This is a genomic window from Hyphomonas pacifica, from assembly GCF_000682675.1.
GTDB classification, from domain to species: domain Bacteria; phylum Pseudomonadota; class Alphaproteobacteria; order Caulobacterales; family Hyphomonadaceae; genus Hyphomonas; species Hyphomonas pacifica.
The window spans coordinates 1-55,852 of sequence record NZ_AWFA01000016.1; the positions used below are offsets into that span (position 1 = coordinate 1).

Annotated in this window: 56 protein-coding genes and 1 tRNA gene; 40 read left to right on the top strand and 17 right to left on the bottom strand. The window is 60.0% G+C overall.

What is annotated here, in order from left to right; translation table 11 throughout:
- Positions 1-245: 245 nt before the first annotated feature.
- Positions 246-1,568: a tyrosine-type recombinase/integrase gene (locus tag HY2_RS06695; RefSeq protein ID WP_034825985.1), complete on the top strand. Its 1,323-nt coding sequence runs from the start codon at positions 246-248 to the stop codon at positions 1,566-1,568.
- Positions 1,569-1,730: 162 nt separating this feature from the next.
- Here HY2_RS06695 and HY2_RS06700 read toward each other — a convergent pair whose 3' ends face one another.
- Positions 1,731-2,564 (bottom strand): protein NO VEIN domain-containing protein, encoded by an 834-nt coding sequence (locus tag HY2_RS06700; RefSeq protein ID WP_034825987.1) that lies wholly within the window; start codon positions 2,562-2,564, stop codon positions 1,731-1,733.
- A gap of 367 nt (positions 2,565-2,931) precedes the next feature.
- Here HY2_RS06700 and HY2_RS06705 point away from each other — a divergent pair, with 367 nt between their 5' ends.
- The 4 genes from HY2_RS06705 to HY2_RS06720 are packed head-to-tail and all read left to right on the top strand — an operon-like array spanning position 2,932 to position 9,925.
- Complete coding sequence (locus tag HY2_RS06705; RefSeq protein ID WP_034825989.1) at positions 2,932-3,984, top strand: DNA cytosine methyltransferase; 1,053 nt, start codon at positions 2,932-2,934, stop codon at positions 3,982-3,984.
- Positions 3,981-5,114, top strand: coding sequence for a sigma-70 family RNA polymerase sigma factor (locus HY2_RS06710; RefSeq protein ID WP_051594803.1), 1,134 nt, complete (start codon positions 3,981-3,983; stop codon positions 5,112-5,114). Before HY2_RS06705 ends, HY2_RS06710 begins: the two co-directional genes overlap by 4 nt.
- 12 nt (positions 5,115-5,126) lie before the next feature.
- A complete protein-coding gene (locus HY2_RS06715; RefSeq protein WP_034825990.1) occupies positions 5,127-8,207 on the top strand; it encodes a helicase C-terminal domain-containing protein in 3,081 nt (1,026 codons plus the stop codon).
- On the top strand, positions 8,204-9,925 hold the full coding sequence (locus HY2_RS06720) for a hypothetical protein (RefSeq protein WP_112063305.1): 1,722 nt from the start codon (positions 8,204-8,206) through the stop codon (positions 9,923-9,925). Before HY2_RS06715 ends, HY2_RS06720 begins: the two co-directional genes overlap by 4 nt.
- Here HY2_RS06720 and HY2_RS06725 read toward each other — a convergent pair.
- Positions 9,911-11,500, bottom strand: a complete 1,590-nt coding sequence (locus HY2_RS06725) for an NERD domain-containing protein (RefSeq protein ID WP_034825991.1) — start codon at positions 11,498-11,500, stop codon at positions 9,911-9,913. The genes HY2_RS06720 and HY2_RS06725 overlap by 15 nt on opposite strands.
- A 14-nt stretch (positions 11,501-11,514) precedes the next feature.
- Complete coding sequence (locus HY2_RS06730; RefSeq protein WP_034826058.1) at positions 11,515-12,279, bottom strand: hypothetical protein; 765 nt, start codon at positions 12,277-12,279, stop codon at positions 11,515-11,517.
- Positions 12,280-12,406: 127 nt separating this feature from the next.
- Here HY2_RS06730 and HY2_RS17850 point away from each other — a divergent pair, with 127 nt between their 5' ends.
- Both HY2_RS17850 and HY2_RS16730 read left to right on the top strand, forming a co-directional pair.
- A complete protein-coding gene (locus HY2_RS17850; protein WP_420809815.1) occupies positions 12,407-12,760 on the top strand; it encodes a very short patch repair endonuclease in 354 nt (117 codons plus the stop codon).
- Positions 12,757-13,518 carry an HNH endonuclease gene (locus HY2_RS16730; protein ID WP_051594806.1) on the top strand — a complete coding sequence of 254 codons (762 nt, stop codon included), beginning with the start codon at positions 12,757-12,759 and terminating at the stop codon, positions 13,516-13,518. Before HY2_RS17850 ends, HY2_RS16730 begins: the two co-directional genes overlap by 4 nt.
- Before the next feature lie 69 nt (positions 13,519-13,587).
- Here the strand turns inward: HY2_RS16730 and HY2_RS06745 are convergent, their stop codons facing one another.
- Positions 13,588-14,817 (bottom strand): type II toxin-antitoxin system HipA family toxin, encoded by a 1,230-nt coding sequence (locus HY2_RS06745; RefSeq protein ID WP_034825992.1) that lies wholly within the window; start codon positions 14,815-14,817, stop codon positions 13,588-13,590.
- Positions 14,817-15,200, bottom strand: a complete 384-nt coding sequence (locus HY2_RS06750; RefSeq protein WP_051594807.1) for a helix-turn-helix transcriptional regulator — start codon at positions 15,198-15,200, stop codon at positions 14,817-14,819. The genes HY2_RS06745 and HY2_RS06750 overlap by 1 nt, the downstream gene beginning before the upstream one ends.
- Before the next feature lie 714 nt (positions 15,201-15,914).
- On the opposite strand from HY2_RS06750, the gene HY2_RS06755 reads away from it, so the two are divergent.
- The 4 genes from HY2_RS06755 to HY2_RS06770 all read left to right on the top strand — a co-directional run bounded on the left by HY2_RS06755 (position 15,915) and on the right by HY2_RS06770 (position 21,692).
- Entirely contained in the window at positions 15,915-17,111 is a 1,197-nt protein-coding gene (locus HY2_RS06755; protein ID WP_034825995.1) for a hypothetical protein, read from the top strand.
- A 126-nt stretch (positions 17,112-17,237) separates the two neighbouring features.
- Entirely contained in the window at positions 17,238-19,295 is a 2,058-nt protein-coding gene (locus HY2_RS06760) for a ParB/RepB/Spo0J family partition protein (RefSeq protein WP_034825998.1), read from the top strand.
- A 97-nt stretch (positions 19,296-19,392) separates the two neighbouring features.
- Complete coding sequence (locus tag HY2_RS06765; RefSeq protein WP_034826000.1) at positions 19,393-20,433, top strand: DUF7146 domain-containing protein; 1,041 nt, start codon at positions 19,393-19,395, stop codon at positions 20,431-20,433.
- Between the two features lie 320 nt (positions 20,434-20,753).
- Positions 20,754-21,692 carry a DUF2493 domain-containing protein gene (locus HY2_RS06770; protein WP_034826002.1) on the top strand — a complete coding sequence of 313 codons (939 nt, stop codon included), beginning with the start codon at positions 20,754-20,756 and terminating at the stop codon, positions 21,690-21,692.
- 116 nt (positions 21,693-21,808) lie between these two features.
- Here HY2_RS06770 and HY2_RS06775 read toward each other — a convergent pair whose 3' ends face one another.
- Both HY2_RS06775 and HY2_RS17460 read right to left on the bottom strand, forming a co-directional pair.
- Positions 21,809-23,125, bottom strand: coding sequence for a DUF4062 domain-containing protein (locus HY2_RS06775; RefSeq protein ID WP_081814968.1), 1,317 nt, complete (start codon positions 23,123-23,125; stop codon positions 21,809-21,811).
- A gap of 400 nt (positions 23,126-23,525) precedes the next feature.
- Complete coding sequence (locus tag HY2_RS17460; RefSeq protein ID WP_034826006.1) at positions 23,526-23,762, bottom strand: hypothetical protein; 237 nt, start codon at positions 23,760-23,762, stop codon at positions 23,526-23,528.
- Here HY2_RS17460 and HY2_RS06785 point away from each other — a divergent pair.
- Entirely contained in the window at positions 23,761-24,093 is a 333-nt protein-coding gene (locus HY2_RS06785; RefSeq protein WP_034826015.1) for a DUF736 domain-containing protein, read from the top strand. The two genes, HY2_RS17460 and HY2_RS06785, sit on opposite strands and share 2 nt — an antisense overlap.
- Positions 24,094-24,158: 65 nt before the next feature.
- On the opposite strand, the gene HY2_RS06790 is transcribed toward HY2_RS06785, so the two are convergent.
- Together HY2_RS06790 and HY2_RS06795 are read right to left on the bottom strand one after the other, a co-directional pair.
- Positions 24,159-25,076: a hypothetical protein gene (locus tag HY2_RS06790; protein ID WP_146617179.1), complete on the bottom strand. Its 918-nt coding sequence runs from the start codon at positions 25,074-25,076 to the stop codon at positions 24,159-24,161.
- Between the two features lie 45 nt (positions 25,077-25,121).
- Complete coding sequence (locus HY2_RS06795) at positions 25,122-25,343, bottom strand: helix-turn-helix domain-containing protein (protein WP_034826019.1); 222 nt, start codon at positions 25,341-25,343, stop codon at positions 25,122-25,124.
- 173 nt (positions 25,344-25,516) lie between these two features.
- On the opposite strand from HY2_RS06795, the gene HY2_RS06800 reads away from it, so the two are divergent.
- Entirely contained in the window at positions 25,517-25,792 is a 276-nt protein-coding gene (locus HY2_RS06800; protein ID WP_051594808.1) for a DNA -binding domain-containing protein, read from the top strand.
- Between the two features lie 85 nt (positions 25,793-25,877).
- On the opposite strand, the gene HY2_RS17465 is transcribed toward HY2_RS06800, so the two are convergent.
- A complete protein-coding gene (locus HY2_RS17465; protein WP_162173279.1) occupies positions 25,878-26,018 on the bottom strand; it encodes a hypothetical protein in 141 nt (46 codons plus the stop codon).
- Between HY2_RS17465 and HY2_RS17855 the strand changes: the two genes are divergently transcribed.
- Both HY2_RS17855 and HY2_RS06805 read left to right on the top strand, forming a co-directional pair.
- Positions 25,977-26,234 (top strand): transcriptional regulator domain-containing protein, encoded by a 258-nt coding sequence (locus HY2_RS17855; protein WP_420809816.1) that lies wholly within the window; start codon positions 25,977-25,979, stop codon positions 26,232-26,234. The genes HY2_RS17465 and HY2_RS17855 overlap by 42 nt on opposite strands.
- Positions 26,152-26,637 carry a DUF2285 domain-containing protein gene (locus HY2_RS06805; protein WP_051594809.1) on the top strand — a complete coding sequence of 162 codons (486 nt, stop codon included), beginning with the start codon at positions 26,152-26,154 and terminating at the stop codon, positions 26,635-26,637. The genes HY2_RS17855 and HY2_RS06805 overlap by 83 nt, the downstream gene beginning before the upstream one ends.
- 18 nt (positions 26,638-26,655) lie before the next feature.
- Here the strand turns inward: HY2_RS06805 and HY2_RS06810 are convergent, their stop codons facing one another.
- The gene (locus HY2_RS06810) at positions 26,656-27,039 is read right to left on the bottom strand and encodes a hypothetical protein (RefSeq protein WP_051594810.1); all 384 of its coding nucleotides are present in this window, start codon (positions 27,037-27,039) and stop codon (positions 26,656-26,658) included.
- A gap of 213 nt (positions 27,040-27,252) precedes the next feature.
- Between HY2_RS06810 and HY2_RS06815 the strand changes: the two genes are divergently transcribed.
- The 8 genes from HY2_RS06815 (at position 27,253) to HY2_RS06850 (ending at position 34,150) form a co-directional block, all read left to right on the top strand.
- Positions 27,253-27,537, top strand: coding sequence for a helix-turn-helix transcriptional regulator (locus tag HY2_RS06815; RefSeq protein WP_034766571.1), 285 nt, complete (start codon positions 27,253-27,255; stop codon positions 27,535-27,537).
- The gene (locus HY2_RS06820) at positions 27,534-28,040 is read left to right on the top strand and encodes a DUF2840 domain-containing protein (protein WP_034826021.1); all 507 of its coding nucleotides are present in this window, start codon (positions 27,534-27,536) and stop codon (positions 28,038-28,040) included. Before HY2_RS06815 ends, HY2_RS06820 begins: the two co-directional genes overlap by 4 nt.
- Positions 28,037-28,615, top strand: coding sequence for a S26 family signal peptidase (locus HY2_RS06825; protein ID WP_034826022.1), 579 nt, complete (start codon positions 28,037-28,039; stop codon positions 28,613-28,615). Before HY2_RS06820 ends, HY2_RS06825 begins: the two co-directional genes overlap by 4 nt.
- A 13-nt stretch (positions 28,616-28,628) precedes the next feature.
- A complete protein-coding gene (locus HY2_RS06830; protein WP_034826023.1) occupies positions 28,629-28,976 on the top strand; it encodes a DUF736 domain-containing protein in 348 nt (115 codons plus the stop codon).
- A complete protein-coding gene (locus HY2_RS06835; RefSeq protein WP_051594811.1) occupies positions 28,963-29,682 on the top strand; it encodes a lytic transglycosylase domain-containing protein in 720 nt (239 codons plus the stop codon). The genes HY2_RS06830 and HY2_RS06835 overlap by 14 nt, the downstream gene beginning before the upstream one ends.
- A gap of 247 nt (positions 29,683-29,929) precedes the next feature.
- Positions 29,930-31,687, top strand: coding sequence for a relaxase/mobilization nuclease domain-containing protein (locus HY2_RS06840; protein WP_034826024.1), 1,758 nt, complete (start codon positions 29,930-29,932; stop codon positions 31,685-31,687).
- Between the two features lie 22 nt (positions 31,688-31,709).
- A complete protein-coding gene (locus tag HY2_RS06845; protein WP_034826026.1) occupies positions 31,710-33,719 on the top strand; it encodes a conjugal transfer protein TraG in 2,010 nt (669 codons plus the stop codon).
- An 8-nt stretch (positions 33,720-33,727) separates the two neighbouring features.
- Positions 33,728-34,150, top strand: a complete 423-nt coding sequence (locus HY2_RS06850) for a ribbon-helix-helix domain-containing protein (protein ID WP_034826027.1) — start codon at positions 33,728-33,730, stop codon at positions 34,148-34,150.
- A 29-nt stretch (positions 34,151-34,179) separates the two neighbouring features.
- On the opposite strand, the gene HY2_RS06855 is transcribed toward HY2_RS06850, so the two are convergent.
- The gene (locus HY2_RS06855; RefSeq protein ID WP_034826028.1) at positions 34,180-35,067 is read right to left on the bottom strand and encodes a hypothetical protein; all 888 of its coding nucleotides are present in this window, start codon (positions 35,065-35,067) and stop codon (positions 34,180-34,182) included.
- 330 nt (positions 35,068-35,397) lie between these two features.
- On the opposite strand from HY2_RS06855, the gene trbB reads away from it, so the two are divergent.
- From trbB to HY2_RS17125, 11 genes are read left to right on the top strand one after another with little or no spacing between them, the layout of a single operon-like run.
- Positions 35,398-36,381, top strand: coding sequence for a P-type conjugative transfer ATPase TrbB (gene trbB, locus HY2_RS06860; RefSeq protein WP_034826029.1), 984 nt, complete (start codon positions 35,398-35,400; stop codon positions 36,379-36,381).
- Positions 36,378-36,707, top strand: coding sequence for a TrbC/VirB2 family type IV secretion system protein (locus HY2_RS06865; protein WP_051594812.1), 330 nt, complete (start codon positions 36,378-36,380; stop codon positions 36,705-36,707). The genes trbB and HY2_RS06865 overlap by 4 nt, the downstream gene beginning before the upstream one ends.
- Positions 36,707-36,976, top strand: coding sequence for a VirB3 family type IV secretion system protein (locus tag HY2_RS06870; protein ID WP_034826030.1), 270 nt, complete (start codon positions 36,707-36,709; stop codon positions 36,974-36,976). The genes HY2_RS06865 and HY2_RS06870 overlap by 1 nt, the downstream gene beginning before the upstream one ends.
- Before the next feature lie 3 nt (positions 36,977-36,979).
- Entirely contained in the window at positions 36,980-39,439 is a 2,460-nt protein-coding gene (gene trbE, locus HY2_RS06875) for a conjugal transfer protein TrbE (RefSeq protein WP_034826031.1), read from the top strand.
- Positions 39,432-40,172: a P-type conjugative transfer protein TrbJ gene (gene trbJ / locus HY2_RS06880; protein ID WP_034826036.1), complete on the top strand. Its 741-nt coding sequence runs from the start codon at positions 39,432-39,434 to the stop codon at positions 40,170-40,172. Before trbE ends, trbJ begins: the two co-directional genes overlap by 8 nt.
- 6 nt (positions 40,173-40,178) lie before the next feature.
- Positions 40,179-40,451 carry a putative entry exclusion protein TrbK-alt gene (gene trbK-alt, locus HY2_RS06885; RefSeq protein WP_034826037.1) on the top strand — a complete coding sequence of 91 codons (273 nt, stop codon included), beginning with the start codon at positions 40,179-40,181 and terminating at the stop codon, positions 40,449-40,451.
- 3 nt (positions 40,452-40,454) lie between these two features.
- Complete coding sequence (trbL, locus tag HY2_RS06890; RefSeq protein WP_034826038.1) at positions 40,455-41,741, top strand: P-type conjugative transfer protein TrbL; 1,287 nt, start codon at positions 40,455-40,457, stop codon at positions 41,739-41,741.
- Positions 41,741-42,424, top strand: a complete 684-nt coding sequence (trbF, locus tag HY2_RS06895; RefSeq protein ID WP_034826039.1) for a conjugal transfer protein TrbF — start codon at positions 41,741-41,743, stop codon at positions 42,422-42,424. Before trbL ends, trbF begins: the two co-directional genes overlap by 1 nt.
- Positions 42,421-43,458 carry a P-type conjugative transfer protein TrbG gene (gene trbG / locus HY2_RS06900; protein WP_034826040.1) on the top strand — a complete coding sequence of 346 codons (1,038 nt, stop codon included), beginning with the start codon at positions 42,421-42,423 and terminating at the stop codon, positions 43,456-43,458. Before trbF ends, trbG begins: the two co-directional genes overlap by 4 nt.
- Positions 43,455-44,633, top strand: coding sequence for a TraB/TrbI/VirB10 family type IV secretion system protein (locus HY2_RS06905; RefSeq protein ID WP_034826041.1), 1,179 nt, complete (start codon positions 43,455-43,457; stop codon positions 44,631-44,633). The genes trbG and HY2_RS06905 overlap by 4 nt, the downstream gene beginning before the upstream one ends.
- Before the next feature lie 3 nt (positions 44,634-44,636).
- The gene (locus HY2_RS17125) at positions 44,637-44,864 is read left to right on the top strand and encodes a DUF2274 domain-containing protein (RefSeq protein WP_081814970.1); all 228 of its coding nucleotides are present in this window, start codon (positions 44,637-44,639) and stop codon (positions 44,862-44,864) included.
- Here the strand turns inward: HY2_RS17125 and HY2_RS06910 are convergent.
- Positions 44,806-45,795 (bottom strand): LysR family transcriptional regulator, encoded by a 990-nt coding sequence (locus tag HY2_RS06910; protein ID WP_034826042.1) that lies wholly within the window; start codon positions 45,793-45,795, stop codon positions 44,806-44,808. The genes HY2_RS17125 and HY2_RS06910 overlap by 59 nt on opposite strands.
- A gap of 5 nt (positions 45,796-45,800) precedes the next feature.
- Positions 45,801-46,382 (bottom strand): TetR/AcrR family transcriptional regulator, encoded by a 582-nt coding sequence (locus HY2_RS06915; RefSeq protein WP_206741004.1) that lies wholly within the window; start codon positions 46,380-46,382, stop codon positions 45,801-45,803.
- A 124-nt stretch (positions 46,383-46,506) separates the two neighbouring features.
- Between HY2_RS06915 and HY2_RS06920 the strand changes: the two genes are divergently transcribed.
- The gene (locus HY2_RS06920; protein WP_034826046.1) at positions 46,507-47,868 is read left to right on the top strand and encodes a DHA2 family efflux MFS transporter permease subunit; all 1,362 of its coding nucleotides are present in this window, start codon (positions 46,507-46,509) and stop codon (positions 47,866-47,868) included.
- A gap of 271 nt (positions 47,869-48,139) precedes the next feature.
- Here the strand turns inward: HY2_RS06920 and HY2_RS06925 are convergent.
- Positions 48,140-48,216: transfer RNA gene (locus HY2_RS06925), tRNA-Arg, on the bottom strand.
- Between the two features lie 434 nt (positions 48,217-48,650).
- Between HY2_RS06925 and HY2_RS06930 the strand changes: the two genes are divergently transcribed.
- The 5 genes from HY2_RS06930 (at position 48,651) to HY2_RS16735 (ending at position 55,432) form a co-directional block, all read left to right on the top strand.
- Complete coding sequence (locus HY2_RS06930) at positions 48,651-49,916, top strand: tyrosine-type recombinase/integrase (RefSeq protein ID WP_034826047.1); 1,266 nt, start codon at positions 48,651-48,653, stop codon at positions 49,914-49,916.
- 137 nt (positions 49,917-50,053) lie between these two features.
- On the top strand, positions 50,054-50,851 hold the full coding sequence (locus HY2_RS06935) for a type IV toxin-antitoxin system AbiEi family antitoxin domain-containing protein (RefSeq protein ID WP_034826048.1): 798 nt from the start codon (positions 50,054-50,056) through the stop codon (positions 50,849-50,851).
- Entirely contained in the window at positions 50,841-51,755 is a 915-nt protein-coding gene (locus HY2_RS06940; protein ID WP_034826051.1) for a nucleotidyl transferase AbiEii/AbiGii toxin family protein, read from the top strand. Before HY2_RS06935 ends, HY2_RS06940 begins: the two co-directional genes overlap by 11 nt.
- Positions 51,756-51,968: 213 nt before the next feature.
- Positions 51,969-54,269, top strand: coding sequence for an argonaute/piwi family protein (locus HY2_RS06945; protein ID WP_034826052.1), 2,301 nt, complete (start codon positions 51,969-51,971; stop codon positions 54,267-54,269).
- The gene (locus HY2_RS16735) at positions 54,269-55,432 is read left to right on the top strand and encodes a PD-(D/E)XK nuclease domain-containing protein (RefSeq protein WP_051594813.1); all 1,164 of its coding nucleotides are present in this window, start codon (positions 54,269-54,271) and stop codon (positions 55,430-55,432) included. The genes HY2_RS06945 and HY2_RS16735 overlap by 1 nt, the downstream gene beginning before the upstream one ends.
- A gap of 2 nt (positions 55,433-55,434) precedes the next feature.
- Here HY2_RS16735 and HY2_RS06955 read toward each other — a convergent pair whose 3' ends face one another.
- Positions 55,435-55,737 (bottom strand): DUF736 domain-containing protein, encoded by a 303-nt coding sequence (locus tag HY2_RS06955; RefSeq protein WP_034826053.1) that lies wholly within the window; start codon positions 55,735-55,737, stop codon positions 55,435-55,437.
- 3 nt (positions 55,738-55,740) lie between these two features.
- Positions 55,741-55,852: DUF2274 domain-containing protein (locus HY2_RS17860; RefSeq protein WP_034826055.1), on the bottom strand; the 112-nt coding region annotated here is incomplete at its 5' end.

Genomic DNA, 55,852 nt, shown 5'->3' on the forward strand with positions numbered 1-55,852 from the left:
AGTGCCTGCTTTTGCACAGGAATGGCGCACCCAAGAGGATTCGAACCTCTGACCTCTGCCTTCGGAGCTGGTCTAAGGGCCTATCCGAATTGCACGATAGGGCACGCCAGAGCACGATAACCAACTGAAATATATTGATTTTCAGTATCAGCTCTCCGAAGTCTCTATCCGAGAATACGCCTTGATTTCCGCTCGCGTGCTTGCGTGGTGCTTACTCGAAATCGGGGCTTCCGAGGGACGGGAGCATGACCAAACTGACCAAAAGGCTTGTAGAGGCTGTCGAGCCGCAGAGCAAAGGTCACGTCGTCTGGGACGACGAGCTGCCGGGCTTCGGTCTTCGCGTCTATCCCTCCGGCAAGCGCAGTTACATCGTCCAGTACCGCTCTCGTGGCCGTTCACGTCGCTACACGATCGGCCTTCATGGCGTCTGGACGCCCGAGACCGCGCGCCGCGAAGCCAAGGCCCTGCTTGGACAAGTTGCTCATGGCGGTGATCCTGCTGAAGAGCGCGAGGAAGACCGCAAGGCGCTAACCATCAAGCAGCTCTGCGAACAGTACATCGCCGACATGGAAGCTGGTCTCATCTTGGGGAAAGGCGGCCGCCCTAAGAAGGACACTACCATCGCCACCGATGTCGGCCGTATCCGCAGGCACATCATTCCCCTTCTCGGGACGCGACGTGTGCGGGACATCACTAAGCCAGACATGAATAACCTGATGAAGGACATCATCGCCGGCAAGACACGCGTGACCATGAAAACCGAAAAGCTCCGCGGGAAGGCCATCGTTCGCGGTGGCCGTGGCACGGCGATCCGGACCATGGGTCTGCTTGGCGGCGTCTTCTCCTACGCGGTCGAGGCCGGGGTGATCGAACACAATCCGACGCATGGTCTCCGCAAACCGAAATATCAGGTCCGCGACCGCCGGCTCAGCGAAGCTGAATACCGGGTTCTCGGCAGTATTCTCAGGGAGGCGCAGGAGAGCGATCGCTACAGGATACATGCCGAGATCCTCCGGCTTATCGCGGTAACGGGCTGCCGGCGCGGCGAAATCGTCAATCTCAAATGGAGCGAGGTAGACCTCGAAGGGAGCTGCTTGCGGTTGATCGACAGTAAGGAAGGTTCATCGGTGCGCCCGGTCGGGCTCCCCGTCGTGGAGTATCTGGAAAAGGAACGGCCGCAGAGAACGGGCACCTATGTCTTTCCCGGCCAGGGCATCGACAACGCGGTCGGCAACTTCCCGCAGAGTTGGAAGAAGCTGTTCAAGGACACGCCGCTCTGGGACGTGACGCCTCACGTGCTCCGGCACAGTTTCGCGAGCATCGCGAACGATCTGGGTTTCACCGAGATCACGATCGCCGCGCTGATCGGTCATGCCAAGGGATCAGTCACGAGCAAATACGTCCACACGCTCGATTCCACACTGATCATGGCTGCGGACACTGTGTCCGGCTACGTGAAGGCCTTGCTTGAAGGCGTCGAGTTCAGGCGAAACACCTACACGCTGGATCGTCAATCCCGGAAAAGCGCTATCGATCAAATGCTCACAGAATCCAGACCAGCAGTCTAGACGACGGGCTGTGTTAGGCACCTCAATTGCTCATCTTTCATCAGCACGCACCCGCCCAATTGGATGCCGCATTTGTCAAATACAACACAATTAACTGCCATATGTGGCATTTAGCAATAATCTTGGAGGCTCGGCGACTTCTCGCCAAGGATGGGATCGATCTCAATGGAAGCTGGCTTGAAATGTCATGGCGGTCAGCGACACGTGTGCATCTAGGGGCGGAAAGAGTTCGAACGCTTTCGGGTCACGCGAAAAGTTCCAAAGCCGGAAAAGACACCATTCAGCACGTCGTTCCTCAGCAACCGCCAGTTCATTACGTGAGATTTGAAAGGGGGTCCGCTCCCAACCGTTCGTGGTCTTCACCTCAATCAACCTCAACTTGCCGTCAGGCCTAAAGCTCGCAATGTCGTAGCCCGCTCCATCCCCTTCTATATCGGACACCCAGCGTACCTTACGCGCGAGATCGCGACGGCCTGCGCTCGTAAGGGTGATCCGCTCGTGCTCCAGAACACGTTCCTCGCCCGCTCGTCCGAGCGCGCGGTTTCGTTCGTCCCTGCCGGCGACGTCGAATTTACAGGCAATATGCAGCGTCTGCTCCAAATCCTTTGGCGTCGGCTGGTTCGACACCGTAGGTGGAGGACCAATCCAGAGTTGCGCATTCTCACGGAGCTGTTGCGTTGGAAGGGGATTCGGAGTTCTGGTGAGCCAGTCTGGATTTCGCACAAACCAACGAACTACGGCGTCGATCAGGGACAACTGAAAATGAAACGCCGGCTTGTAGCCGGGAATCCAATCTTCGCCGAGTCCCTTCAGCACCGCGCTGATGTTCTGGTGCTTGAATTCGACCGATTTCCGCGACCGTTCGATCCTCGTTCTCAGTTGCTGATTACGGTCGGACTTGCTGTAAGGACGACCGGCAATGTCGTCCGCAAGCATCGCGAAGTAATCCGCGACGATTAGGTCGTTCTCCATGTCGGACCAAGGTCCAGTGGACATTGGTCCAGGCTAGAGTAGTGAACTCATATTGTCATTGCAGGATATTCAATTAACAGAGGTCGTCTCCGGGCGTCTGACCACGAAGAAAGCGATTACCGGTGTGCGGTGGAGCCTATTTGGTCGTGGAAAACACAGCTGCCCAATGAAGTGCGGAATATGTGTGCCGACTGTGATGAGCGGGTTCCAGTGAACTAGTTTACTCCGGCGCGGCGGCGTTCGCATCAATGCTCTCTAGCGCCAGGAAGGGAAATTACTTTGAATAGACAGCGCGGCTTTGAAGTTTAAGTGTTTAAATGCGGCAATAAAAAATGAATCGCTAACGGTTCGATGTTGATCGTCGGACCAAACTGAAGCTAGGTTGACAACCATGGAGACACGGTCAGCCAAGGTCGTCGACCTCTTCTGTGGCGCGGGAGGGTTGACATACGGATTAGAGCTCGCGGGGCTCCACGTCGTCGAGGGCGTGGATATCGATCCTGCCTGTCAGTATCCATATGAAGCGAACACCCACGCGCGATACGTGCAGAAGAATGCGCGTGACTACCAAGCCGACGAACTGCGCAGGGCTTGGGGTGATGCCGAATATCGTGTGCTCGTGGGATGCGCACCTTGCCAGCCTTTCTCCACCTACACCCAAGGCCCGAGGGCGACCTACAAGACCAAGTGGGTACTTCTGAACAAGTTCGCCGATCTCGTCGTCGAAACCGAGCCCGACATCGTGTCGATGGAGAACGTCACACCTTTGGAGCGAACCCCGACTTTCAGAAAGTTCGTCAGGCGGCTGAGGCAGAACGGCTATCACGTTTCACACTCTATCTTGGACTGTCGTCAATACGGCGCCCCCCAAATGCGCAGACGATTGGTATTGCTGGCCTCCCGGCTCGGCCCTATTAGCGTCATTGATCCGACTCATCCCGCCCCTGAAGATTGGACCACCGTCAAAGATGCGATCAGTGCGTTGCCGCCAATTGACGCGGGAGCCGTAGACGCGAGTGATCCGTTGCACAAGTCAAGTCGCCTCTCGGAAATCAACCTTAGACGAATAAGAGCGTCGAATCCTGGCGGCACTTGGAAGGATTGGCCAGAAGATTTGGTCGCGAAGTGCCACCGCAAGGAAACGGGAAAGACCTATCCGGGGGTCTACGGGCGTATGGAATGGGAAAAGCCCTCTCCGACAATCACGGGGCAGTCGTTCGGTTTCGGCAACGGCCGTTTCGGTCATCCGGAACAAGATCGCGCGCTGTCGTTGCGTGAAGCCGCAATCCTCCAGACTTTCCCAACGAATTACTTATTCGTACAGCCGAATGAGACGCCATCCATGAAAACCGTGGGTAGAATGATCGGCAATGCGGTTCCGCCGATCCTCGGCAAGACGATCGGTCTCAGTGTGGCCCAACATTTAGCGGCATTTGGGAAATGACGCAGCCCGTCGACGAACGGGGGCGCATGTTCGAGCGGACGCTTGAGGACCTTCAAGACGACGCAGTTCGCAAGAAAGGCAAACTGAATCGGCTCGACGTCGACGCAATCTATCTGAAGCGAGGAATCTCTCCGGAAGAAGCGATCGCATTAGAGCGGGCGCTCGCTTCCGAAGGAGTCGAGATCGAGGATGGCGGAAACGACGCGGCGGAGACAATTGCCGAAACCTCTTCGTCGGATGCAGCGATGGCGCCGACTGCTCTCGACTACCTCGTTCGTATCTCTCGTAAAAATCCTCTGCTGTCCCGCGATGAGGAGATCGAGTGCGGCGACGCCATACGTCAAGCTGATCAACTGGCTCCCGAAGCCGACGATGAACTCTCTGCGCGCGTTCGAAAACGCAGCGAAGAAGCAAAAACCAAACTTGTTACCCGAAACGTACGCCTCGTTGTGAAAGTCGCTTTCGACAAGCGGTATAGAGGGCGGATGGACGCAGACGACCTGGTCCAGATGGGATTGATCGGTCTGATGAAGGCCGCAGACAAATTCGATCCGACTTGGGAAACACGGTTCTCGACTTACGCCACGTGGTGGGTTCGGCAAGCGATGTCACGTGGCCTGGCAGACCAAGGCACGACGGTGCGAGTCCCTGTCCATATGCGCCAGGCGATTTCCACTTATAGACGCACGCTGAGGATGCTCGTCGCGGAGAACGGTAAACCACCCTCAACCGACACTCTCGCTGAAAAGCTTGCTTGGACGCCGGAATATACCGCCAAAGTGGCAACTTTCTCGGAGCAGAGAACCATTTCTCTCGAAGCGCCAATTGGCGCTGACGATGACCTGACGTTGAAGGATGTCATCGCAGATAGCGCGCCGCAACCAGAAGAGACGGTCATTTCCGAAGACATGGCACGGCGGGTTCGATCCCTGCTTGATGGCTTGGAGGACAAACGTCTCGCGGACATCGTTTGCCGAAGGTTCGGATTTAATGGAGCCGAGGAGACGCTCCAAGAGATCGGTGATGACTATGGCATAACCCGCGAACGCATTCGACAACTGGAAGACAAAGCGATCCGTAAGCTCAAGCTTCGAGCGACGAAGGCGCGTCTGGAAGCATCGGGGTCCTAGGGGTGCATCGGCATGAGTGAATCAGAAAAATATGCCGCGGCAGAGAGATTTATCGGCTGGTTGTCGCGACGTGTGGAAGACGACGCAACCGGCGCGAATATGGCGACAATGGAATCACGACCGGAAGGACGTTTCTGGCTCGGTCGTCTCGCTCCAGAGCGCGAGATACACGACCACGATCTAGGAGAACGCGCTGAGCGATTGGAGCCGTGCGCGGTCGGCATGCGGGTACTTCCGAAGACGGCCGACGGTAAAGTCCGGGTATCTGGCCGCGCCGGCTTCGTGGTCTGGAGCCGTAGTGATGGAGAATGGCGAAAATCTCCGAGGATCGTGTCCGAGTTTTCGGTCGAAGTCGACTTGTTCAAAACACGCCTTGAACGTCTAAGGGACGCCTTCACCGCTTCACTCGAAGAACATGAAACTTCACCAGCCATCTCGGCAGCCATCGACATCGAGATCGGTCGATTGCGAGATGGTCGACACGACATGTCGATCACGTTGGTCAACACGTCCGATCCAGATCACGAGGATGCCGCTGCGAATTCCAGGGGCCGTATCTTCGAATGCAGTCTGGAACTGAAAGGGCTCGATACCGACGACTTCCTCTTGGAGAGTCTGCCGGATAGCTTTCGCTACGATCGGCGTGTTTCTGCTTGGGGCATAAATGCAGGTGTGACTGAGACGTCGGATGGTTTCAGAACGACCGACATGCCAATTGCCCAGAAAAGACGACCGAAATATTGGAACGTCGATGGAGGACAGCCCGATCTGAGTTTCGAGACGCTTTCGACCGATCCGATTCCCCCGCTGGAAGCGCTCGTAGCAGCGCACGCGGGGTGGGGCGAAGAGGCTTGGCGAATCGACCGATTGGTCGATTCTATGCGGGACGCCCACGAATCTACCGGCGATCGAACAGACGAACTGAAAGCCGAGAAAGAACTATTCGTGGCGGAGGCCAGACGACTTCGCGCGGGCGTAGATGCGCTCAAGGCTGACGAGGTCCTGATGCGAGCGTTCAAAATGATGAACGAGGCGATGATCATTTCCGCGCGTGGACGCTATGAGGGATGGCGGCCGTTTCAGATAGGATTTCTCCTCGCCAACATCGCCAGTTGCCGCAGGGAAGATTCGGGGGTCGTCGACATCGTCTGGTTCGCGACAGGCGGCGGGAAAACGGAAACCTACCTCGGCCTAATCCTAACGGCGGCCTTTCTCGACCGCATGCGCGGCAAGGTGACCGGCGTGACGGCCTGGTCCAGATTTCCACTGAGACTTCTATCGCTTCAACAGACACAGCGCTTCGCAAACGCGCTCGCCGCTGCGGAGATCGTCCGCCGGCGACACGAGTTACCCGGTGACTCCTTCGGACTTGGTTTTTTGGTAGGAGACGGCTCGACGCCAAACAAAATTAGCGACGAGCGTTCACCGGCAAAGAGAGGGCGATGGGATCCCGACGACCTTTCGATGCCGGACAAGCTTCGGATGCTGAAGGTCTGTCCATTTTGTCGGGCAGACAGTATCGAAATGCGTTTTCGCCGCTCCTTTTGGCGCCTCGAACATCGCTGCACGAACGACCAATGCGAATGGGGACCTGAAGCACCTCTACCGATACACGTCGTGGATACGGAAGTGTGGCGAAACCTCCCGACCGTTATTGTTGGAACGCTCGACAAGGCGGCGGGTATTGCGATGCAAGCCAACATGAAGGGCATGATAGGTGCCCCGTCGGGCTTTTGCCCGGAGGAACACCACGGACATACCTATGCTCCGCGCTCAGGGCGGCCGAACGGATGCCTCGTACCGGACTGCAACGCACCTCGCGGCGCCCTTCCGCAGTCTGAGGCGCTTTATGGTATGACGTATCGCCTTCAGGACGAGCTGCACCTTTTGCGCGATAGTCTCGGGGCAGTAGATGCGCATTACGAAGCGCTATTGGATCACCTGCAATTCGCGCTGTGTGGTGCGCCCCCCAAGGTTCTGGCTTCTTCGGCGACGCTCACCGGGTATCAGAGACAAAGCGACGTTCTCTATCATCGGCGGGCACGAGTTTTTCCGCATCCCGAACCGCGAATCGGCAATGGATTTTGGGCCGGTGACACAGCCGCGACGATGCGCCGATATCTCGCCGTTGCCCCCCGGGGGCAGACGATCGAGTACGCGCTCGACCGAATGGTCGTGTCTTTGCAGGGCGTAATGCGTGAGGTCGCAGAGCGTCCGGAAGAGGTCTCTCAAGCTACGGGAATAGATCCTGAACTGATGCCGTTTCTGCTAGATACGTATGGCACCGACGTCATTTACGGCAATACTCTGCGGGACCTGGATGCGGTCGTTCGTTCGGCCGCGACCCAATGGGGTGACATCCCTCTACCCCGTCCAAATATAGCGTCTTTGACGGGCAGGACGCAGTTCGAAGAAGTGGCGTCCACCTTGGAACGCTTAGAAGAGCCGGAGGAGAACTTCGGAGATCGCCTGCATGTCGTTGCCGCCTCATCAATGATGTCACATGGCGTCGACGTCGATCGATTGAACGTCATGGTTATGCTTGGCTTGCCGCTGACGACGGCGGAGTTCATTCAAGCGACAGCCCGTGTCGGACGGCGCTGGCCAGCGCTCGCTTTCGTCGTTCATAAGATCGGGCGGGAGCGGGATGCGAGCATCTATCGCGCTTTTCCGAAATACGTCACCCAAGGTGACCGCTTCGTCGAGCCGATTCCAATAACGGGACGGAGCCGACGAGTCCTTGAGCGCACAATACCAGGCTTGGCGTTTGCCCGCGTTCTAATGCTCCACGAGCATCTAGCGGATCGAACCGTTTGGAAAGCGTACGGGCTCAAAGAATATATCGAAAAGACGCCGGGCTTCGCGATGAACGAAGCAAAGGCAATCTGCGATCTGCTAGGTTACGACGACGCCGCGAGCGCCGCTTTGAAGCACGAAGTGGAGAGCTGGTACGAGACCTGGGTTCGGCGCGTCTCCGATCCAGCGAACGCGGAAGAATGGGCGAATGCCCTTGGGCTGCCCACTGGTGCACCTATGCGGTCTCTAAGGGACGTCGCTGATCAGATCGACGTTTGGGGAAGAGATCCGACATGAAGGACACACGTAGCGCCTCACAGATCCTTTTCGGCTTTCTGCCTGAGCAGACCGTCGACATGAAGGGCGGCATATGGAAAGTGCAACGGTGGCATACCCAAGCAGTACATGACGTCGACGAGGACGCCTTGCGCTCCGCCTTGATCTCCAATGCCGGCGCTTGGGAAGCGACAGGACGGGATGGAGATTTCGTCCGGCATCTGCGCGGGTCCGGGCGTATCAGGGTCGAGGCACTTGATCGCGAAAAGGGCGTGATCGTCGAATCTTTTCCCAAGACTTGGAAATGCGACAACTGCAACAGACTGCACGACGCGCCGAACAGGCGCTGCAAATGCGGCAACGCACGTCACGGTCAGCTCCCTTTCGTACTGTATCACGACGCATGCGGTGCGGTCCGCGAGCCGTTCTACCCACGCTGCCCGACCCACGGTGAGGCCCGTATCCATTTACCGGGCACGACCAGCCTGTACGAAATCCGAATCGACTGTCCCGAATGCAACCGCCGGCTTCAGGCAACCTTTCTCAATGCGACGTGCCGATGCGGCGAACAGGGGCGAAATGGCGATCGCATGGACTTCAACGTTCATCGTGGCGCGACCGTCTATACACCGCGCGGAATCGTGATCGTGAATCCGCCTTCCAAAGCTCAAGCGCGACGTCTTACGCAGGCAGGGGGACCCGGCACCGCCGCGATATGGCTAGCAGACGGTCTTAATGCGCCTTGGGTCGACGGCATGCAAGGTGGCCGTGCGGCAGGGCTCAGGCGGACTCTTGCGGAAAGTGGATTGGACGAAGACACGATTGAGCGCATGGTCGCTCAGTCCGGGCTTCATGAAGAAATTGCGGCACCCCTAACGGGACCGACACGTGTCATTGAGCGCGTCGAAGCGGACGCTGCGTCCATTGCGATGGCCGTCTCCGAGACACGGCAGACACTTTCCGACCTGGGTGAACATGCTACTGGAACCATGGCGGACCTCTACGCTGATGAGTATCCTCATGCGCTCGACGTCGCCGGAATTGAAAGGGTCGATCTGGTCGAACGGTTTCCGGTCCTCACCGGCCAGTACGGTTTCAGCAGAGGCGATCATGAACCCGGTGCGTCACGGCTGCGTGCCTTTACAGCGCGGGATGGCGGGTACGTCGTGTACGGAGATGTCGCCGCGACGGAAGCTCTACTGATCCGCCTCAAGCCCACAGCAGTAGCGAACTGGCTAGCCCACAACGGATTCGACGTCGAACTGAATGAAACGCCGCGGACCGCCTACGAGAACATCTTGCGCGCAATGGGTCCGGACCCCGACACATCGGAAATTTATGCCGCGGTCGAAACGCTCGTTCACAGCTACTCACACCGAATGGTCAGGCAATCGTCCTTCTATGCCGGCATTGACCGAAATGCGTTGTCTGAGCTTCTTTTTCCAGCGGCGTTGGCTTTCGTGACGTTCGCGACGCCACGAGGCGATTTCGTGCTGGGTGGACTACAGGCGATGTTCGAGTATGATCTTCATACAGTCCTCGACCGGGTAGTATTCGATGAAACCAGATGTGCCCTCGATCCAGGATGCGCTTCAAACCCATCCGGCGCGGCCTGTGCGGTTTGTCTCCATTTAGGCGAGCCATCGTGCCGAATGTTCAACACTCGGCTCGACCGTAAGACGCTTTTCGGTGAAGCGGGATATTTTAAGGTAGTGGCCGACGGGTCAACTCCAACCTAACCCCTTTTTACGGGCTGGCGGACCGATGACCTGCAGATATGTCGAGGCGCGACTAAAGCCCACATAGGCCTCAATATCCGGCTCGCAGCCACCCCCCTCCAGTATGAGAACAACAGCGGGCGCTTCGAGGCCCTTGAATCGCGCAATAGTCTCAACGACGATACCGCCGCTGCCATATGCTCCGAAGATCTCGTCGCCGACCGACATCTCTCTCAGTTGCCGAGCAGTGTCGTGGTGTTCGCAAATGACGCAGATCTCCGATGACGAAAATCCTTCGGCCAACAATCGCTCGACGGCTCTCGCCGCTACGCTTGTAGCGCGATCTGCGCGTGTAATCTCTGTCCATTTCGTATCGGGCCCCTGAGCGCCACGAGTCACCTCCATACGCTTGACGATCGGATCTAATCGACGTGCGATCTGATCGGTGTTTCGACAGTTCACCGACAGTTCGTAGACTGGCCAGTCCGCTTCTGGTGTCCAGTTTCTTGGCCAGAGCGTCTGATTTTCGTCCGCGAATATGTAGAATGGCGTGTCGGCCCCATGTGCCCCCGCCACTTCGATAGCGTCGATCCACTCTCTAGCGAAATCTTGTCCCTCGTCGATGACTATGGCGTCAAACGCATTTCCGTTCGTCGCAAGCGCTTCGACCAGACACTCGGCGGCTTTTCGCTCCCACCATTCGCGATCTGGATTCGCGGAAAAAGGAATGCCAGCTTTTCTCATTTCGTCGATGCACAGTCCATGAAACGTGGCTACGGTTGCCAAGCGCAGGCGCGGATCCTTCTTCAGGCGAGAGGCAAGAAGCTTATTGTAGCAAAGAACCAGAACGTTTCCGTTCTGCTCTTCGAATTCGGCAGCCTTCTCCATGGCCAAGATAGTTTTTCCGGTACCAGCCCCACCGAAAACGACGGCACGCCTGTTTCGCCTCATGCCGGCGAAAGCGCGGATTTGTTCCTGGGTTAGATCGACAAGCGTCCTGTGCGCATCGAAAGCCTCATCGGCAAGGGTGCGACGTGCAGACGTCTTTGGTGCGAGCGCCGAGATGATGAGGCCGATGTCCTTGGATGACAAGTTTGCTGCCAAACCCCAAGTCCGCAGGATTTCGGTCAGCTTGTCATCCATTCCGACGAAGTCACGTGGTGTGACGGTTATCTCTGGCGGAGCGTGCGGTCCCAGTGCGGCTAGATTCGAATAATCCGGAAAGAGCACGCAATGGCAGGTCGGCAATTTCAAGCCGTGCTGCTTGTCGAACCATTTGTGCAATGCCGATTTCGATGCCGTGGCTTGTCGATAGGGATCCTTGATCTCGAACTCGCCGTGTTTCCCTGTCGACCTCCAACATCCAGACTCGATGGCTATACCACCTCCCTTGACTTCGACGACCACTGCACCGTGTCGAGCATGAACCAGCACGAAATCCGCTTCACCGTCACCGACACGGCGCCCGCGGACACCGATCCAAGCGACCGAGTGGAAAATGTGCCATTCGTCGTTCAGCGTCGCCAGAGCATCGAATGCTTTGAGTTCGGACGGTTCGTCACGGCCTGCTATAGGTCTTGAATGTACGGTCGCCACAACTCCGCTCCTTCTCACGGATCCCAACGGGTTTCCGTTGCGAGATAGTCCCAAATGACCGTTCGCACCGAGATGCCGGCCGACCAGTCCACCGCATAGCGGTAGTGGCCGCGCTCCACCTCGACCCAGCCCCCCGCCATACCAACGCCCTCAAGAATTCTCACCATCATGCGACTTCCAACTTCAGGCCAAAGATCCAAACCACCACCGCCGCCATTTTCGAACGTCGCACGCTCGTCATCCGACATAGACTGGAGCGGCTGAAACGAAATTGAGGATGGTTCCTCCAGCAGCGGCTCTCCGATCTCGTGATAAGCGTGACCACGAGCGTTCTTGACTACGACCTTGCTGACGCGATCGGGATCGGGATATAGCGTGAAGGGTTGCAAACCATCGAACAGGAACATCTGGCCATCTGGTCGGGCCTTGAGTGATCGGACGATGTCGCGATTGCTACGCAGGACGTTTGCGGCTTCCGGATGAGTGTCCGGATCGGGATAAAGCGATCCTGCAAGGACCGCGTGCAAAACGCACAAGACGTAAGTTTCATCTCTTGAGAAGCCTGCATTGCAGGCCTTACATACCAATACTTGCGGAAGATAGCCGTCGGGCAAGCCCCGACCACGATCATAAGCCGCACCAGCTTCTCGCAAGCGCTTAGAAAGAAACGACTTCGTGGGGACGTGGTCGCGATTCGCGTTCACGTTTGCGATTGCAGCACCGCAATGTATGCACCATGATTTCAGGCGTTCATCGCTATAGTCTTCTACATAGAACATCACACGAGGCCACGAATAAGGTTCAAAAATGAGTATGTCCGATGAAATCACTGAATTAAAGGAGGAGATAGACCCTGTTCGATCCAAGATAATGGCTTCCGTCGCGCAAAGAGGAACGAAACCCGAAATGTTCGTCCGCCGACTCTGTCATGCGCTCGGCTACAGGTATCGTCTGCATGTCAAGGCACTTCCTGGATCGCCCGATCTCGTGTTCCCATGTCGAAAGAAAGTGATTTTCGTACATGGGTGCTTCTGGCACCGGCATCCGGGTTGTTCGCGCACCACTACGCCGAAGACCAGAACCCCGTTCTGGAAGGCGAAATTCGATGAGAACGTCCGCCGGGACGCACGGCAACTCACAGAGCTCACAACACTAGGATGGGAAAGTTGCATCGTCTGGGAATGCGAGACGAGGAATCCCATCATCCTGCGGCAAAAGCTGAGTGACTATCTCGAAATGTCCGGGCCGGTGCACGAATGAGACGATCAGGTTATTTCGAAGCCCTCGGATTGACCCCCTATTGGTTCGCACATGTGGTTTCCAACGTCGTCGATGACCCGCAGGCCTATCTTCGAGAGTTGCATGACATCTTTGCCGAGAACGAGAGTGCCAACGCACTATGCAACGCATTCCCGAGATGGTCGAATCTTCACTACTTCATTGCCGAAATCTTCGAGAGCATCATTCACGAACCGACTGACGAAGGTTCGGCAACTTTTCGTGCGTTTCTCGAACTGGTGAATGCACCTAAGGATTGGTTCGAGGACATCGCTGAAGAAGGTCCCGGTGAGATCGTCCTGACGGAATTGTATGAAAATGGGCGCAACCGACTCGTAGAGGAGGTGTTCCACATCGTCTTTCGTGACGTCAGCCTCTTGGCGCGCTTCAACGCAATCGTTGCGTATTACATCTGCGATTTCGGTGAAGACGTAGGAAATGGAGACGAAAGGTTCACCAACAAAGGGACGCTTCGCCGTGTGGCGATACCGAGCTACGTCCGTGATGCCATCTATTTTCGTGACGGGGGTGAATGTCGCAGTTGCAAAAAATCTATCGACCGCGTCCTGTCTCCCGAAGCACGAGAGCGCTACGACCATATAGTTCCCCTCGCACAGGGCGGTGCGAACGACATTACCAATATCCAACTCTTGTGCGAGGCCTGCAACGCCGCCAAGAGCTCCCGGCTTGATCCTGTTTCGACTCTCTACCCTCGTCTCTATCAGCTCTCGCACCCATGACTACCAAGCGCAGATAGAATATGGCATTCGCTGCGTGTTTAATGAGTTTCTTGGGTGGTAGCCGACAATCTAAGCCTTCAGCTGTAGTGCCCTCAGCGTTTCCGTATGCTCAAAGGCGTCGGCAAAAGTTTCCAAGTCGCCCGGAGAGGCACCTTCATCGCGCAAGGCTTGCTTCCAGTTGCTCGCGATCGACTGTGCCATCTGAAATGCCTGCTGCCTGGCATCGGTCGGCGTAAGGTCGAAAAACTCGCATGCCTCCAGCGCGATATCGAGCGACGCGTCGAACGACCCGCCCTGCATGATACCGGTCTCCAGCACCCTGTGTCGTGACGGCGAGGGGTTGATGTCGAAGGCCGGTGACAGCCGCCACCGATCCCCGCCGGCATAGATGAAGCCGTGGTTCTTCAGATGATCGTCCTTGTTGGAGACGAGAATCGTGAAGACGATCCGCCGCCAGAGTTCATGTAAATCGTCGACCGGCTTGCTCGAAATCTGGCGGATCACGTCGGCGATGTCCGTGTAGAACCCGCCTTCGTCGCTGTCCCAGTCGAGCGCGGTACGCGCCGAAATAAATGGGATCCGCGTGTTGCCGCGGCGATCGAACCGTCGGATCAACGCGATCGGGCTGTCGCTGTCGCGCATCTCGAGTTTTGCTTCGGCGACCCGTAAGCCGCATTTGGCCGCCAGCTTGAGCGTCGCAACCTCGACAAGTTCGACCGGCTTGGTGTCCTGGGCTGATGTGAACTTGGCGATCCACAGATGCCCGTCGCCCTCGACGTTGGCCTTCGGGCGGGCGCCGCCGAGCGATCCGGCGACACCGGCTAGATCACGCGCTTCTTCCTCTGCGCCGCCGGGGTCGCGCTCGAAGCGGTGCGCGAGCGCCCGCAGGCGGTCCAGCTCGACCAGCCGCGGGATTGGCGGCGTCAGGTCGGACAACGGCTCCATGTCGTCCCCGAGAAACCGCAACGCGCCCTGCCGGGTGCGATCGTCCGACAGCACCAGATAGTCGAACTCGCTGAGACCGCCGCCCAGGGCCTTGGTCATCAGTGCACGTCCCCAGGAATCCGGCGCGGCATCGGAAAAACATCCGGGCAGCGCCGAACGGCGATCGCCGCGGCCTGCGCTGAAATGGCCGCCCTCACGCAGAGGCAGGCCAGGAGAAAGCGCGAAGCGGTCGGGCGCCGCCAGCCACTCGGCTGCATACTCAAATTGCGAATGCTGTCGCCGGCCGTCGGTCTCGAACCGCAACCGCCCGACAACCCGCTTGCCTTCGCCAAGGGCGACGATCGCTTCGGGCATCAGAAACCGACCCCTTCATCATCGTCGCCGTCCGGAAGAGCGGTTTTTTCCTTGCCCGATCCAGCGGGCTTGGCCCCTCGCTTCCGGTCAATCCGCTTAGGCAACGCCTCCCTGTCAAGCAGCAGTCCGGTATCGTCGGAGCCCGGATCGAGGAACTCCGAAATCCGATCGATCTCGCCGAGCACCAGGCAGGCCATGGCCAGCGTGCCGATGCTGACGCCGTCGTCTCCCTTTTCCAGTCGGATGACGGTTCTCTCGGACACACCGATCCGTTCGGCGAATCCCTTCACGGAGATCCGACGCTTCAAACGAGCCGTCTTGATGTTTGCTCCCAGCGCCTCCAAGGCTCGACGCGCATTAAGAGAGCTTACCTTAACTGCCATATTCGGCCGCCAATTCCACATAAACTGCCATATATGGCGTTTAGCATATCTGTGGTGGCGCTGCAATGCATGGTCAGTGGCACGCCCGGCGCCTTATACGGAGAGACTCTTGTCCGAAATCTGTAGGCAGATTTCGGACGGGCTTCGGCTTCGGCAGGCATGCCCGCATCTTGAGATCGGCCGGCCGCGGAAATTCCTGTGCCGTGAGGAGCTCGCAGGTTCCTCCGCGCCTGGACCACGACGGCACAATGATACAAACCCTCACACTTCAGCATTCAGACTGTGAGGTTTCGTATCGAGTTAGCAATCTGGTCGGGCGGCCTTCGAGTAGCCCGCTGGTCCTGCATGCAGGCGAGAATAGTGAGTTGAGGTCACGTCGGCGGCATGACGAACCCTCTGCGCCTAGCGACAAAAGCATGGGAAATCTCACAGGCTGGACGAAGCATCGTCCCGCCCGCTTCGATCACTTCACGGTGAAGCTTTCACCCCCGGCTGATCGGGAACCAACGAGCCGCTGATTGGAAGTGTGGAAAACAACCAAGATGATGGGGAGGGGAAGGCCTTCCCCTGCGTCCGAGCCCAGGTCTCGGCCGACCCCTTCTGCGAGGAGACCCCGCAACGCCCCCAGAGAGTGAGAGTTCGGCGGCTTTCGCCGTGACGGGTTTGAAGGTCGAGAGAGAGGCTTTCGGCCGGCCCGCCCACGGAGATTGACCCATGACGAACCTTGAAATCCTGGACGGCCGACGCGACGCGAGCGGCGGCTACAAAGTCGATATCTCGCGCGGAGAGCGGATTGGCCGCGTCTCCTCGGAATGGTTTTCGCGGCCGGATGACGAGCGCTATCTGTCCCTGTCGGAGCTCTACGCGTCGGTAAAGAGCCGCGCCGAGCGCAGCCGCACGCGGACGGTCGAGAGCGCGGCGATCCGCGTCGAAGCCCATCGCGACGATCCGGAAAACCTGGCGCTCATCCTGCCCGACGCCGACGCACCGGCCGCGCCGACCCATTGGAGCTTCGGTCAGCTTGCAAGTCTGGTCAACGCGCCGGCGGCCTATCTGCGCCAGCTCCCGGCGCCGCTTGCGGGCATCAACCTGCAATACGGGCTCACCTCGCACCGAGCCGAGCAGATCAAGACGCTGGAAACCGAGGATGGGCGCACGGAGCTGCGCGCCGTCACCGGCCCGGATTATGGCCGCATCTACGACCACGAACTCGTGGCGGCCGTGCAGAAGATCGCGGGGAACGGAACTGGCGATACGCGCTGGAAAGTACCCGGCACGCTCGACTGGTCGAGCGGTGTCTACAACCCGATGGTCGACATCACCAAGGATACGACCACGCTCTACGCCTCCGACCGGGACGTCTTCCTCTTCCTGGTCGACGACATGAATCCGATCGAGGCGGGCAAGCTGCCCGACGGATCTCCCGATCTCTATTTCCGGGGCTTCTATTGCTGGAACTCGGAGGTCGGCGCGAAGACGCTCGGCATCGCCAGTTTCTATCTGCGCGCCGTCTGCCAGAACCGCAATCTCTGGGGCGTTGAGGACTTCCAGGAAATCAGCATCCGGCATTCCAAATACGCCGCCAACCGCTTCGCACACGAGGCGGCGCCGGCACTGACCCGCTTCGCAGATTCCTCGCCACGACCCTTCGTCGAAGGCATTCGAGCAGCGCGCGAGCGGATCGTCGCGCGCAGTGACGACGACCGCACCGACTTCCTCCGCAAGCGGGGCTTCTCCAAGGCGGAGACGGCCAGGATCGTCGAGACAGTCCTCGCAGAGGAAGGCCGCCCGCCCGAGTCCGTGTTCGATTTCGTGCAGGGCATCACCGCCGTCGCCCGGTCGAAGCCGCAGCAGGACGCCCGGCTCGAAATGGAGGGCAAGGCGAAGAAACTATTGGAGCGCGTGGCGTAGCCGCAACCGGCGCTCCGCCTTTCCGGTCCGTCGCTTCCTCAAGAGGAAGAGGCGGGCCGGGTTCTTGGTGACGGGTTTGGAGGTCGAGAGAGAGGCTTTCGGCCAGCCCGCCCACGGAGAACTGACATGACCAAGTCTCAGAAAATCACCCTCAGCGCCTCGCGCGACATCCCTTTCAACAAGCTGGTGCTGAGCCAGTCCAATGTCCGGCGCATCAAGGCTGGCGTCTCGATCGAGGAACTGGCCGAAGACATCGCCCGGCGCACACTTCTGTCCTCGATCACCGTCCGGCCGGTGCTGGATGAGGATGACGCTGAAACCGGCATGTTCGAGATCCCGGCCGGCGGACGCCGCTACCGGGCGCTCGAACTTCTGGTCAAGCAGAAGCGCCTGAACCGCACAGCGCCCGTGCCGTGCATCGTGCGCACGGACGGTCTCGCAGAAGAGGACAGCCTCGCCGAGAATGTTCAGCGTGCGCCGCTCCATCCGCTCGACCAGTTCCGCGCCTTCCAGGCGATGCGCGAGAAAGGCAAGAGCGAGGAAGAAATCGCGGCGGCCTTCTTTGTCTCGGCGAATGTCGTCAAGCAGCGGCTTAAGCTCGCCGCCGTCGCGCCGTCGCTTCTCGACGCCTACGCCGAGGAGGAACTGACCCTCGACCAGCTCATGGCCTTCACTGTCAATCCCGACCACGAGCGCCAGGAACAGGTCTGGGAGTCGATCAAACGGACTTACGCGAAACAGCCCTATGAGATCCGCCGCATGCTGACCGAAGGCTCCGTGCGCGCCTCCGACCGGCGGGCGCAGTTCGTCGGGCTGGGCGCCTATGAGGCGGCCGGCGGCGCCATCCTTCGCGATCTCTTCCAGTCCGATGATGGCGGCTGGCTACAGGATGCGGGCCTGATTGCGAAACTCGTCGATGAAAAGCTCGAAACAGAGGCACAAGCGATTCGCGCCGAGGGCTGGAAATGGATCGAGATCGGCACGGACTTTCCCTACGGCCATACCTATGGTCTGCGCCGGATCATCGGCGAGACCGAGCCGATGAGCGAGGACGAGATCGCGAGCTTCCACGCGCTGAAGGCCGAATACGACAAGCTCGAAGACGAGTACGCCGACGCTGAGGAGTTCCCGGAAGAGATCGACAGTCGGCTCGGCGAGATCGAAACGGCGATGGAAGCCTTGCAGGAGCGGCCCGTCCGCTTCGAGCCGGACGAAATCGCCATGGCGGGCGTCTTCGTTAGCATCGGTCATGACGGCCGCCTGCGCGCCGAACGTGGTTATGTCCGCCCCGAGGATGAACCTGCGGTCGAATCCGACGGACAGGACGAGGTCGATGGGATCGACTCCTCCGCCGAGGAGGACGTCGACGACGCTACTCCCCCCGACGCCAGCGACGAGGCGGAAGAGGAAGACGATGGCCTCAAGCCGCTCTCCGACCGCCTCGTCATGGAATTGACGGCGCATCGCACGCTCGCCCTTCGCGACGCGCTCGCCAACAATCCGCAGACGGCGTTCCTCGCCGCCCTGCACGCGATGACGCTCCGGCTCTTCTATCACTATCCGCTGGATAGCTGCGTCGAGGTCACCCCGCACAGCGCCGGTTTCGGCGCCCAGGCGCCGGGCCTTGGCGACACGGCTTACGCGCTCAGCATCGACGATCGCACGACGAGCTGGCTAGGGGCGCTGCCGAAAGCGCCTGAGGATCTGTGGGAGGCGCTGGTCGGGTTCGACAACGATAGCCGCGAGGCGCTGTTCGCGCATTGCGTCGCCATGACCGTCAACGCCGTCCAGGAACCGTACAACCGCCGTCCGCGGGCGCTCGCCCATGCCGACGTGCTGGCGGCGGCGCTCGGGCTCGACATGGCGGCGGCGGGCTGGGCGCCGACCAGCGAGAGCTATCTCGCTCGCGTCACCAAGGCCCGCATTCTGGAGGCCGTGCGCGAGGCGAAGGGCGCGGAAGCATCCGACCGCATCGCCGGCCTCAAGAAACCGGACATGGTCGCGGCGGCCGAAGAGCTTCTCGAAGGGACCGGTTGGTTGCCCGAAGTGCTGCGCATGCTGGCTCTCCCTGAAAGCGAAGCGCAATCGGCGGATAACGGCGGCGAAACGGCCATGGGCGATTCCTCCGCCATCACCGATGATGAACCTGTCACCGGCAACGCCTTCGCCACTGCGGCCGAGTGACCGGGAGCCAAGCCCCCCAACGGCTCCCGCAGCCGCCCCTGGAGCCCGCCCAATGTGGCGGGCTCCTTCTTTTTTTGCTCTCAGCATGGAGGCGCAAATGAACAGCGCTGCATCCGAAATCGCACGACGGCTCGGCCGCGAGGCGGAGGCTGTCTGCCGCCATTACCTCTCCAACGGCCGCAAGCAGGGCCGGTACTGGATCGTCGGCGACATCGAGAACACGTCCGGTCGCAGCCTCTATGTTCGCCTGACGGGACCAGCCCACGGTCCGGGCGCCGCCGGGAAATGGACAGACGCCGCCACGGGCGAACATGGCGACCTGCTAGATCTCATCGCCGGCGCCCGGCAACTTCGCACCTTCGGCGAGACGCTTGATGAGGCGCGGCTGTTCCTGAGCCTCCCACGACCTGAACCGCCAACTCGCGAACGCGTGGTTGCCTCCACCGGATCGCCGGAGGCTGCACGGCGCCTCTTCGCCATGGGAAGACCGCTCGGTGGAACGCTCGCCGAGCGCTATCTTCATCGACGCGGTCTTTCCGGGCTTGGCGACGCGCCAGCGCTGCGATTTCATTCGTGCTGCTACTATTGGCGAAAAGGTCAGCCGAAAGACACCCCACCGGAGACCTGGCCCGCATTGCTCGCCAAGGTCACGGACGGGAACGGCAATCTCACCGGCGTTCACCGCACATGGCTCGATCCGGCGACGGCTCGCAAGGCGCCCCTCGATCCATCACGCAAGGCGATGGGGAACCTCCTCGGCCATGGCGTGCGGATCGGAGCCGCGAGCGACATTCTCGCCGTCGGCGAAGGGCTGGAAAGCACGCTCTCCGTGCGCATGGCCTTGCCCAACATGCCCGTTATATCCGCGTTGTCGGCCAATCATCTCGCCGCGCTGATCCTGCCGACCGGGCTTCAACGTCTCTACATCGCCGCCGACAACGACGAGGCAGGCGCAATGGCAACCGCTAATCTGACCGAACGTACAGGAGCCGCCGGTATCGAGACGATCCGGCTTATTTCTCTTGGCGGCGACTTCAACGAAGACCTCCGCAAGCTCGGACGGGACGACCTAAGAACGCATCTGGGTCATCAACTGGTCGAGCCTGATCTATCGCGGTTGCTTTCTGACGAACACTGAGCGGCTGAGCAGACCCGTCACTGGTCTGGTCGCCATCGTCAGATCACCTCCCAATTCGAGAGCCTCGCCTTCGGCCTTCCGAGAGGAGCGAGACGGAGCGGAGACTGACCGGGCCGGCAACGGCTGCGGCGGCGCTCTTTTCCGCCGCCGGGCGTAAAGGCCCGGCTTTGCATCGCGAAACAAGAGAGCGCCGCCTCCGCCGTCCTCCGCCTCTGGCTCCGGCCGCCGTGACCGGCGGTGCAGGCCCGGCCAGCCCCCGCTTTCCCGTCGCTCAGGAAGGCCGCGAGAGGCGCGGCCCACGCCGAACAGGAGACGATCCCATGACCGCCGAGACCACCGAACCAATGGCCAGCTCCGCAACCGCGGCCGTACTCGAAGAATTGCAGCTCTATGGCTATCGGCCTTTCGCCGACGAACCCGACCCGAGACCCTTGCCCGAAGCCGACGCCCTCCAGGGTGCGATAGCCGATATCTTCGACGCACTCGCCGCCACGCTAGAAGACACGCGTCTCGAACCGGATGTCGAAGACCTGCTCTGGTCCGTGACCAACCTGTTTCATCGCACAGCGGCCCGCGTCGACCGCGACCTGGACGACAACGAGCAGGCCCAGAAACGCTCGCAGCGCGAACAGGACGGGTCGGAAGTGCGCTCCGTCGAACTCGAAGCCCTGACGGCGCAGGGCGTCACGCTGATCGAACGGCGCAACGCTTACGAGCTCATGCGCGATATCGCCGCCGATTACTTCGAGACCCATATCGGCCAGACCTGGCGTCCACACTCGGGATCACGGATCAGTCACCGCACGCTAACGGCGGCCATGATCGACAGCCGCGACTATCTCTCGGCGAAGCGACGCGCGGAGATCGAACCACTCCTGCCGACCGGACCACGGGTCGCGTTTTCCGGCGGGCTCGACATCACCGACCATCGGGCGATCTGGGATGCGCTGGACCGGGTAAAGGCCAAACACGCCGACATGGTGCTCCTGCATGGCGGCTCGCCCAAAGGCGCCGAGAAGATCGCCGCGTGCTGGGCTGACGCACGCAAATGCCAGCAGATCGTCTTCAAGCCTGATTGGAAACGCCACGGCAAGGCCGCACCGTTCAAGCGCAACGACGCACTCTTGGAGGCAATGCCCATCGGGCTCATCCTTTTCCCGGGCTCGGGGATCACCGATAATCTGGCGGACAAGGCTCGCAAGATCGGTGTCCCGCTTTTCGATTTCAGGTCTCCGAGCAACACAACGCAGATAGCGTGATGTTCAGGATGCATCACCCGATGCGCGCGCTGGGAGGTTCCGGCGCGCTGCTTCCCGCTATACTAAAACCGTCATAGCTCCTCTTCTCAGATAGGTGGCGTTTGCAAAATATCCGCTCACCAATCGCCTGTCTTGTGCCCTGTGCTAGTATGTTTTTTCCAAAGGTATTCGCTGGCCGAGCTTTCGATGCCGCTGAGGTTAAGCTTATCTAGTAGCAGGCGGCCATCAATGGGATCGATTACTGGTGCCACGTAGACTCCTTTGATTTCAAGGTTTCGCTTACTCATAAGGTTCACGCTATTCGCGTCACGCATCGAGTGACCGATGACGATCGGCCGAGAGGTTTTCAGTACGTTTTCAACCTTAGCCCAGAATGATGCATCGTTTCGCGCACGATCCGCGTCTGCAGGGCTCAGTACAAGTGTCTCTGGACGGTCAATTGACCCATCAATCTTGAAGATTGTTACCGCACGCGTCGCGTCATCTTTCACGTCATCGCCAGGCGTCCGCACTATGTAAGTGATATCAAGCATATCGCAGGCAAGTTCGAAAAGACGGTCATAGTTCGTGGTTAGGATAACAGGAAATCGCTGCACCGCTGCCACATGGGCCGGCGTCGGCTCGATAGGTAGTGGCGGATTGAGGAGTTCATTGACGATGCTGATGCTTCGAGTCCGTCCAAGCGTTGTCTCGGCCACATCAAACAACTGAGCTAAGGTATGATGTGACGTCTGGTCTGGATCAAGCCCCAGAGCCTGACCGATGACACCCGCCAACGCATTGGCACTTGGGTACCCAGCGCTAAGCGACAATCCCGCGCCAGCGAACAGTACCTCAGGCGGAGTGGAGACATCCGTAGAAGGCTTTGGCGGCGGGGTTTCGATAGCGTAGTTGGTTGGTGGTGCAGTTGCGGTCTTCGAGACACGGGTTTCTACTGCGGTACGCAAGTATGTGCCGGTTAGCACGTCGAGCAGCGACCGGAACACCTTGTCCTTAAGATCTGATGCGAGATTAAACTCACTGCGAAACACACCATCTTTCCAATCCGCGATTTCTTTGCGAAACTTATCCCTGAGTAGGGCATCAGCGCTGGTTGAATCAGCCCCATACTTGAGCTTCTTGAAGAAGGGCAGTATCGGTATACCCTCATGACGGGCAATGTCGATTTCAAGATGGGTGACAGATTTGCCTTGGTCGGCGCCGTAACCCTCCTGCGGGATCCAACCATATCGTTCACCCTGAATCAGGATGCAGATCAGGGAAGTACGAATTTCCGGCTCTAAGACATCCCAACTCTTTCCGCCATTCGGAAGGATGCCCTCCGCATTCACTGGCTCAAAGTTCAGGCTGTTAATTGCCTCAACTACGGCTTCTCGCTCGTTGGCAAGATCATCCATTGTACTACTTATGAATACTCGAATTTTTGCAGGCATACAGGTCCCCCATCCATTTTCTATAACATATCTTTGAAACCACCCGTCTTTGAAGTTGTGTGCAGCTAGGAGTTGGCGTGCTGGGCAACTGTCAATGAGAATTGAGCTGGATTCACGAGCGCTGCAATAGCCGCCTACTTTGCGTTGACAGAGAGTGCACTGAGTTCGCTAGATAGTACGATGCGGCTGAATTCGTGAGCTGACAGTAGTGAATCGATTGTGTCCCTTTCGTAGGGCGGTTGATCGTAGTCTTGTCATTCGTTCCTCTCGTATTTTTTCCTTCTTCTCCCGACCCGATGCGAGAGACCATCGCTCAACAAATGTCGCCGACGTCTAATGGTGCTCACTGGCGGTTTTCGGCATTCTCCTCACCCTCATCACCCACGCCCGACACGGCCTCTCATGGACTGATCTGGCCGGGATCGGCTGACGCCTCGACCGCCTTGGCCGCAACGGCGGAGCCGAACTTTCTTCCCTTGGTCTGCGCCCATTCCTCGCGGACCAAGAAACTCCGTCTCCGCCGTCCTTCGCATGCGCTGCGGGTTCTTCGGACTGCGTCGGCGGTCGTCCCGGCCTCGTCGATCTCCATCGAGGCCGCGACGGGCGCGGGCTCGAAAGCCAAAAGGAGAACTGACATGGCCACCATCGGAACCTTCAAGAAGTCCGCCAACGAGTACGTCGGCGAAATCGTCACCCTCAGCGTTCAGGCGAAGAATGTACGGATCATCCCGGAAGAGGAACGCGCGAACGACAAGGCCCCCTCCCACCGCGTCGTCGTCGGGAGCGCAGAGATCGGAGCCGCCTGGTCCAAGCGCTCGAACGAAGGCCGCGACTATCTAAGCCTCAAGCTCGACGATCCCAGCTTCACCGCGCCGATCTACGCCAACCTCTTCGACGATACCGTCGTGGAGGGCGAAGAGAGCTTCAGCCTCATCTGGTCGCGGTCCCGTCGCCAGAACGGCGACTGACGCCTCCCACAGCTCCGCCCGGCAAAAAACCGGGGGGGCTGCCCACCTTCTTCACGCAGGCCGCGTTAAGCAAACCGTAGCGGATCATGTATCGTTGCCGGATGATAATGTCCGACAATGCATTCGGCCGGAAGATTCTGTGTCAAACTCAACGCCGAACCAGCGCCGGGGCTGAACGCGTGTGCTTCCAACTCATCCACCAGCTCGCAAAAGAGGTACTCAAGGATAGAGCCCCCGAACTCTTCAAGTGTGCCTGATTGGATCATGATCATTGGTATATCGCATACGAACATTGTCGGACTGCCGATCCCTGTCAGCACCTTCTTGGTTTCCAAGGAACTCGCTACGCGGATGCCTAGGCAATACAGATACTCGCTGCCATAGGTTAGATAGTGCCCGGCGCCGCCAGCCCTGCTGAATAGCTCTTCCTCTCGGGCACAGTAATACAATCGCCCCTCGCGACCTCCGGCAGGATCGCGCGCATCGATTTCATCAATGGCGTCTTGAAGGCGCTGTTCTGTTACGTATTTGAACTGACCGTTCAAAAAGATCGAGCGGGCACGATCCTCGACTTCGGCGGCGTTCAAGACCTTCAATCCATTGTGATAGAACTGAGCCAGGTCATTCGTTCTGGTGGCATGGCCCGCCCGAAAAGCCCGGTACTCCTCCCGCAACCGGTCGGCAGTAAGCGCCTTGATGTCGGTGATCTCGCCCGTCACATCGTTGATCAGGTTGTCCAGCCAGGAAAGATCATCGGAGACGACGTACTCGGGCGGATGGCGGACAAATTCAGCCTTCACCTCTTCGGTGATGAAATCGCCAAGCATGCGCCAGATACGGTCGCGCCACGTTTCAACGAGCGGATAGCTGAACACATCATGGGGCGGCAGCGGGCGCTCAGAAAGACTGGCGGCTATTTCCCGGCTCTCATAACCTGGCAACATACTACCGGGAACCAACCCGGACCGTGGATATGTGCTCATTGTATCGCTCCCCTCATCAACCTTTGGGACAGCAAGAACGATACTTCAGTCCTCTTCCCGTTCGTCATCCAGAAGCGCCATTGGCTTTACATCAAGCGCGAGCGCGGCGTGCCAAAGAGTGATGATGGTCACATTCTGCTGACCGCGTTCCATCGCGCTCACATGGGCGCGATCAACACCCATTTTCGCCGCAAGCGCTTCCTGACTGATGCCTGATTTGAGCCGGTAGTGCTTGAGATTCTTACCAAAAACGTCACGGATATCCATCCGCTAGAAAGTTGCGGATCGCGTATTTTAATGCGACGTATTATAATACGCGGAACCTGAGTCGACTCGTCAGTTCCGTCGCGGTCGGCTTCGAAGATTTCAACCGGCCGGCGCTTGCGCGCTTCATGGTTTCCAGTTCATTAATAGCGAGCGCCAGCCCCGCAAGGACACAGATGCCAGCCACCCAGCTCACGATCGCCGATGCCCCGCCGAATGAAGCGGCGCTGACTGTCTATGACCGTGATCACATCAAGCTTTACATGCAGCTCCTCGACGCGAATGACGCAGGGGCATCGCTGGAAGAGGTGTCGTCGATTCTACTCGGTATCGATGCGAAGGCAGAGCCGGAACGTGCTCGTCAGGTTCATGACAGCCACCTGTCCCGTGCACGCTGGATGACCGAGCAAGGCTACCGCGACCTTCTCAAGAACGGACTTCCGACTGGCTAAACGTATACCGATGCATGGCGCGCATCACACGATGCCTGCGGCCATACTATGCAACTTCTGATTTACAGCGAAACATCCCAACCAACTAACGCCGCTCCACATTTCGGCGCGTGATTGGGAGGAGTTCGCCATGCCAACCGACTGGCGCGACGATCACCAATACGATCATTTCGATGATCTCGGCATCTCCGGACTCGCCTGGGAATGCCTTCGACGAAACCTGCACTATCGCAAGGACTATAACCTGATGCGGGAGGGCGGCAGCGCTCCAGCCGACTGGGGGTTGCGATTTCCTTGCAGATCCAAAACTAAATGCGCTCAACGCACCAATCTACTGGCTCCCATCCGCAGCGCCTGCGGTGGTCCAACTCATCGCCGTTCTGCCGGACATCGGCTTGACCGCATCCATTCCCCCCGAAAGCATTGCGGACCGCAAGATTGACGCTGAAGGACTGTCATGGGTTCGGCTGAAGGAAGAAGTCAATCTTGTCGGGGAGCAGGTCGGAGATCGACCCGTTGGCCTCCTGCTTCCGCTCGATGGAGACTGGCCCATTCGCCTAGCAGCTGCCGATCGGCTGTATCGCCAACTCATCAATGGCAATGCCGATCCGCCGATCACACGACAGCGACGTGAACGCCTGAAACGCGCTCTGCGGACAATCGACGGACGCCAGAGTGGCGCCAGCTATCGCGCCGTCGCTACTGTTTTCTTTGGCGCCGATCGCGTCGCCGCCGAACCATGGAAGACGAGTTCGCTCAAGGCGCAAATTGCGCGTCTCGCCGCCTACGGCCGGACGATGATTGATCGCGGTTACAGGGATTTGCTTAGAGGCCCAACCCGCTGAGAGTGGAATGCCGGACTATTAATCACGTTGTTCTCTCCGGGATGCAGGCATGCGAGCAGGCGCTGTTCTCCATTTCTTCGATCCGCGTTCACCTCGCACAACGGGCTCGCCGTTCTTACTCATCGTGCGGATCGTATCTGGATCGACATTGCGATATTTTCCGCTGTCGTCCCAAGACCAAACAAACTCGACGTCGTCTTTCGCATAGATCCATTTTTTCGCACCAAGAGCGATAAAACTATACAAGTGTCCGTCGACCTGGAAGGCGTGACGGTGCCATGCACGCGTGTTTCCGCCTTTACTGGGAGGTCGATAAGGTTCGATCAAACGTGCACTGTAGCTCTCGATTTTCGTCGGGCCAATTCGATGCTGCCCTTCCTTCAAAAGGCTCTCTCCCTTCATTCAAACGTCCACAATCTCGTCCGCCTCCCAAAATAGCAGCACGAAGTCGAGCAGTTCCATGGGCAATTTTGCTGCATTATTTGGACATACTCCAGGGGTGACGTTTTCGCCGCGGGCTGATCGTCATCCCTCCCGGCCGCGTTTCTCCGCTTTTCTCGTCTCCGACAGTCCCGCGCATCCCGCAGCGGGAGGACCTAACCGGAGACGCGACCCATGCCCGATCCAAATGCCGGACTTCCTCCGCGCTATCTGAGAACGCCCGAAGCGGCTCGCTTTCTTGGCCTGTCGGGCCGAACGCTCGAAAAACACCGCACCTACGGCACGGGGCCGCGCTACTCGAAGATCGGCGGGCGTGTCGTCTACGCGATCGAGGATCTGCAAGCCTGGGTTAGCCGGGGAGAGAAGAACTCGACCTCAGATGACACCGGCGATGAGGTGTTGCCCGCCAAGCGACATGCAGCGATCTCACCCGCCTATGCACGGAAAGCCCGCTCATGAGCGGCGGCGCCACCGTCGAGCTCGTCTGGATCAAGAAGCAGATCGAGCACTGGATTCGCTTCGGCCGGCTCGCACGGACAACGATTCAGAGCCGCAGTCGCAGCACAGTCAATTTTGATCCCGGCGCCGTGTTCGCTTTCATCCGCTGGCAGGCGAACGACTTTGGCACGGCGCAAAGCCGGATCGACATCCTGCGCGCGCCCGGACTGGGTGAACCCTATGCGACCGTGCCGCATGTCACGCCGGGCGGCGACAGTCTGCTGCGCCTGTCGGGCTGGCCCAAGGTTGAACGGGTTCTTCAGATCGTCGATGCGATCGAAGCGCTCCGCATCGACCCGGCTGACGCCGCGCCGGACTATTGGCGCCACGTTCACAACAGGCTGTCCGCAGGCTTGGAGCCGCGCGTCTACACAGCCGCTCAGCATCGCGCCTGGCTCCTGCGCCAAACGTTTCCGCCCGTCCCAAAGACACAGCCCACCACATCGGCGGGGAGCGCGTCATGACCCGGTTCGGCTACGTCATGACAACCTATTTCTCCGTGCTCGCGATCGGCGGACTGGCCTTCGTTCATGTGAGCCCTAAGCTGATCTGGAACGCGTCCGCGAGCGCACCGATCGGACTCTACGACGTCGTATCGGACGACGATCTTGTCGTCGGCGATCTGGTCGTTGTCGATCCTCCGAAGTCACTTGCGATCTATCTCGATGAGCGCGGCTATCTGCCCGAAGGCGTACCGCTCCTCAAGCACATCGCGGCGCTTCCCGGACAGCGTGTCTGCCGCGACGGCGCCGCTGTCGCTATCGATGACATCACCTTGGCGCAGGCCCAGCCGAGCGACCGCTTCGGACGCGACCTGCCGGTTTGGCAGGGCTGCCATATCGTCGCCGAGACAGAACTCTTCCTCCTGAATCCCAGCCATCCCGACAGTCTCGACGGTCGCTATTTCGGCGCGCTCCCCGCTGACGCCGTGATCGGACGCGCCGTCCCGATCCTCACCGATGAAGACGGCGACGGCCACTATGTCTGGCGCGCCGATGACGACGCCGACGCTCCCGAAAATTCTTCCGACCACAAATGAAAGGAACTGCCCCATGGCTCAGATCGGCCAATTCACCCGCATGGAATCTGGCTTCACCGGACGCCTTCATACGCTCATTCTCTACCGAGAACTCACGCTCGTTCCTGCAACGCCGTCAGACAGCGAAAACGCGCCCGACTATCGCATCCATCACGGCGATGATGATGGGCCGGAGATCGGCGCCGGCTGGAAACGCACCGGCGAAAAGGCTGGCGAATACATCTCCTTGCAGATCGACGACCCGACCTTTGCGCTTCCGATCCGCGCCAATCTCTTCAAGACGGATGCGGAAGACGAGCATTGGGCGCTCCATTGGAACCGCCCCGCAAAGCGTTCCGAGAAGCGTGATGAGCCCCGCTAAGCCGTTTCGACACTGCGCGTTGGTTGCAAGGCTCGCCCTCTGCGGTCTGTTCCAAGGCGTTGTCATCTCTGACGTCGCCTATGCAGAGACCGCGCCTCTAAAGGCATCGAAAAGCAGCCGTTCCTATGCAGCCTATATCACCGAAGCCTCGCAGCGCTTCGGCATTCCGGAGCACTGGCTTGTCGCCATCATGCGCGCGGAAAGCGCCGGGGCTGCACGGGCGGAAAGCGCGAAAGGCGCGATGGGGCTGATGCAGATCATGCCCGACACCTGGGAGGAACTGCGCGCGCGTTACGGTCTGGGGCGCGATCCGTTCGATCCGCGCGACAACATTCTCGCCGGCGCCGCTTATCTGCGCGAACTGCATGACCGCTTCGGATCGCCGGGCTTTCTCGCCGCCTACAATGCGGGACCGACACGCTACGCCGAGCATCTAGCTACAGGCCGACCGTTGCCCCGAGAAACCCGCGATTATGTGGCGACGCTGATGCCGCTCCTCAGCGCGTCGGTTGCAGCAGAACGGCGAGAGCAGAGCGCAATTCTGACCGTGGATTGGCGCACGGCGCCACTCTTCGCTGCGCATAATGATCGACAATCGGCTGCTGACGAAACGCACCCAGGCAGCGGCACCGACGTTTATCCTCCGCACACATCGGGCGCCTCCGACAGCCTTTTCCCGCCACATGGAACCGGGGATCAGCGATGATCCCGCTGATCGCACTCTCGCGCAGTCAGTCGCGCGATGGCGTGCTTCCGGGGGGAAGGACGGAGACGGAAGGCGCAACAACAACGGGAGGGCGAGATAAAAGGCGCGGCACCGATGCGCGCTATGTCGTTGTTGTTGTTGGGCATTTCGCCCGCTGCGGTCATGGGCACAGTGCCGCCCCACGGTTCAACCCCTTGTTTTCATGCGGGTTTCACCGTGCCGCGTGCTTTCTGGCGGGCATTTTTTCATGAGCGACCGCGACAATGACATGCGCATCCGGCCCGGCCGCATCCGCAACAAGGGGACAAGCACCCGGAAGGCGCAAAGCTTCGTCGGCCAGGTCATGGGCGCCGCCCGCAAGGCCGGACACACTGGATATAAGCTGAACGGTTCGAAGGGCCGCGGGCGCGGCTCACAATTCGGCCGCGGTCGTTTCGCCGGCGCAGCGCGCGGCCTGTCACGCACCCAGCGGCGCGTCGTCGTCAAGGCGCGGATCGTCCGTCATCATGGCGCACGTTTCCGTTCCGCGCCGCTCACCAAGCACATCGCCTATCTCAAACGCGAGGGCGTGACTCGCGACGGCCGCGATGCGGGCATGTTTGGCGCCGAAGCAGACAGCGTTGACGATCGCGCCTTCGCCGGGCGGTGCGAAGATGACCGGCATCATTTCCGCTTCATCGTCTCACCCGAAGATGCCGACCGCCTCGAAGACCTGCGCGCCTTCACGCGCGACCTGATGAATGAGGCCGAGCGCGATCTCGGCACCAAGCTCGACTGGATCGGCGTCGATCACTGGAACACCGACAATCCCCATGTCCATGTGCTGGTGCGCGGCCGTGCCGACGATGGAAAAGACCTCGTCATCGCGCGTGACTATATCAGCCGGGGTCTCCGCGATCGCGCCGAGCAACTGGTCGAATTGGAGCTCGGCCCACGCACGGAGCGGGAGATCGCAGCCGGGCTTCAGACGGAAGTAACCGCCGAGCGCTGGACCGGTCTCGACCGCGCGCTGCAAGGGCTTGCCGACGACGGCGCCGGCGTTGCCGATCTGCGTCCGGGGTCGCCGGAGCCGCGCGATCCGGAATTGCGCAAATTGCTGATCGGCCGCGCGCAGACGCTGGAACGGCTCGGCCTCGCCGACAGGCTCGCCCCTGCGGTGTGGTCGCTGAAGCCCGGCGCCCAACAGACGTTGCGCGAGCTTTCCATCCGGGGCGACATCATCAAGACCATGCACCGCGCCATGGCGGGCGAACCTGATCGCGCACAAGCGGACTTCGCCATTGAAGACACGCCTCATGCCCCGGTGCTGGGAAGACTCGTCGAACGTGGCCTCTATGACGAGCTGAGCGGTGAAGCCTATGCCGTGATCGACGCGGTGGACGGCCGGGTCCATCATCTGCGCTTCAACGATCTCGACGCCACGGGCGACACGCCCGAAGGCGGCATTGTCGAAACGCGTGTCTGGCGTTCGAACGATGGCGGTGGTCAGCGTATGGCCCTCGTCGGCCGATCCGATCTCAACCTCGAAACCCAGATCGGCGCGAACGGCGCCACCTGGCTCGACCGAGTGCAACTGGCAAAGGAATGCGCGCCGCTCAGCATGGGCGGGTTCGGCGCTGAGGTCCGCGGGGCACTGGACCGGCGTGGCGATCATCTCGTCGCCGAGGGGCTGGCGACCAGGAACGGCCGGCGCATCACCTTCGCCCGCGATCTTCTGAAAACGCTGCGCGACCGAGAACTCGACACGGCGGCGGCGGCTATCGAGGCCGAGACCGGCTTGCCTCGCCGCAAGCCCGCCGACGGCGATCGCATCTCGGGAACCTACCGCCAGCGGCTCGATCTCGCCTCAGGTCGTTTCGCTATGGTCGATAACGGCCTCGGCTTCGAACTCGTCCCGTGGAAGCCCCAGCTCGAACGCCACCTCAGCCAGACCGTGACGGGCACGATGACGCCCGGCGGCGGGATCGACTGGAGCCTCGGCCGCAAGCGCGGGCTCAGCCTTTGAACTATCCCCAGAAGGAAAAGATATGGCGATCAAGACACAGCAAACACAGGCCACCAGGATCCTCTGGGGTCAGATCATCATCGTCTCGCTCGTTGCGGTCGGTTTCGTATGGGCGGCGACGCAGTGGACCGCATGGCGTCTCGGGTTTCAGCCGCAACTCGGCGCGCCGATGACGGACGTCCTCGGCTGGCCTGTCTATCCGCCCTGGAGCTTCTTCGTCTGGTGGTATTTCTACGACGCCTATGCGCCGCGCGTGTTCGTCGAGGGCGCGATCATCGCGGGCAGCGGCGGGATCGCCGCGATCGCTGTTGCGATTTTCCTCTCCGTCCTCCGGGCTCGCGAGGCACGCGACGTGACCACCTACGGTTCAGCCCGATGGGCGGAGCGGAGGCACGTTGAAGCTTCCGGGCTGCTTGCCGCGGACGGCGTCGTGCTCGGCCGCTTCGAAAACCACTACCTCCGCCATGACGGCCCAGAACATGTGCTTTGCTTCGCGCCGACCCGCAGCGGCAAGGGCGTCGGCCTCGTCGTGCCGAGTCTTCTGACCTGGCCTGGTTCGGCAATCGTGCATGACATCAAGGGCGAGAACTGGCAGCTCACGGCCGGATGGCGGGCGCGATTCACCCGCACGATCCTGTTTGATCCGACCGACGCGAAGAGTGCAGCCTACAATCCGCTGCTCGAAGTCCGGCGCGGCGACAGCGAAGTGCGTGACGTCCAGAACGTCGCCGACATCCTCGTCGATCCGGAAGGCCTGCTCGAACGCCGGAACCATTGGGAGAAGACCAGCCATTCGCTGCTAGTCGGCGCGATCCTCCATGTCCTCTATGCCGAGGCCGACAAGACGCTCTCTGGCGTCGCCGCCTTCCTCTCCGATCCAGGCCAACCGATCGAGGCGACGCTTGCGGCGATGATGCGCACCCCGCATCTCGGCGACCGGCCACACCCGGTCGTGGCGCAGGCGGCGCGTGAACTCCTCAACAAGTCGGAGAACGAACGTTCCGGCGTGCTCTCTACGGCGATGAGTTTTCTCGGTCTCTATCGCGATCCCGTCGTCGCCAAGGTCACCAGCCGCTGCGACTGGCGGATCAGGGATCTCGTCTCCGGCGCGCAACCGACCACGCTCTATCTCGTCGTGCCGCCCTCCGATATCAGCCGCACCAAGCCGCTGGTCCGCCTCGTGCTGAACCAGATCGGACGCAGGCTGACAGAGGAGTTGAACGCCAATCGCAAGCGCCATCGCCTGTTGCTCATGCTCGACGAGTTTCCGGCGCTCGGGCGGCTCGATTTCTTCGAGAGCCAACTCGCTTTCATGGCCGGGTATGGGCTCAAGGCATTCCTCATCGCCCAGTCCCTCAATCAGATCGAGAAGGCCTACGGTCAGAACAACGCCATCCTCGACAATTGCCATGTGCGGGTGAGCTTCGCGACGAATGACGAGCGTACCGCCAAGCGCGTGTCCGACGCCCTCGGCACGGCGACCGAGATGCGGGCGATGAAGAACTATGCCGGGCACAGACTGTCACCCTGGCTCGGCCACCTCATGGTCTCCCGGCAGGAGACCGCGCGGCCTTTGCTGACCCCCGGCGAGATCATGCAATTACCGCCGGATGATGAAATCGTGCTCGTCTCCGGCGCGCCGCCGGTCCGGGGCAAAAAGGCGCGCTACTATACCGACCCACAGCTCAAGGCACGCATCCTGTCACCGCCCAAACTGATGGCCGAACCGACCGTATCGAAAGAGTTGCAGGCAGATGATTGGAGTGACCGCGCACCCGTCACCGCGCCAAAGCCAAGTAAGAGGGCCTCCAGCGATGCGGGCGAAGATGCAGACGGCGGCATTCGCCGTGAGCCGGAACTGCCCGAGCATGAAGACATCGCGCCGGAGCCGGCACCATCTGCGCGAGAAGAGTTCGCGGCGCTCGACGACGAACCGGATGACGATGCGCAACGCGCCCGCCAGATGCAGGGCCAGTTCCGCAGCATCGCACGGCAGGCCTCGCTCGATCCTGATGACGGCATTGAGCTCTGAGGTCCGCCATGAAGAAAGATCGGCTGAATGTGTATTTCGATCCGTCGCTGTCGCCAGAGCTCGACGCTTTAGCGGCGCGGCGCAAAGTCTCCAAGTCCCAGATCATCGAGGCTGCGCTCGCCTCCTATCTCTCACCTGATACCGCCGATCAGCGCGAGGCTGCCATCACTCGGCGCCTTGACCGGCTGACCCGCGCTGTCGAGCGCCTTGAGCGGGACGTGACTATTGGCAACGAAGCGGTCGCGCTATTCGTCCGGTTCTGGCTTACCACGACGCCGCCGCTGCCAGATACGATGCGTGAGGCGGCGCAGGCGAAAGGCCGGGAGCGCTATGAAGGCTTTGTGGAGACGCTCGGCCGGCGGCTCGCAAAGGGGAGCGCGCTCGCGACGGAATTATCACAGGATGTCGGGGGTGTTCACTCTGAAAAATGATGTCACGGGAAAGGGAGCGCGAGCACCCTCTAGTCCGTGGTAACCGCGACAAGCTGACTGCCTGCCGCCCATGTTTCAACGCCGACCGCTGCAAACACCGCATCGTTTTCAGTTTTGGCTGTCCGGCGAAGGTCCTCCAGACGTAGATTACGCGCTCGCACCATTTGCTGAGGGGTGCGACCAATCTGCTCGGACTGAACCTGCGTTAGAATTCGGTCAAAATCAGTCGACGATTCTTCAATTGGTGCGCGCCAGATATCCCGACGTTGGCTGAAGCTATCGAAAACTCGCTTAAGCGCAGTGGAGATCAACTCTTCCCGTTCCTTCATCTCCACCTGAAGATTGCGCGCAATTTCCTCAATGCGCGACTCCTCCACTCGTTTCGGCGTCGAACACACATAGACGCGTGAGGTGTCATAGATCACCTTGTGCAGTCCGTCTGATTCGCCTTGCGCACGTAGCTTCGTATCGATTTCGGACGGCTTTATCAGGAGCGAGTTGTCCAAGACTTCGTTGCTCTGAAAGGCGGTCGCATAGCGATCCCAATCAGCAAAACGGGGCGCTACATAATGGACTTCAGCGCCGGCACGCTCAGCCTTTAATAGGAGGTCATACTGCCCGTCTTCCTCCGCCGTATCGACTTCGAACCGCCAGAACGGCTTCTCTATGGCGGGTGCGGGCTTCGATGTGTCGCTTCGTCGAAACTGCTTGAGCTCTTGCCCGAGCTTGAACTGAATGAGAAGAGCTACGCCCGGCCGGTCAAAATGCACGTCGCATCCGATCTCAGCCTCATGCAACAGGCTTGGTAGAAAAGGCACTGGGCGGAGGCCTATGGACTCCAGATGAGCTTGGACTTCTCTGGTAATCCCATAGCCGTAGGAGAACTCAGACAGGCGTTGCCGCAAATCAAGAGGCATAGTTACCCACTCTATCTATCATCTTCATTGCCCCTTTCTGACGCGACCAAGGCGATGGTGACAAGTATCCTGAACTGAGCTCCCAGTAACATCTCCGAAGGCGATTCAGATATCAAAACCCATACTTTTCTGATCGTGCCGAAAGTGACCTTTCTAAGAGACTATTTGCTGAAAGTCGGTTTCTTCCTGGTAAGCCAACCCCTGCCATCCTTGGTGTCCACGCATTATCCTGCCTTTGCACGCCGTTACGCTACTACGCCTTCAAGGCTGTTGCCGCTGACCAATTAACGGTCTTCTTGATCGACCCCGTAATCCAATGCGGGGCCGCCAATGACCGTCCACACATTCAAATCCGAAGCTCTCGCCCGCAGCACGCGCATGCTCAGGACTGCGCTCGGGGCCGATGTCGCCGCATGGCTCGAAGACCCTACGGTTGTCGAGGTCATGCTCAATCCCGACGGGCGCCTGTGGGTGGATCGGCTGAGCGACGGCCTCGCCGACACCGGCGAAGAGCTTTCCGCCGCTGACGGCGAGCGTATCGTCCGTTTGGTCGCACACCATGTCGGTGCAGAGGTTCATGCTGGCGCTCCGCGTGTGTCCGCGGAGCTGCCGGGAACAGGGGAGCGGTTCGAGGGGCTTCTGCCGCCCGTGGTCGCCGCGCCGGTCTTCGCGATCCGCAAGCCGGCCGTCGCCGTCTTCACGCTCGAAGATTATGTCGGCGCTGGGATCATGCCGGAAACTGCGGCAACGGCCTTGCGCGAAGCCATTGCGGCGCGCGCCAATATCCTCGTCGCCGGCGGCACCTCGACCGGCAAGACCACGCTCACCAATGCCCTGCTGGCGGAAGTCGCCAAATCCTCCGACCGCGTCGTTCTGATCGAGGACACGCGCGAACTCCAATGCCTGACGCCGAACCTGGTCGCGTTGCGAACCAAGGATGGCGTCGCGTCGCTTTCCGATCTCGTTCGCTCCTCGCTCCGCCTGCGGCCTGACCGCATTCCTATCGGCGAGGTGCGTGGGGCAGAGGCGCTCGATCTCCTCAAAGCCTGGGGCACCGGCCACCCCGGCGGGATCGGCACCATCCATGCCGGTTCGGCCCTCGGGGCGCTGCGCCGTCTTGAACAGCTCATCCAGGAAGCCGTCGTCACCGTGCCCCGCGCGATGATCGCCGAGACGATCGACCTGATCGCCGTCCTCTCGGGACGCGGATCGGCGCGCCGGCTTTCCGAACTCGCCCGCGTCGAGGGGCTCAATGCGACCGGCGACTACCAAATCCAACCGCTTTTTCACCCCCGAACAGGAGACCATCCATGACCAAAACCACGATCCTTTTTCCGCGCTGGCCATTCTTCGCGACGGCCCTCGCATTCAGCCTTCTGCTCGTCGCGCCCGCCCATGCGGCGGGCTCGGGCATGCCCTGGGAGGCGCCGCTCCAGTCGATCCTGGAATCTATCGAAGGGCCGGTCGCCAAGATCGTCGCGGTGATCATCATCATCGTAACCGGACTGACCCTCGCCTTTGGTGACACCTCCGGCGGCTTCCGGCGCCTCGTACAGATCGTCTTCGGGCTCTCCATCGCCTTCGCGGCGTCGAGCTTCTTCCTGTCTTTCTTCTCCTTCGGCGGCGGGGCGCTGATCTGATGCGGGACGCGGCCGACATTCCGGGCTTTCACGCGCCCGTTCACCGCGCGCTGGTCGAGCCGATCTTGCTCGGCGGCGCGCCCCGGGCAGTCGCCATCGCCAATGGCACGCTCGCAGCGGCCGTCGGACTTGGGCTCAGGCTCTGGGCGGTCGGGATCGCGCTCTGGCTTGTCGGCCATCTCCTCGCGGTCTGGGCCGCAAAGCGCGACCCCCAGATCGTCGATGTCGCCCGGCGGCATCTCCTTTTTCCAACCTGGTTCGGAGTCTGAGCCATGTTGCGCCTCGCCGAATACCGCTCCAAATCCTCGCTCCTCGCCGACTTCCTGCCTTGGGCGGCGCTCGTCGCGCCCGGCGTTATCCTCAACAAGGACGGCAGTCTGCAACGCACGGCACGGTTTCGGGGACCTGACCTCGACTCCGCGACACCATCAGAGCTCGTCGCCGTATCCGGCCGTCTCAACAGCGCCTTGCGACGGCTCGGGTCGGGTTGGGCGGTGTTCGTCGAGGCGCAACGCCTGCCGGCGCGCGACTATCCGCTCTCGCATTTTCCCGATCCCGTGTCCGCGCTCGTCGATGCGGAGCGGCGCGCTCAGTTCGAGGAGGCATCGAGTCATTTCGAAAGCGGCTACTTCCTGACCTTCGTCTGGATGCCGCCGGCCGACGACGCCAGCCGTGCCGGACGGTGGCTCTATGAGGATGCCCCCGACAAGGGCATCAATCCGCAGGAGCACGTCGCGAGCTTTACGGCGCGGACGGACCGTCTGCTCGATCTCCTCGACGGCTTCATGCCGGAAGCGGCCTGGCTCTCCGACGAGGAAACGCTGACCTATCTGCATTCCACGATCTCGACACGCCGACAGCGTGTGCGGGTTCCGGAAACGCCGATGCACCTCGACGCCCTCCTGGTCGACAACGCCCTTGTCGGCGGTTTGGCGCCGAAGCTAGGCGAAGAACATCTGCGCAACCTCTCCATCATCGGCTTCCCCACGGCTACATGGCCCGGACTGCTGGATGAGCTCAACCGCCAGTCCTTCGAATATCGTTGGGTCACGCGCGCCATCTGTCTCGACAAGACCGATGCGACCAAGCTCCTGACCCGCATCCGGCGGCAGTGGTTCGCCAAGCGCAAATCCATCGCCGCGATCCTGAAAGAGGTGATGACCAACGAAGCTTCAACGCTGCTCGATAGCGACGCGGCGAACAAGGCTGCCGACGCCGATGAGGCCTTGCAGGAACTCGGCGCCGATATGGCCGGCGCCGCCTACATCACCGCTACACTGACCGTCTGGGATGAGGATGAGGCCGTCGCCGATGCCAAGGTGAAGGCGGTCGAAAAGGTCATTCAGGGCCGGGACTTCACTTGCATGCCCGAGACACTGAACGCCATCGAGGCCTGGCTCGGTTCGCTGCCCGGCCATCTCTACGCCAATGTCCGTCAACCGCCGGTCTCGACCCTCAATCTCGTGCACATGATCCCGATCTCAGCGGTCTGGGCAGGACCGCCGCGCAACGATCATCTGGACGGTCCGCCGCTTTTTTACGCGGAGACGGAAGGCTCGACCCCGTTCCGTTTTTCGCCTCATGTCGGCGATGTCGGACACACGCTCGTCGTCGGCCCGACCGGCTCGGGCAAGTCGGTGCTGTTGGCGCTGATGGCATTGCAGTTCCGTCGCTATGCGGGCGCACAGGTCTTCGCCTTCGATTTCGGCGGCTCGATCCGCTGCGCGACCGTCGCCTGTGGCGGAGACTGGCAGGATCTCGCCGGCGCACTGTCCGATGACGAAACGGCCGTCCAGCTTCAGCCGCTTCGCAACATTGACGAGACGAGCGAGCGCGCCTGGGCGCAGGACTGGTTGTCCGGCCTGATCGCCCGTGAAGGCGTCACCGTCGATCCAGTCGCGCGGGACCATCTCTGGTCGGCGCTGACATCGCTCGCCTCGGCGCCCGTCGAAGAACGCACGCTCACGGGACTTTCGGTCCTGTTGCAGTCGACCGAACTCAAACAGGCTTTGGCGCCATTCTGTCTTGGCGGTCCCTTCGGACGTTTGCTCGACGCCGAGTCCGAAGAGCTTGGAACGGCCGATTTCCAGGCCTTCGAAACCGAAGGGCTGATCGGATCGGCCGCGACGCCCGCCGTGCTCGCCTATCTGTTCCATCGGATCGAGGATCGCCTCGACGGACGGCCAAGCCTCATCATCGTCGATGAAGGCTGGTTGGCGCTCGATGACGGCACCTTCGGCGGCCAGCTCCGCGAGTGGCTGAAGACACTGAGGAAGAAGAACGCGTCCGTTCTCTTCGCCACGCAGTCGCTCGCTGATATCGACAACTCTGCCATCGCGCCCGCCATCATCGAGAGCTGCCCGACCCGCATCTTCCTGCCGAACGAACGCGCATTCGAGCCGCAGATCGCAGACATCTACCGCCGCTTCGGTCTCAATGAACGCCAGATCGAGATCGTCGCGCGGGCCATGCCGAAGCGCGACTATTACTGTCAGTCGCGGCGCGGCAATCGGCTCTTCTCGCTCGGTCTCGGTGAGGTCGCGCTCGCCTTCACGGCCGCATCGTCGAAGACCGACCAGGCCGCCATCACCGACATGCTCGCCGAACACGGGCGGGACGGCTTCGCCGCCGCCTGGCTCGCACGGCGCGGCCTCGATTGGGCCGTCGAGCTGCTCGGCCCATCCCATGATCCCGAACCGTCACACCAGACTCAGGAGACGCCCCATGCGTAAGAAACTCGCTGCCCTCATGATTACTGGCGCCATGGCCTTCGCGCCGATGCAGCCTGCCTATGCCCTGTTCGGTTTCGGCGACATCGTGTTCGACCCGTCGAATTATGCCGAGAACGTACTGACGGCCGCACGGACACTCGAACAGATCAACAATCAGATTCAACAACTTCAGAACGAAGCGCAGATGCTGATCAATCAGGCCCGCAATCTCGCAAGCCTGCCATATTCCTCGCTCGCCCAGCTTCAGGCCACCATCGCGCGCACCCAGCACCTCCTGAGCGAGGCCCAGAACATCGCCTATCAGGTCTCCGAGATCGAGACCGCCTTCAACGAACAGTATGGCGAGGCTGCCGCAGCGGGTGATTTCGGAACAATGATCGCCAGCGCCGAAGCGCGCTGGCACAACTCGGTGGCCGGCTACGAAGACGCGCTGAAGGTCCAGGCCGGCGTTGTCGGCAATATCGAACGGACACGTTCTGAACTGAGCAATCTCGTCGCGCAGAGCCAGGGCGCGACCGGCGCCCTGCAGGCGACCCAAGCCGGCAATCAGCTTCTCGCATTGCAAAGCCAGCAGATGACGGATCTTACCGCCGCCGTTGCCGCGCAGAACCGCGCGCAGGCGCTGGATGCGGCCCGACGCGCCTCCGCTGAGGCTCAGGCCCGCGAAAACCTCAATCGCTTCCTCGACTACGGCAGCGGCTACGCGCCGACCACCGTCACCATGTTCCGGTAGGGGGAGATGCGCAGCTCTCCCGACCAGATTCTCCGGCTTGTCGCCTTCGGCCTCGGCGCGCTCTCCGCGCTCTTCGCCGCCGTCGAACTAGAGAACACCGTCGCGCCGGAAACGCCGGCCGTTTCGCCCGTGACACACGATCCGTTGCAGGCAGAGCTTGTGCGTTGCCGGTCGATAACGCCGGAAGATCTGGACACCGATACAGCCTGCCGCGCCGCTTGGGCAGAGCATCGCCGCCGCTTTCTCGGCCTTTCCAGCGGCAACCCCGAGAAGGAGTAGAGCATGGACGGCGTAGGTGTCATCGACCGGTTCCTGCAGGTCTTCACCTCCTACATCGATTCAGGCTTCGGCCTGCTCGGGGGCGATGTCGCGTTCCTCGCGACGACGCTGATCGTCATCGACGTGACGCTCGCCTCGTTGTTCTGGGCCTGGGGGGCAGACGACGACATTCTCGCCCGTCTCGTCAAGAAGACGCTCTTCGTCGGGATCTTCGCCTACATCATCGGCAACTGGAACGCGCTCGCCCGGATCGTGTTCGAGAGCTTTGCCGGTCTCGGGCTCATCGCTTCAGGTGGCAGCCTGAGCGCCGGGGAACTTCTCCAGCCCGGCCGCATCGCCGAAGTCGGCCTCGAAGCCGGCCGGCCGATCCTCGCGTCCATCGCCGATCTAATGGGGTTCGTCTCCTTCTTCGAGAATTTCCTCCAGATCATCATCCTGCTGTTCGCCTGGCTGGTCGTTCTCCTGTCCTTCTTCATTCTCGCAATCCAGCTATTCGTCACGCTGATCGAGTTCAAGCTGGCGACCCTGGCGGGCTTCATCCTCGTGCCCTTCGGCCTCTTCAACAAAACCGCCTTCATGGCAGAGCGTGTGCTGGGCCTGGTCATCTCGTCCGGCGTCAAGGTGCTGGTGCTCGCCGTGATCGTTGGCATCGGCTCGACCATCTTTGGCGAATTCACCGCTGGGTTCACCGGCGAGCCGACCATTGAAGACGCCATGGCCATCGTGCTTGCCGCGCTCTCCTTGCTCGCGCTCGGTATCTTCGGGCCGGGCATCGCCAACGGCATTGTCTCGGGCGGCCCGCAACTGGGTGCAGGCGCAGCCGTGGGCGCTGGTCTTGCCGCTGGCGGTCTGGCGGTTGGCGGTCTCGCCGGCGCCCGAATGGCCGTGGGAGCAGCCGGCGCCGGAGCACGCGGCGCTGCGGCGGTCGCTGGCGGCGCGTCGACCGCCTATCGCATGGGGAACGCGGCTGCTGGCGGCGGTGCCTCTGGTGTCGCCGCAGGTATTGCCAGTGTCGGAAAAGCCAGCGTCGGCGCTGCGACTAGCCCGCTCCGCCGCTCCATGAGCGAGAGCTACCGCTCCGGTTCACGCGCCGCATTCGAAGCGACTGCCGGCAAGTTTAGCAATAGCCCCGAGCCAACCGCGTCGGCGAACAATGGGCCGCCTGCTTGGGCACGCCGCATGAAACACCAACAATCCCTTCACCACGGTGCCGCCGTTGCTGCCCATGCCGTTCGCTCCGGCGACCATGGTGGCGGTGGAACCGCCGTCAGCCTTTCGGAGAAATCATGATGTTCCGTCGTCCAAGCGTTCGCTATGCCAAGACCCCTGGACCCGTCACGCCCTATCAGAAAGCCGCCCAAGCCTGGGACGACCGCATCGGGTCCGCTCGTGTGCAGGCGAGGAACTGGCGGCTTATGGCGTTTGGCTCATTGCTGCTTTCCGCCGGACTCAGTGCGGCGCTGGCCTGGCAATCCACGCAAGGGACGATCACGCCCTATGTCGTGGAAGTGGATCGGCTCGGCGCAGCTCAAGCCGTGGCGCCCGCCATCGCCGACTTCCGTCCAACCGATCCGCAGATCGCCTACCACCTGTCGCGTTTCATCGAGAATGTGCGCCAAATCCCCGCTGATCCCATCGTGCTGCGCCAGAATTGGCTGCACGCTTACGACTTCACGACCGATAGGGGCGCGCTGGCTCTGAACGACTATGCCCGGGTGAACGATCCCTTCGCCAAGGTCGGCGATACGCAAATCTCGGTCGAGGTTTCCAGCGTCATCCGTGCCTCCGAGAGCAGCTTCCGCATCGCCTGGATTGAGCGCCGCTATGTCAACGGACAACTCGCCGCGACCGAACGCTGGACCGCCATTCTTACCATCGTCCTGCAACAGCCGCGCGACGCCGAGCGCCTGCGCAAGAATCCGCTCGGCATTTTCGTCAACGCCATCAACTGGTCCCGGGAGACTGCCCAATGACAAAAACACTTCACACCGCAAAAGCCTCCATCGCTGTTCTGCTTGCCGCCTCGGCGTTATCGGGCTGCGCGACGTTCAAGCCGCCGGAAATCGCCTATGACGAGCCACCCATCGAGGCGACGCTTCTGCCTGAGCCTGAGCGACCCGTGCGGATCGTCGAACGCTCCAAACCGCTTCCATTACCGGGGCAGCTCAAGCCCGTTGGTGGGGAAACTTCGGAACCTGAATCCGCTAACCCCGCCGAACGCGTCAATGAAGCGAACGCCGCCGCACGCATGGAACCCGTGCGCGACGGGTTCATCAACGCGGTGCAGCTCTACCCCTACAGCGAAGGCGCGCTCTATCAGGTCTACGCGTCGCCGGGACAGATCACCGACATCGCCCTGCAGCCCGGCGAGAAGCTGGTCGGGTCCGGTCCGATTGCGGCCGGCGACACGGCGCGATGGATCATCGGCGACACGCAGAGCGGATCGGGCAGTTCGCAGCGCATCCACATTCTGGTTAAACCGACGCGGCCCGATCTTCAGACCAATCTCGTCATCAATACCGACAAGCGGACCTACCACCTTGAACTGAGAGCGAACCCATCCGCTTATATGGCTTCGGTCTCCTGGACTTATGCCGAGGATGCCCTGATCGCGCTCAGGCGGCGCAACGCCGATGCGGAAGCGGCCTTGCCGATCGGACGCGACGTCGCACTGGATTCCTTGCGCTTCCGCTATCGGATCGAGGGCGACCGCGCGCCCTGGCGGCCGCTGCGCGCCTTTGATGATGGGCGACAGGTCTTCATCGAGTTTCCGCGCGGGATTGGCCAAGGCGAAATGCCGCCGCTTTTTGTCATCGGGCCGGAAGGCGAAGGCCAACTCGTCAACTACCGTATCCGCCGCAACTACATGATCGTCGACCGCCTCTTCGCTGCCGCCGAACTGCGCTTAGGTGACAAGCAGAAACGCGTCCGGATCGTCCGCACGGATGAAGTGACACGCGGCGCCCAAACCGCTTCGCTCCATAGCAATGTGGGGCCGCGCAAATGAGCGAGGATACAGAACACCCGGAAGAAAAAGAGATCGCCGCCTCCTTACGGCTGCGCGCCGATCCACCGAGGGTCATGCGTCTCTCGCGTCGCACGCTGACGGTTCTTGGCGCGGCCAGCGGACTCGGTCTCGGCGCCATCCTGATTGTGGCTCTGCAAGATCGCAAACCGGCCGATGGGCCGTCGGAACTCTATTTGACCGAGCGTATTCAGGAAGCAGAAGGCCTGTCGCGTCTGCCCGCCGACTACACAGGCGTGCCACGGCTCGGTCCGCCATTGCCGGGCGAACTCGGTCGGCCGATCCTGTCAGCTCAACAACGCGGTCAGTCCGTACCGACGGTTGTTACCACGCCGACCGTCGATCCAGAGGAACAGCGCCGTCTTCAGGAGATTGAGGCAGCCCGGCTCAGTCGTCTTTTCGCCGAAGCCAAGACCACCACTGGTGGACAACCTCAAACTCCGCCAACGGTCGCTCCCGTACCGTCCGGCACTGGATCATTCTTTCCGGCGAGTGCGATGGGCGCTTCACCAGACGCGACGGACAGGCGGCAAGCATTTCTCGACAAACCCACTGATCGACGCACGACAAGCACCGACCGGCTCACCGATCCGCCCAGCCCCTATTTGGTTCAGGCCGGCGCAGTCATCCCGGCAGCCTTAGTCACAGGACTCCGCTCGGATCTTCCCGGCCAGATCACGGCCCAGGTGACGTCCAATGTCTATGACAGTCCGACCGGGCGGTTCCTGTTGATCCCGCAAGGCTCGCGCCTCATCGGCGAATACGATAGCGGCGTTGCGTTCGGGCAGAGCCGTGTGCTGCTGGCCTGGACCCGGTTGATCCTGCCCAATGGGCGCTCCATCGTTCTCGAACGCCAACCTGGCGCCGACGAGGCTGGCTATGCCGGGCTGGAAGATGGCGTCAACAATCATTGGGGGCGGCTATTCATGGCGGCTGGTCTCGCCACCATCCTGAACATCGGTGCGGAACTGGGCGCCGACGATGATGACGGCATCGCCCGCGCCATACGCGAAGGAACGCAGCACACGATCGGTCGCGCTGGCGATGAGGTTGTCCGCCGTCAGCTTTCCATCCCGCCGACCCTGACCATCCGCCCGGGCTTCCCTGTGCGCGTAATGGTAACGCATGACCTTGTCCTCGAGCCCTATCGGAGTTGATCTATGACCAGGCTAAAACTCGGCGCCATTCCTGACGATAAACCCGTCAAGCTGAGCATTGAACTTCCCGCCGACCTCCATCGCGATCTTGTCACCTATGCTGAGGTACTCGCGCGCGAAACCGGTCAGAAGAACGAACCTGCAAAGTTGGTCGCACCTATGCTTCAGCGTTTCATGGCGACGGATCGGGCTTTCGCGCGCCTGCGGAAGATACACCTCCGACCGGAGTAGTCGCTAGCGCTTCCGGCGCCCAATCGGAAGCACCACGTCGCACACGTCCGGCCAGAGTATGGGCAACGCTGATGAAGCGACGCAGTGCAGGATTGTCGTTTAAGGGGGACCAGACGGCGCTAAAGAGCATTATATCGGCGGGATCGCTCAGAGGACGCAGTACGAGATTCGGAACCTTTACATCCATCCAGGCGGCAGACACCAATGTGATCCCTTGTCCAAGACCGACCAGATTCATCAGAGTCTCCTGTACCACCCCCTTATAGAGGATTTCCGGGGAAGTGCAGTAATCGGATAGCCTGCGGACGATGTAATCGTGCACCGCCGGTCCGGGTTCAGATCGGCTAACGATGAAACTTTCGCATCGCAGGTCAGACCAGTCGAGTTGCCGCCTGCCAGCCAATTCATGTCTTTCAGGAAGCGCGACATAGACACGCTCCCTCCAAAGTGACGCGATCTCACAATCCGCGATGCTGCTATCTCCGACCACGAATGCCACATCCAGCTTTCGACTCCTAACTGCTTCTATGTGTTCTTTGCGCCCGCCGTCCCGGATGTCGATCGTGATTTCAGGGTGCCGGTGTGCATAGCATCGTACGATTTCACGTAAGAAGCCGCCCGCGAGCGAGGTGAGGATCCCGACGCGCACTATTCCGATTTCCGCCCGGCCAGCGGCGGCCGCCGTCTTTTCTGCCAGGTCGAGCTGCTCCAAAGCTGAACGCGCCTCACGAAGCAGACTTCCTCCGGCGTCCGTCAGATAGGCGCCCGTAGATCGCCGCTCGAACAACGAGACGCCCAGTTCATCCTCGAGCTGTCTGATAGCGCGGCTAATACTGGACTGCTTCATCTGCAAAGCCTCGCCAGCTCGTCGGAAACTCCCATATTCCGCCGCAGCGATTAGGCAGCGAAGCTGGCCGATCTTCATCGCCATGCCGTTCACCCGTTTCCGGACTTCGCTCCAGCCAAACGGTCGAGATAATGCTCAAAGCTGGAAGTCGCACTTTCTGATGTTTGTTGACCGACGAGAACAGCAGTTCCGAGACCGTGTATGAGAGAGATGAGGATCGTGGCTTCGAGTTCGCCATTAAGCGCACCATCAAACTCGCCGCTGGATTTCCCTTCTTCCAATATGAAGGCAATCCGTTCCTGCAGCCGATTCGGACTGTCCACGAAAGTTCGATCCGAAATCTCCGGATCGGTCATCGCGAGCATCGCATACGACGTCCAGAGCAAATGAAACCGTCGACTTTCGCGATCGGTGGGAAGTGCAACAGCAAATAGCGCCTGGAGTGTTGTTCGTGCACTCGGAGATGGCTCCAACGCCTCAAGCCGAGTTCTCACGCGTTCATTGCTCAGCTTTTCCAGCGCGGCGAGGCCCGCTTGCATCAACCCTGCCTTGGTATCGAAATAGTACTGGACCGATCGCAGCGAAATGCCGGCTTCAGCGGCAACGGCTCGCAACGAGACCGCATGCAGCCCCTCACGCGCCGCGACGGCCATAAAGGCCTTCAGAATCATGGAGCGACGTTCTTCGTGGTCGACGGTTCTCGGCATCGGACAGGGCCTCGCTCACGGCAATTTTTTATGATACGATTGTACCATAAAAAATTGCCGTCGTCATCAACCCAGCGAGTTGAGCCACATGCCGCTATCGCCTCCCGAGATTCCAGGCCGCCTCTGGGCAATCGCCGTCGTCACCGGGTCTGGCGCCTTCATGGCGATGCTCGATTCCACCATCGCCAACCTTGCCCTGAACACGATCCAATCCGATCTCGCCGCACCCTTGTCAGGTGTGCAGTGGGTAGCGACTGGTTACCTGATAGCACTCGCCGTTTCCCTGCCGCTTGCTGGCTGGCTGAGTCGACGATTTGGAGACGGTCGCCTTTGGAAGGGCAGCATCCTCGCTTTTGTGCTCGCCTCTATCGTCTGTGCGTTTGCGCAAACGCTGACGCATTTGATCATGGCGCGCTGCCTGCAGGGTCTCGCCGCCGGCCTGATGGTCCCCGCCGGTCAGGCGGTCCTGGCGTCCACCGCTGATCGACGCCAATTGGGTCGGCTCATGGGCGTCGTGGGATTCGCTGTCGCGCTCGGACCGGCATTGGGACCGGCATTCGGTGGCATGCTGATCGATGCAGCCTCTTGGAGGTGGTTGTTCCTGATCAACGTGCCAGTAGGCTTCGCCGCTCTGATTGGCGCCGCGCGCCTCGTACCATCCGGTGAAACGACGCCGGAGGCCCGGATCGACTTTCGCGGATTGATCCTGATCAGCTTCGGCCTTCCTCTGCTGCTCTACGGTGCTGCGGAGATCGGATCGAGCAATATCAGCATGCTCTCCATAGCCATTGCAGTCATCGGGATTGGCTTGACGGCGCTCTTTGTGGTCCACGCAGTTCAAAGTCCGGATCCCCTGATCGATGTCGCCCTTCTATTGCGGTCAGGTTTTTCTGCCCCAGTCGTGACCGCCGGATTGACCGGCGCCGCCATGTACGGCGGATTGCTCCTTCTGCCGATCTTCTTGCAACGCAGCCTGGGACAAACGCCAACTGAAGCCGGCCTTATGCTCATGGCTATGGGGCTTGGCTCCGCCATTATTCTGCCAGTAGCGGGAGCGTTGACGGATCGATATGGACCGAGAAGGATATCTCTCGCCGGAGCAGGATTGCTGATTTTGACAACAATCCCTTTCGTCTGCCCTGTGCCGCTCGTTTTTGCGGCCGTCGTCATTCTTCTCGCTGCACGAGGAGCGGCGCTGGCCCTGGCCCAAATGCCCGCGATTACGGCCGCCTACAATGCAGTTGACGAGGCTGAAACTGGTGACGCCGCGACTTTGATCAATATCGGTCAGCGCTTGGGGGGCGCATTGGGCGCAATCGCCATGGTCGCTGTCATTGAGCAGTTCGGCGGCTCCGCGTCGGTGACGGCCTATCAGATCGCGTTCGGAGCTCTGGTCGTCATTTCAGTCGGTGCAATGCTGATCGCAACCCGCATCCCAGTGCGCCGCTAGAGCGGTGCTCGGGATGAAAATGTGGGTCGATTGATTCCATTTAGAAAGGCACCGCGCGCTACGTAATTCGGCCCGTCAAGCGATCTGCTGTAAACGTTAACGGTCCAGTTGCCTCGGCATGATTGACGCTGCGAATGATTGGATGATCGTTGCGGCGCTTATGGTTTCTTGCCTGGTCTGCCATGGGCAGAAGAAGTCTGCGGACAGGATGCCAGAACTCGGACAAGTTATTGAAAGATTGATAGCCCGGCTGGAATAAAATTGGGGGGAATGGCGCACCCGACAGGATTCGAACCTGTGGCCTTCGCCTTCGGAGGGCGACGCTCTATCCAGCTGAGCTACGGGTGCATACCGTTCGCGAGGTGCTTACGCCATGCTTACGCGATATTTTCACCGGCCTGAAGAGCGAACCCGACATCCGCTCAAACCGTTGTTTAGTCACTTCTTTCTTCCAACACCAGCCACCATCGCCAGACTTGACATCAGCCTTCGGAGTTTGACCCTACCATGTTTGCGAGAGTCAGCAGCACCTTGCGAGTTCTTGCTAAAAAACGTTCTACGACAAGCACTTAGCGCGGTTTATGATGACTTTTGAGGGTCGCGGTTTTGCGAGACCTTGCGAGAAATTGGAGCCGTTTACGGCTCGCGGTGCTGACATGGTGCTGACTCAAATTCGGGCTGAATGGCCCGCAGTTGCTGGAGTTTTTGGAATTATTTGTCCGACTCCGTGCTGACTCAAAAGTCAGGAAACCCAGTCGCCACCGGACAAACCGGAGGATTGGATGTCAAAAACAGGAAAAAAGGTCAAGATCACGAAGCGTGTCGTCGATTTGGCTGACCCGAAAAAGTCGCCTTACATTATCTGGGACAAGGAGCTTCCCGGCTTTGGTCTCAGGGTCGCCGCGAATGGGCGTAAGGCCTACATCGTGTCTTATCGGGTTGGCGTCGGACGCGGCGCGAAACAGAGACGGGTGAGCATTGCCGGCTCCAATACAATGACGTGCGAGATGGCGCGGAAGGAGGCGCAGGTCTATCTCGCCAATGCCCGCCTCGGCGAGGATCGCCGGGAAGAGATTGACGCTGCCGCCAAGGCCAAAGCGGACATCACCGTCGCTAAAGCCATCGAGATCTGGCATGCCGAAGCGGCGCACCGCAACCGGCGAACCGGGAAAGCCAGAGACCCGCGTAACATCCGGAACGAGATGAGCCGGATGGATGCGCACCTCATCCCGGCAATCGGCAACAAGAAGCTTCGTGAACTCACGCGCCGGGATGTCGAACTGTTGCGTGATGATATCACCGCCGGCCGGACGGCTGTGATTCAGAAGACCAAGAAGCATGGGGTTCGCCGCGCCACGGGCGGCACCGGGACGGCGAAGCGGACAATGGTCAGCTTCAAGAGCGTCCTCGCCTATATGAAGGATATCGGCTTCGTGGACCAGAATGTTGCAGCCAATCTGAGGCTCGCGCCGGATGGCAAGAAGGAACGCTACCTTTCCGTGGCGGAGGCCCACCGTCTCGGCAAATGCCTCGATGAGTGGGAGCAAATGGACCGGCGTGTGACGGGCATCACGATTATTCGTCTCCTGCTGATGACGGGCGCGCGAACCAAGGAGATCGAAGAGCTGAAATGGTCCGAGATCGATTTCGACCGCTCCTTCTTCCGGTTTGAAGAGACCAAGTCAGGCCGGTCGATCCGGCCGATCTCGCCGCAAGTCCTCGCAATTCTCAAAGGCTTGCCGCGACTGCACCCAACCTGGGTCTTTCTCAACAATGCGGGCACAGGCCCTTATTGCGGGACGCAGGCGGTCTGGAGACTTGTGCGCGAGGAAGCGGGTCTGCCGGATGTCCGGAAGCATGACCTCCGGCACAGTTTTGCGAGTTTTGCTTTGGCCAACGGGTTGTCGCTCCCGGTCATCGGCACACTGCTCGGTCATAGCCGTCCTGAGACCACGCAGCGCTATGCCCATTTGTCGGATCGACATGCGATGGAGGCTGCCAAGAGCGTCGGCCTCGCCGTTATGAACGCGCTCGAAGGCCGCGAGTGATGGCGTCTTGGCCAGCCTATTCACTCCACCCGGCATGTCTCGATGTCAGCAATTTTCGTATCCTCTGGGTATACCAAGTGAGGCATATTCAAAACTATCTGCTTGAAAAATTTCGGAAGTACGCTATTTTGTACCCCATGAGGCGACAAAACGAGACAAAGCTAAAATGGATGCTGGAGACCGTCCTGCCAGGTCGGCTGGTCGATACGCCGACGCTGCAGCGTCATGGCATCACGCGAATGCTCGCACACAAATACATAGACAGCGGCTGGCTCGAACCGGTCGTGCGCGGCCTCTACCGACGCCCGCAGGCTGATGCTCGCAGCGCCGACTGGCAACTCGTCGTACGCTCGCTGCAGCACGTCATGGACTATTCATCAGTCGTCGGCGGACGGACCGCGCTGGAGCTGCAAGGGTTCGCCCATTATCTGCCGATGCGCGATAATCAGCACGTCCACCTTTATGGGGAAGCGCATCCGACCTGGCTCAAGCGGATGGATGATGTGGCCCGCTATAGGCTGCACAGCACTAAACTGTTCGACATGAGCGCTGATGAAGAGACGACGGAGGTCGACTCACCCGTCGGCCCGCTAAAGTGTTCAACGCCGGAACGCGCCATCCTCGAGATGCTGGATGAACTGCCCAAACATGAGAGCGTTCATATCGTCGATACAGTCTTCGAAGGACTCGCCTCCGCGCGCCCCCGCAGACTGGAGAAGTTGCTGGCGTCCTGCACAAGCATCAAGGTGAAGCGCCTGTTCTTCGTCTTTGCCGACAAGCACGGCCACGCGTGGCGGCGACATCTCTCGCCTGAGCGGTTCGACCTGGGTTCCGGGCCTCGTGCCCTCTTTGAGAACGGCCACTTCCATCCACGGTACGCCATCTCCGTGCCGCCCGAACTGATGCCGCAAAGTGAGGCTCGCCATGGCGCGTGAGCGATATGTGGATCAGGTCCGGCTGCTGGTCGATGTTCTGCCAGCCGTGGCGGCAGAGGAAGACTTCGCCCTGAAAGGCGGCACGGCGATAAACCTGTTCTATCGTGATCTCCCTCGCCTGTCGGTCGACATCGATCTGACCTTCCTCCCGATCAGAGAACGCTCCCAGTCCCTCGCGGACATCGACGCTGCTATGGACCGTATCGCCGAGGCGGGCTCAAAGGTGCGCGGGGTGACCTCCAGCAGGATCGCGGGCGGTGGCGGCGGCGCAACGCGTGTCCTGTTTCAACGCGGCACCGCGACCGTGAAGGTCGAAACCTCACCGGTCACGCGCGGCGTGGTCTTCGAGCCCGAACTCAAGCGTGTCGCACCAGCGGTCGAAGACGAGTTCGGGTTCGCAGAGACAAGACTGGTCGCGTTCGAGGACCTCTATGCCGGTAAGCTCCATGCGGCGTTAGACCGACAGCATCCGCGCGATCTGTTCGACGTGAGGCTGCTTTACGAGAATGAGGGCATCACGGATGATCTCTTTCGGGCCTTCCTCGTCTATGTCGCGAGCTCCAGCCGACCGCCACATGAATTGCTGAATCCGAACCTCGCACCGTTAACAGACGTCTTCGAGGCTGAGTTTTCCGGCATGACCGTCGATGCGGTCAGCGTCGCTGAACTGGAACACGTGCGGGGCAGACTTATCGAAGACGTCCAGTCCCGTTTGACCGACAGTGCCGCACAATTCTTGCGAACACTGGTCGGTGGCGAACCAGACTTCGACGCAATCGGGCTGCCCTCCGCAGCGGAGCTTCCCGCTGTCCAGTGGAAGCTGCAGAACATCCTGAAACTGCGAGATACAAACCCGGAAAAGCACGCCACCCAGTGCGAAAGCCTCGGATCGTTGCTCAGCTGATACGCCCTTTAGCGTCGCCGACGGGAAGCACTGAAAGCGTTCCTGATCGGGAAGATTCGGCTTTCCCGCCCATCAGAGGCGAGGAAAATTCCCGAACGGGAAGAATGCGAACATTCTGTTTCGATCGGGTGATACCGCAACGCCGTCAACGACCTTCTGCCTTTTCGAGAATCGCCTTTAAGCTGTGAAGTTTAGGTCAATTTCATAGTTTTCATGCCGCACACATCTCTTCTCTTGAACTTTTTGCCCGTATCGCTCTCCGGCGATACGCGAATTCACGTTGGCTATCGGCCCTACAACGAAGACGTTTTGCGGGAACTACGAGAGGAGTTCGGTGAAAGCCACGTTTTCAAACGCGACTATCAAGAAGACACAATATCGGAGATTCCAGTAATCCCCGGTGCCGAACCACTCTCCGACAAATCGACCGGAGTAGACCTCGCCGAAGCACGGTGGCTTTGGAAGCCGCTTCTGAACGCGGCTCTCCTGCGGCTGTTTTCAGGGTCCAGAGAGATTACAAGCGATTATCCTGTCAGCGTTTTGGGCAATCCGAAGAACAATTTCATTTCGCATGCTAACTTACCTGATTGGGTAAGGATCTTGCCGTTACTGGAATTTGAGTCTCGCACGTTGTTCGGTGGCAAGTCGGGTCCGCAGTTCGGACTGGTGTGTAATGCGCGGACCCGTCACCAGGTATTGGCAGGTTGCGATCATCTCATTGAGCGGGGCATTTCTCCGATTGGGCGTTATGTTCAAATCGATCAACCGCAACGAGACTCCCGATTGGCGCCGCGCGGCCTTACAGTGGGAAAGGTATCATCGATCGACGGTGACACACTCATTTTGGAAGACCATCGCAAAGGCTATGAACGGGTCAAAGCATCTGATGCGAGGTTGACCGGCAATCGCGCTGATTTCGACTGGTGCGTCAATGCGCTTTTGCCGGGACAAGGGCAGGCTACCCTGTCGAGGGCGTGGGACGCCATGAGCGCATTGAACCAGGGCCCAGGTCGCCTGCAAATGATCAACCAAACAGCCGAGTATTTGAGGACAGTCAATCTGGAAGCTGTTCCAGGCGTTGCTTTTGAAATCGGCGAATGGCTGTCGAGCACGGACGCTCAGTTTCCGGTGACGGAAACGATCGATCGCCCCACGCTTGTATTTCACCCTTCGGGAAGGCCGAACGATACGTGGAACGAACGCGGCATCAAAGACAATGGACCGCACGACCAACGCACGTTCACGCCAAAGCAACTCAACATCGCTGTCATTTGCCAAGGCCGGTTCGAAGGACAAGTCGATCGTTTCGTGGGAAAACTTCTCGATGGCATCCCCGACTTTCAACTCCGAAATGGGCGCAAGCCTTATGATGACGGCTTCCTTAGTCGATTTCGTCTGGAACGAGCCAATGTGCAGACATTTCAGGCAAACTCAGCCTCGCGCGAAGCATACGAAGCAGCTTGCGAAGACGCACTGAAACATGCTGCTGACAATGGCTTTGGCTGGGACTTGGCGATTGTCCAGATTGAAGAAGACTTCAAGGCGTTGCCTGGGCCTCAGAACCCTTACTACGCCACGAAGGCCATGCTGCTCCGCAACAATGTAGCGGTACAGAATATTCGTATCGAGACGATGAGCGAGCCGGACAAAAGTCTCGTGTATACAATGAATCAGGTGAGTCTTGCCTGCTATGCGAAGCTGGGCGGTCGTCCGTGGCTTTTAGGGGCGCAGCAATCGGTTGCCCATGAACTCGTCATTGGCCTCGGGTCGCACACAGAACAACAATCTCGATTTGATCAGAGCGTTCGGTATGTCGGCATTACCACTGTGTTTTCGAGCGATGGCGGGTATCACCTCAGTGAACGCACCGGCGTCGTGCCATTTGAGGATTACGCCAAGGAATTAACCGACACGCTCACGCGCACCATCGAACGGGTCCGCCGGGAAGATAACTGGAAAAACACAGACCGGGTGCGGCTGGTCTTCCATGCGTTCAAGCAAATCAAGGACATTGAGGCTGAGGCCATCAAGCAGGCGGTCGAATCTCTCGACCTCGAAAACGTGGTTTTCGCTTTCGTTCATGTTGCTGAACATCATCCGTATTTGATCTTCGACCAGAACCAAGAGGGATTGCCGCATTGGGAGAAAAATCGGTCTAAACGAAAAGGCGTATTGGGCCCATCCCGAGGCGTGCACATCAAACTGGCTGATTCTGAGTCGCTGGTTGTGTTTGCGGGCGCAAGTGAACTTAAGCAAGCGGCCCACGGGATGCCGAGGGCCTGCCTTCTAAAACTGCATCGCAATTCGACCTTCCGCGATATGACTTATCTCGCACGCCAGGCGTTCGACTTCACCGCCCATTCTTGGCGAGTTATGACGCCGGAACCGTTTCCGATCACAATTAAGTATTCCGACCTAATCGCTGAACGTCTTGCCGGCCTGAAGCAGATCGAGACGTGGGATGATGACGCCGTCCGGTTTCGCAACATCGGCAAGGCGCCCTGGTTCCTGTGATGGATATTGCAAGCATCAAACAAGCCTTGCGCCAGCCAGGTGTTCACGCCGACAAACTCCCCGTTCATATCGACGCTTGTTGTCGGTTTCTGAGCCCGTGGCTGGAACGGTCATGTGAAATAGAAAACTCAGAAAGCGACGGTTCCTACCGACGCATTGCGGCGATTGGATTTGCTCTCGCCCAAAACCGGCAGTCTGACACACTGAGAGAAGCCTTCATTGAAGGGACGGAGCAACTCGCAGGCCGTGTTTACTTCACGCCTGGACGCGCGCCGACAGTCGAGGTGGATGGTGTGGCGTTACTTGGCCTTGCCATCGGATACAATGCGCTTACTCCCTCAACCATGGATGATGGCTGGTTGCGGGTTTGTCTCGTACAGTCGGTCGCCGCACTTCAAAACGACCCCTGGCAGTATAGTCTTGCGAAGTCGGCGCAAGCCACGTTGGGAGTGTCCATCGACAAATCCGATATCGATCCTGTGTTGCGCGTCGCTGTAGCTGAACGCAAAGGGGACGTGATTGAGGAAGAGCTACGTGAAGCGGCGTGGCGCCTCCTCATCGAAAACATCGACGAACCAGAACCGACACGTCGTGCCGCACTACAGGGCACATTTGAATCATGCGCTTCTGCGCTGGCGCGCCTCCCGCTTCACGGAGCCGGCGTGTCTGAACTCATTGAGATTCTGGAAGGCGTTTCGCGTTCGATGGGACACTGGACCTACGAGGAAAAGCCTAAAGTTCGAAATGTTCTGCCCCAGAAGTGGGAGATTGACCATGAATACCACGTCCAAAATCTGCTCTGGACAATCTTGCGCCCCATCTTTCCTGATCTCGTCGATGAAGAAACGCTGAAGAAACTCGGTCACACTTCTCCACGATACGATCTTGGCATCCCGAGTCTCAGCACGATCATTGAAGTGAAGTATCTGCGAAGGCGAGGTCAATCTGCGCTTAAAGCCATCACAGATGAAATTGCGGCGGATCATTCCCTGTATCTGCGGGAGGGAACAGGGTTTACACGCATGATTGCATTCATTTGGGATGAACAGCGCCAGACCGAAGAGTATCAGACGCTCCAATCTGGCCTGGAAAACCTCAGTGGACTCGAGCGCATCGTCATCGTTCCTCGTCCGGCAAAAATGGAAAGAGACAAGAAAAAGTAGTTCTATCGCTTCCACACCATAACGCCGGTGCCGTCCTTCTCATTCTCGAAGAAGGCCGCGCGCATGGGGCTGGCAAAGCTTGGATCATCGAGTTTGACGGCGAGGTAGGGCGTTTCGCCTTGCTTGCTTTCCTGGCGCCAGGCGGCGCCGAGTTCCGCGCCACCGGCATAGAGCCGGAAGTCCGGCGCGCCGTCTGAGGCCTTGTCCGCATTGGGAACAAGCTGGGCTTTGACGTTGATGGTCATGGTGCGGATGGTGCCGGTATAGCTGCCATCTTTGAGGGTGAACGTGCCGATCTGTGCCATGGTTTAGGTCTCCTTGCTGGCGTTGGAATGAAGGGCGCGGCGCGCCCGCTTGAACCCGGCGTCGGAGGCCAGGAAGCTTTCAATCATGGCCGGGATCAGCGCTTCGGGCTTTTCC

Coding starts and splice junctions, on each gene's coding strand:
- HY2_RS06695 (WP_034825985.1), top strand. CDS start 246: ATGACCAAACTGACCAAAAGGCTTGTAGAGGCTGTCGAGCCGCAGAGC.
- HY2_RS06700 (WP_034825987.1), bottom strand. CDS start 2,564: ATGTCCACTGGACCTTGGTCCGACATGGAGAACGACCTAATCGTCGCG.
- HY2_RS06705 (WP_034825989.1), top strand. CDS start 2,932: ATGGAGACACGGTCAGCCAAGGTCGTCGACCTCTTCTGTGGCGCGGGA.
- HY2_RS06710 (WP_051594803.1), top strand. CDS start 3,981: ATGACGCAGCCCGTCGACGAACGGGGGCGCATGTTCGAGCGGACGCTT.
- HY2_RS06715 (WP_034825990.1), top strand. CDS start 5,127: ATGAGTGAATCAGAAAAATATGCCGCGGCAGAGAGATTTATCGGCTGG.
- HY2_RS06720 (WP_112063305.1), top strand. CDS start 8,204: ATGAAGGACACACGTAGCGCCTCACAGATCCTTTTCGGCTTTCTGCCT.
- HY2_RS06730 (WP_034826058.1), bottom strand. CDS start 12,279: ATGTTCTATGTAGAAGACTATAGCGATGAACGCCTGAAATCATGGTGC.
- HY2_RS17850 (WP_420809815.1), top strand. CDS start 12,407: ATGTTCGTCCGCCGACTCTGTCATGCGCTCGGCTACAGGTATCGTCTG.
- HY2_RS16730 (WP_051594806.1), top strand. CDS start 12,757: ATGAGACGATCAGGTTATTTCGAAGCCCTCGGATTGACCCCCTATTGG.
- HY2_RS06745 (WP_034825992.1), bottom strand. CDS start 14,817: ATGCCCGAAGCGATCGTCGCCCTTGGCGAAGGCAAGCGGGTTGTCGGG.
- HY2_RS06750 (WP_051594807.1), bottom strand. CDS start 15,200: ATGGCAGTTAAGGTAAGCTCTCTTAATGCGCGTCGAGCCTTGGAGGCG.
- HY2_RS06755 (WP_034825995.1), top strand. CDS start 15,915: ATGACGAACCTTGAAATCCTGGACGGCCGACGCGACGCGAGCGGCGGC.
- HY2_RS06760 (WP_034825998.1), top strand. CDS start 17,238: ATGACCAAGTCTCAGAAAATCACCCTCAGCGCCTCGCGCGACATCCCT.
- HY2_RS06765 (WP_034826000.1), top strand. CDS start 19,393: ATGAACAGCGCTGCATCCGAAATCGCACGACGGCTCGGCCGCGAGGCG.
- HY2_RS06770 (WP_034826002.1), top strand. CDS start 20,754: ATGACCGCCGAGACCACCGAACCAATGGCCAGCTCCGCAACCGCGGCC.
- HY2_RS06775 (WP_081814968.1), bottom strand. CDS start 23,125: ATGCCTGCAAAAATTCGAGTATTCATAAGTAGTACAATGGATGATCTT.
- HY2_RS06785 (WP_034826015.1), top strand. CDS start 23,761: ATGGCCACCATCGGAACCTTCAAGAAGTCCGCCAACGAGTACGTCGGC.
- HY2_RS17460 (WP_034826006.1), bottom strand. CDS start 23,762: ATGTCAGTTCTCCTTTTGGCTTTCGAGCCCGCGCCCGTCGCGGCCTCG.
- HY2_RS06790 (WP_146617179.1), bottom strand. CDS start 25,076: ATGAGCACATATCCACGGTCCGGGTTGGTTCCCGGTAGTATGTTGCCA.
- HY2_RS06795 (WP_034826019.1), bottom strand. CDS start 25,343: ATGGATATCCGTGACGTTTTTGGTAAGAATCTCAAGCACTACCGGCTC.
- HY2_RS06800 (WP_051594808.1), top strand. CDS start 25,517: ATGCCAGCCACCCAGCTCACGATCGCCGATGCCCCGCCGAATGAAGCG.
- HY2_RS06810 (WP_051594810.1), bottom strand. CDS start 27,039: ATGAAGGGAGAGAGCCTTTTGAAGGAAGGGCAGCATCGAATTGGCCCG.
- HY2_RS06815 (WP_034766571.1), top strand. CDS start 27,253: ATGCCCGATCCAAATGCCGGACTTCCTCCGCGCTATCTGAGAACGCCC.
- HY2_RS06820 (WP_034826021.1), top strand. CDS start 27,534: ATGAGCGGCGGCGCCACCGTCGAGCTCGTCTGGATCAAGAAGCAGATC.
- HY2_RS06825 (WP_034826022.1), top strand. CDS start 28,037: ATGACCCGGTTCGGCTACGTCATGACAACCTATTTCTCCGTGCTCGCG.
- HY2_RS06830 (WP_034826023.1), top strand. CDS start 28,629: ATGGCTCAGATCGGCCAATTCACCCGCATGGAATCTGGCTTCACCGGA.
- HY2_RS06835 (WP_051594811.1), top strand. CDS start 28,963: ATGAGCCCCGCTAAGCCGTTTCGACACTGCGCGTTGGTTGCAAGGCTC.
- HY2_RS06840 (WP_034826024.1), top strand. CDS start 29,930: ATGAGCGACCGCGACAATGACATGCGCATCCGGCCCGGCCGCATCCGC.
- HY2_RS06845 (WP_034826026.1), top strand. CDS start 31,710: ATGGCGATCAAGACACAGCAAACACAGGCCACCAGGATCCTCTGGGGT.
- HY2_RS06850 (WP_034826027.1), top strand. CDS start 33,728: ATGAAGAAAGATCGGCTGAATGTGTATTTCGATCCGTCGCTGTCGCCA.
- HY2_RS06855 (WP_034826028.1), bottom strand. CDS start 35,067: ATGCCTCTTGATTTGCGGCAACGCCTGTCTGAGTTCTCCTACGGCTAT.
- trbB (WP_034826029.1), top strand. CDS start 35,398: ATGACCGTCCACACATTCAAATCCGAAGCTCTCGCCCGCAGCACGCGC.
- HY2_RS06865 (WP_051594812.1), top strand. CDS start 36,378: ATGACCAAAACCACGATCCTTTTTCCGCGCTGGCCATTCTTCGCGACG.
- HY2_RS06870 (WP_034826030.1), top strand. CDS start 36,707: ATGCGGGACGCGGCCGACATTCCGGGCTTTCACGCGCCCGTTCACCGC.
- trbE (WP_034826031.1), top strand. CDS start 36,980: ATGTTGCGCCTCGCCGAATACCGCTCCAAATCCTCGCTCCTCGCCGAC.
- trbJ (WP_034826036.1), top strand. CDS start 39,432: ATGCGTAAGAAACTCGCTGCCCTCATGATTACTGGCGCCATGGCCTTC.
- trbK-alt (WP_034826037.1), top strand. CDS start 40,179: ATGCGCAGCTCTCCCGACCAGATTCTCCGGCTTGTCGCCTTCGGCCTC.
- trbL (WP_034826038.1), top strand. CDS start 40,455: ATGGACGGCGTAGGTGTCATCGACCGGTTCCTGCAGGTCTTCACCTCC.
- trbF (WP_034826039.1), top strand. CDS start 41,741: ATGTTCCGTCGTCCAAGCGTTCGCTATGCCAAGACCCCTGGACCCGTC.
- trbG (WP_034826040.1), top strand. CDS start 42,421: ATGACAAAAACACTTCACACCGCAAAAGCCTCCATCGCTGTTCTGCTT.
- HY2_RS06905 (WP_034826041.1), top strand. CDS start 43,455: ATGAGCGAGGATACAGAACACCCGGAAGAAAAAGAGATCGCCGCCTCC.
- HY2_RS17125 (WP_081814970.1), top strand. CDS start 44,637: ATGACCAGGCTAAAACTCGGCGCCATTCCTGACGATAAACCCGTCAAG.
- HY2_RS06910 (WP_034826042.1), bottom strand. CDS start 45,795: ATGGCGATGAAGATCGGCCAGCTTCGCTGCCTAATCGCTGCGGCGGAA.
- HY2_RS06915 (WP_206741004.1), bottom strand. CDS start 46,382: ATGATTCTGAAGGCCTTTATGGCCGTCGCGGCGCGTGAGGGGCTGCAT.
- HY2_RS06920 (WP_034826046.1), top strand. CDS start 46,507: ATGCCGCTATCGCCTCCCGAGATTCCAGGCCGCCTCTGGGCAATCGCC.
- HY2_RS06930 (WP_034826047.1), top strand. CDS start 48,651: ATGTCAAAAACAGGAAAAAAGGTCAAGATCACGAAGCGTGTCGTCGAT.
- HY2_RS06935 (WP_034826048.1), top strand. CDS start 50,054: ATGAGGCGACAAAACGAGACAAAGCTAAAATGGATGCTGGAGACCGTC.
- HY2_RS06940 (WP_034826051.1), top strand. CDS start 50,841: ATGGCGCGTGAGCGATATGTGGATCAGGTCCGGCTGCTGGTCGATGTT.
- HY2_RS06945 (WP_034826052.1), top strand. CDS start 51,969: ATGCCGCACACATCTCTTCTCTTGAACTTTTTGCCCGTATCGCTCTCC.
- HY2_RS16735 (WP_051594813.1), top strand. CDS start 54,269: ATGGATATTGCAAGCATCAAACAAGCCTTGCGCCAGCCAGGTGTTCAC.
- HY2_RS06955 (WP_034826053.1), bottom strand. CDS start 55,737: ATGGCACAGATCGGCACGTTCACCCTCAAAGATGGCAGCTATACCGGC.